The organism is Pseudomonas sp. LF020 (genome assembly GCF_053456425.1).
In genome coordinates, this window is the sequence record NZ_JBRFIX010000017.1 from 1 (window position 1) to 56640 (window position 56640).

Consider the following 56640-nt stretch of genomic DNA (forward strand, 5'->3'; position numbering starts at 1 on the left):
GCGCTTTGGGTAGAAGGGGCGGGACGAGAAGTCTCCCACGGTCTGTACTGGTCAGAGTCAGAATCGAGTCTGTAGTCCCGCCCACCCCTTCAAGTCTAAACATACAAGCGAGCCTGCTCGCGAAGGGGCCAGCTCTGTCCCCCGTGGTCCGCGCCACCGACCGAAATCTTTTTTTGCCGCCGGGTTTGCATTGCCCAGGACGTTCCGTTACTATCCGCGGCGTTAGTACCAAGCTGAAAGTCAATTCCGGTCGAACACATCCCCACGGTCAACCTTCTTTCCAGAAGCCCTTCACCGAAAAAAGCGGGAACGACCCCTCGATGGTTTCCAGGTAAATCTTGCGCCGACACTGCCTTTGAATGAATGCAAAGGGTGTTGCGAAGAGCACTTACTCTGACCGAACCAACCTGCAAATTGATCAGGATCTTCACCCCGGGCCCAGAACCTTTGCCCTCGATGTGTTGCCTGTCCTCCTAAGTACCTACCTGCCAGCCCAAGCGCGCCAACTTATCAGCGCTTCAAACTGGCTGCTTTGTTCCAGTCGGGTTCTTTGTTCGACCAATGGTGGTCGACATTACTGGAACGTTTTAACGTTGCACGGTTCTTATCCGTGTCATTTGTAGGAACACCTAATAACTATGTCTACTCAAATCCAGACTCAGGATGCCATTCGCACCCTAACCAACGCTTTTGCTCCAATGAACTGCCTGATCATGGCCGCTCGCAAAGGCTGCTTCAGCTTCACCGTGGTCAATGAACACGGCATCGCCCGCCACAGCGAGCGTCTGTACCCTGATCAGTACTCCAGCGCCGAACCGCTGCAGGCCATTATTGATCGTACGCGTCAGGCCTTGATTGCCTGAGAGCCGAAAAGGCTGCAAAAGCAAAAGCCCCGCACACAATGCGGGGTTTTTTATTGCCCGATATTTCGCTTTTAGCCCTTCACGCCTAAGCACCTTCGGATATAACGCCTGTGGCTCGCTGCCGGAAATATTTTAAAAACAGGCCTTTACGTCGCGAATATGACACTACACTTCAACTCAAGCGGCTTGATCCGCTTCCGGCGAGCCTGAGTCGAATCACCGCTGCCAAAGCCCCTTCAGGTTTCGCCGCCCCATTACAAGAATCGAGGGCATTATGGGTATCGCTGCCAGCGAACTGTGTCGCTACGTGATCCGTCCCACACTGATTTATCTGGGACGTCACTGCGCAACCGCCGAATCCCTGCTGCTGGGGATAGCGGCCAGCCAGTCCGCCCTCGGTTCCGCCTTGCATGACCGCCGTGGCCACGGCCTCTACCGGATTGCCGAGCACCGTCACCAGGCCCTTTGGGATCATTATCTGGCGCTCGATCCGGAGCGTGCCAGCCTGGTTCGCGGCCTGGCCAGCCAACATGCCTTTCTCAGTGGCCCGCACCTGGAATTGACCGTCAACCTGCGTTACGCCACCGCCATTGCCTGGCTGCTGGTAGAAGAACAGCACCCCACCCTCCCCGACCCCGACGATCTGCTGGGCATGGCGCGAATCTGGCGTCAGACCTTCCAGCCGCAAGGTCGTCTGCGCGACTTCACCTACGCCTGGCAAACCTGTGTTTCACCGGTGAATCAGGTCGCGTGTTAACTGGCGAGTTTTGGAAGATCGCTCAACAGGTCGCCAATCTGGTCGGATTGTCCTACAAAACCGCTCTAACTCAAGCCATAGGGACTATAGCGCTGGAACGAAAATGTTGGTAATTTTCGCCCCGGTGATCACCAGGAGTTCTAATAATGAAAAAAGTCATGCTCAAAACCACCCTTAGCCTCGCCGTTACCATGGCATCCACCCAGATCTTCGCAGCTGGCTTTGCCATCAACGAACACAGTATCAGCGGGATGGGCACTGGTTACGCTGGGCGATCCTCTTCTGCCGACGATGCAAGCACTGTTTATGGCAACCCTGCCGGCATGTCGCGCCTCACGCGCGAACAGGTCACCGGTGGTGTTGCATTCCTCGATGCCAAGACCGATATCAGCGACGCCAGCTCCAGCCCTAACGGCGGCAGCAACAAAGGCGACATGGTGCCCTTCACCTCCGTACCTATGGGCTTCTACGTCAAACCGATCGACGAGCATTGGGCATTCGGCCTCGGCGTATACGTGCCGTTCGGCCTGATTACCGACTACGAAAAAGGCTTCGCCGGCCGTTACTTCGGCAGCAAATCCGAAGTACAAGTCATCACCTTCCAGCCGACTGTCAGCTACAAGTTCAACGACGTGGTGTCGATCGGCTTCGGTCCGACCATCAACCGCATCGACGGCACGCTGGAATCCAACCTGTCGATCACTCAGGCTGCGCCGGACGGCAAGGTCAAGATCAAGGGTGACGACACCGCACTGGGCTACAACATCGGCGTGCTGGTACAAGCCACTGACACTACTCGTCTGGGTCTGACCTATCACTCGAAAGTCGATTACAAGCTCGAAGGCAACACCAAGGTCAACTACGGCGTATTGGGCGCCGTCGGCCTGGGCGCCCAGCAGAAGTACGACGCTTCGCTGAAGATCACCACCCCTGAATCCGTGGACTTCTCGGTCACTCAGGCGATCAACGACCGCTGGAACGTTTACGCCGGTAGCACCTGGACCCGCTGGAGCCAGCTGGAAAAGATCACCGTCAAGAACTCCGGCGTGCAGCCGCTGCTGGCCGGTCAGTTCGGCGAGATCACCGAAGACCAGAACTGGCACGACTCCTGGGCTTACGCCGTGGGTACTTCGTACCAGTTGAACAAGGAATGGGTACTGCGTACCGGTCTGACCTTCGACCAGTCGCCAACCAACAACGTCGACCGTTCGCCACGCATCCCGACTGGCGACCGCACGATCTTCAGCATCGGTGCCGGCTGGAGCCCGACCGACGACCTGACCATCGACGTCGCTTACTCGTACCTGAAGGAAGAGTCGGTCAAGGTCCACAACCAGAACGATCGTGGCCAGACCTACGACGCCAAGTATGAAAACTCGGCGAACGGCTTCGGTGTTGGCGCGACCTATCGCTTCTGATGCTGCATGGCGAGGCTGAACCCTCGCCCACAGAAAAGCCCCGCTCTCTTTGCAGAAAGCGGGGCTTTTCTGTTCTCGCATGACCGTCACTGTAGGAGCTGCGGCACGCTGCGATCTTTTGATCCTGATCTTTAAAATCAAAAGATCGCAGCGTTCCGCAGCTCCTGCAGGAAGGGGGCAAAGGCATGCCTCTTCATGGTTGCAGTGGTTTTGAGGCGATGGCCTTCTCGACTGCCGCAATAAACTCAGGATCATCCGGCTTGGTCAGGCTGGAGAAATTGGCAATCACCTTGCCCTGCCGGTCGATCACATACTTGTAGAAATTCCACTTCGGCGCGCTGCTCTGTTCGGCCAGCACCTTGAACAGATGAGTAGCGTCGTCGCCACGAACTTTCTGCGGCTCGGTCATGGTGAACGTCACGCCGTAATTGGCGTAGCAGACCTTGGCGGTTTCGGCGCTGTCCTTGGACTCCTGCTTGAAGTCATTGGACGGCACGCCGAGCATTTCCAGGCCTTGCGCCTTGTAATGCTGATTGAGCGCTTCGAGGCCCTCGAACTGGGGGGCGAAGCCACAGAAACTCGCGGTATTGACCACCACCAGCGGCTTGCCGGCGTAGCGCTGGCACAGATCGACAGACTCCTTGGCGCGCAACTTCGGCAGCGAGCCTTGCAGCGCCTCCGGACAGTCAGCCGCCTGGGCCAGTCCGGTCAACGCCATCAGCAATGCGGGTACAGCACACCAGCGCATGAGCATGTCGGGGCATCCTTGAGCAGTCATCAGACCCCGACGTTACTCGCCCTCCAAGCCTACAGGCAAGTGCCCAGGCCCAACTGCATCAACGCCAGGCCGCCCTGATGCCAGCCCCACCACACCAGCGCCAGCAACAGCGCTCCGAGTGCGGTGAAGGCGATTCGCGGCCAGGAGCGCTTCATACGGCGCCAACAGCCGGCTGCAGACGCGCCACCGGACGCTCGCGCACCGGCCAGTTCAGCGCGGCCGCCAGCAGACTCAGGAGAATCGCCACTTGCCAGATCAAGTCATAACTCCCGGTACGGTCATACACCACCCCACCCAGCCAGCCGCCAAGGAACGAACCGAGCTGATGAAAGAGGAACACGATCCCGCCGAGCATGGACAGGTTACGCACGCCAAACAAGGTCGCCACCGTGCCGTTGGTCAACGGCACCGTCGACAGCCAGAGGAAACCCATGGCCATGCCGAACAAGTACGCCGAGGTCGTCGTCACCGGAAGCCACAGGAACAGCACGATCACCACCGCACGCAGCAGGTACAACGCGGTCAGCAGACGCGGCTTGGACATGCGCCCGCCGAGCCAGCCGGCGGTGTAAGTGCCGAAGATATTGAACAGCCCGATCAGGGCCAGCACCGTGGTCCCGACCGTCGCCGGCAGATGCTGATCGACCAGATAAGCCGGCAGATGCACACCGATGAACACCACCTGAAAGCCGCAGACAAAGAAGCCGAACGCCAGCAGCCAGAACCCCGAGTGCGAACAGGCTTCGCGCAGGGCTTCGGACAGGGTCTGCTCGTGGCCCAGCACCGGCAGCGGTTTGTCCTTGAGCATGCTCACCAACGGCACAATCATCGCCACCAGCAGCCCCAGTACCAGCAGCGCCGCCGACCAGCCGAGCCAGCCGATCAACCCCAGCGTGCCCGGCAGCATGGCGAACTGGCCGAACGAGCCGGCAGCACTGGCGATCCCCATGCCCATGCTGCGTTTTTCCGGCGGCACCGCACGCCCGACCACACCGAGAATCACCGAGAACGAAGTGCCGGACAGGCCAATGCCGATCAGCAAACCGGCACTCAGCGAAAGGCTCAATGCCGAATCGGACAAGCCCATGCACACCAGACCCAAGGCATACAGCACGCCGCCGACCAGCACCACTTTCGCCGCACCGAAACGGTCAGCCAAGGCGCCAGTGAACGGCTGCGCCAGACCCCAGATCAGATTTTGCAAAGCGATGGCGAAGGCAAACACTTCGCGCCCCCAGCCGAACTGCGCACTCATCGGCGACAGGAACAGACCGAAGCCGTGTCGCACGCCCAATGACAACGCCAGAATCAGCGCACTTCCCAGCAACACCCAACCGCACGTACGCCACATCGATGTCATTGTTATTCTCCGTTCGCGGGTATATACCCGCTTAAATCCGGAAAAACCGGCCCTCAGGCCAGTTCGTCCAACAGTCGCAGCAAGGTTTCACGCTTCTCGGCGCCCAGACGATCGATCAATCGCTGTTGCGCCGCCTCCCAGGCCGGCAGGGCCGCCGCAAGACGCTGCGCACCGGTTTCGGTGAGCCGGACGATGCGGTTGCGCATGTCCTCGCCCTCGGCCAGCGCCACCAGACCTTCGCCTTCGAGCACCCGCAGGTTACGCCCCAGGGTACTGCGATCCAGGCCCATGGCTTCGGCCAGTTCCGAGATGCTCGGTTGATCCAGACGCTGCAGGTTGCACAGCAAAGAATACTGGGCAACGTTGATCCCGAAGCCGTCGAGAGCGCCGTCGTAATGCCTGCTGACGCCACGAGCGGCGCGACGCAGGTTGGTGCACAAACACTGAGAAGGAAGCATGATGCGTGTATATACCCGCGACTGTGTTAAATCAAGTTACACATGAGTTTATCAATAAGGTTTGTGGCGTCTGACACACCGCCTTCGCTGGCAAGCCAGCTCCCACAGTTTTTGCAAGTGATCAAAAAATCTGCAAACGCCCCCAATACCTGTGGGAGCTGGCTTGCCAGCGATGAGGCCAGACCAGGCAACATAAGTATTCAGACCAACACCACCCCAACCAGCACTGCCATCTCCAGCAATTCCAGCAGCGCCCCCGCCGTATCACCCGTGGTCCCACCCAACCGCCGCATCATCACCCGCCGCAACCAGACAAAAACCCCGAACGCGACCACCAAAGCAGCATTCGCTTTCATCCCGCCGACCAACAAACAACCCAGCGCACTCGCCCCGAGCACCCACCAACCGGCCCGACGCGGCAGATGATCAGCCAACGCCTGCCCTAACCCACCCGCCCGCACATACGGCGTGGTCAGAAACAGCCCCAGCAACGCCGCGCGCCCCAGCAGTGGCAAGATGATCAACATCACTGCATGCCCCTGCTCGATCAGCGCCAGCAACGCGCAGAACTTCAGCAGTAGCACCAACACCAGCGTCACTACCGCAATCGGCCCGCTGCGCGGATCCTTCATGATGGTCAGCGTGCGCTCGCGATCACCGAAACCGCCGAGCCAGGCGTCGGCGCTGTCGGCCAGTCCGTCGAGGTGCAGCGCGCCGCTGAGCAGCACCCACCCCGTCAGCAACAGCGCCGCATGCAGCAACAACGGCGTGCCAGCCAATGCCAGATTGATTGCCCAGAGGATCAGCCCGAACAGCAGCCCCACCAGCGGATAAAACAGCAGCGAACGGCCGAGCTGATCAGGTTCGGGCATTCCCGGCAGACGAATCGGCAAGCTGCTGAGAAATTGCAGGGCGATCAACAATGGCAGCATCTCAGTGACCTTCCTTGAGCACGCCATCGGCTTCGATGCTGAGCGCAAACAGCGAAGCATGCGCGACTTCGACAGTGAGCAACTGCTCACGGGGCAAACCCCGCGCCTGCGCCAGCAACAGGCGCATCACGCCGCCATGACTGATCAACAAAACACGTTCACCGGCATAGGCCTGATGCAACCGCGCAACCGCGCCCAGCACACGTTCAGCAAAATTGCTGACCGGCTCACCCTGTGGCGGCGTGAACGAATACGGATCGGCCCAGAACAAACCCAGCGCTTCGGCATCAGTCTCCATCAACGCCGCTGCGCTCTGGCCCTCCCAGGCACCAAAATGCAGTTCCTGCAGATCCTTTTCCAACTGCACCGGCAGATTCAGTTGCTCGCCCAGCTCTGCAGCGAACCGCGCACAACGCTGCAACGGCGAACTGATCAACCGATCCCACGGCCCGCCCGCCAGCACCGCGGCACGCATCTGTGCCCACCCCTTTTCGGTGAGCGCATCATCGAGACTACCGCGCAAACCGCCCCCCAACTCAGTCTCACCGTGGCGCAGCAGGTCCAGACGCAGCGTCATGCCGGACGATCCGCCACCGCAGCTTCGGCGAACGTCGCCATCTGCCCGTGCAGGTCGCAGGCCAGACGCAACAGCGGCACAGCCAACGCCGCCCCGCTGCCCTCGCCCAGGCGCAAGCCGAGCTCCAACAACGGTTCGGCGTTGAGGGTTTCCAACACATGACGATGGCCCGGCTCGGCGCCACGGTGACCGAACAGCAACCATTCACGGCAGGCGGGATTCAGCCGCACCGCGACCAACGCGGCGACCGTGCAGATAAAGCCGTCGACCAGCACCGCGACGCCTTCCTGGGCACAGGCCAGGTACGCGCCGACCAGTGCAGCGATTTCAAAACCGCCAAGGTTGAACAGGGTCTGCAACGCATCGCCGCGCTGTGCCGCGTGCAGCGCCAGTGCGCGCTCGATCACTTGTGCTTTATGGCTGACGCCTTCGGCGTTCAACCCGGTGCCGGGACCGGTCAGATGCGCCACCGGGCAGTCGAGCAAGGCACACGCCAGCGCACTGGCGGCAGTGGTGTTGCCGATGCCCATTTCGCCGCCGATGAACAACTGCGCGCCAGCCGCTTTGGCGCGCAGCACGCTGTCGCGACCGGCCTGCAACGCGAGTTCGCCCTGTGCCTGGGTCATCGCCGCGCCCTTGGCGAAATTCGCCGTGCCCGGGCCGATGTTCAGATGACGCACGCCCGGCAGGTTCAACGATGGCGTCACCGTGCCCAGATCGACCACTTCCAGCTGCGCATCGAGCTGCCGCGCCAGCACGCTGATCGCCGCACCGCCGCTGACGAAGTTGAGCAGCATCTGCCCGGTGACTTCCTGCGGGAACGCCGAAACGCCTTCCGCGACCACGCCATGATCACCGGCAAAAATCGCGATCCAGACCTGCTCCAGCGTCGGCTTGATCTGCCCCTGCAACCCGGCGAGTTGCACCGCCACGCTTTCGAGGCGACCGAGGGAGCCGGCTGGTTTGGTCAGTTGTTGCTGGCGCGCCGCCGCTTGCTCAACGATCTCGGCACTCACGGATTGGCACGGGTTCAACCACCACGCTTGGGTCATAACGCAGGTCCTTTCAGGGTCAGGGGCAGGCCGGCGACAGTCAGGACGACTCGCTGACAACGCTCGGCCAGAGCTTGATGCAGCCAACCGGCTTCATCGACGTAGCGGCGAGTCAATTCGCCCAGCGGCACGACACCCATTCCGGTCTCGTTGCTGACAAAAATGATTTCTCCCGGCAATGACGCCAGGCAGTCCAACAGGACTTCGCGCTCGGCGGCGAGACGCGCGGCGTCATCGAGCATCAGCAGATTGGTCAGCCACAGGGTCAGGCAATCCACCAGCAGGCAACGCTCGGCACTGGCGTTTTCACGCAGGACGCGGGCCAGTTCCAGCGGCTCTTCGATCAGCGCCCATTCAGCCGGACGCCGGGCGCGGTGATGGGCGACGCGCGCGTTCATCTCACCGTCCAGCGGCTGGCTGGTGGCGATGTAAGTGACCGCCAGTTGGCTGTCGCTGGCGAGTTTTTCTGCCAGGCGACTTTTGCCGGAGCGGGCGCCGCCGAGGATCAGTTGGAGCATTTTTTTATCCAGAAAAAGTTTAGTGAGATCACCGGCCCCTTCGCGGGCAAGCCCGCTCCCACAGGGTTCAGCTGTGTTCACAAAATATGTATCCGACATCGAACCCTGTGGGAGCTGGCTTGCCAGCGATGGGGCCTGGACAGGCCGCTCAAATCCCGCAGAGCTGACGCAGCCGCCCGGTATCCAGATGCTGCTCCACCAGATCCGCCAGCCGCTCGATATCGCGCTCGCGCAAGCTGTGGTAATCCACCTCCTGCACATCGCTCAACCCGGCCCAGCGCAGCAACGCGGCACTGGCCTGCGGTGATTCGAACAAGCCATGCAGATAAGTGCCAAACACCTGCCCGTCCAGACTCTGCGCGCCGTCGCAACGACCGTCATCCAGATGCACCGCCGCATTCTCCAGCGCCGGCCCCACCGTCACGCCCGCATGGATTTCATAACCACTGACCTCAGCGTTTTCCAGCGCCAGATGCCCGCGGACATTGCGCAATTGCTTCTCGGCTTCCAGCGTGGTTTCGAACGCCAGCAAACCGAGGCCGGCACTCGAACCCGGCGCGCCTTCCAGACCCAGCGGATCGTGCACCTGCTCGCCGAGCATTTGCAGCCCGCCGCAGATCCCCAGCAACTTGCCGCCATAGCGCAGGTGCCGATTGATCGCCGTGTCCCAGCCATTGGCACGCAGATACGCCAGATCGCTGCGCACGCTTTTCGAGCCCGGCAGGATGATCAGGTCGGCAGCAGGAATCGCCTGCCCCGGGCCGATGAATTGCAGATCGACCTGCGGGTGCAAACGCAGCGGATCGAAATCGGTGTGATTGCTGATGCGCGGCAGCACCGGCACCACCACTTTCAGCACTTGCTCGGCCTTGTCGGTCTGGCGCTGATCGATGCCGTCCTCGGCCTCCAGATGCAGGTCCATCACATACGGCAACACGCCGACCACCGGTTTGCCGGTGCGCTGTTGCAGCCAGTCGAGGCCCGGTTGGAGCAAGGCGATGTCGCCGCGAAAGCGGTTGATGATGAAACCTTTTACCCGCGCCTGTTCGCTCGGCGACAGCAACTCAAGGGTGCCGACCAGATGCGCAAACACCCCGCCGCGATTGATGTCGGCGATCAGCAGCACCGGGCAATCCACCGCCTCGGCAAAGCCCATGTTGGCGATGTCCCCGGCACGCAGATTGATCTCGGCCGGCGAGCCAGCGCCTTCGACCATCACCAGCGGATACGCCGCGCTGAGCCGCTCGTGCGACGCGAGCACCGCTTGCATGGCAATGGCTTTGTAGTCGTGATACGCCACGGCATTCATGCTGGTGACCGCGCGGCCATGGATGATCACCTGCGCGCCGGTGTCGCTGTTGGGCTTGAGCAACACCGGGTTCATGTCGGTGTGCGGTTCGAGATGCGCGGCTTGTGCCTGCACCGCTTGTGCCCGGCCGATCTCGCCGCCGTCGGCGGTCACCGCGCTGTTGAGCGCCATGTTCTGCGGTTTGAACGGCACCACCGCCACACCCTGACGGGTGGCCCAGCGGCACAGCGCCGTCACCAGGGTGCTTTTACCGGCGTCGGACGTGGTGCCCTGAACCATCAAGGTTGTCATTGGGTTTCCTTGGCGAAAGCTTGCAGCGCTTGTTCGAGGCGCGCTTCTTCAGCCGCGTTGGCGGGCAGGCCAAAACGCAGGCTGCTGTTGTGATTGAAGATGCGCAGGAGGATTCCGCGTCGGGCCATGAACTCGTGCAGCACCGACGCGTGTTCGGTGATCAGCCACTGAAACAACGCGCAACCGCCGTGGGGTTTGAAGCCGTAGCGCTCCAGCAACAACGCCAGGCGTTCACTGGCTTCATCGCTGCGAATACGTTGCCGGGTGTGCGCTTCGGTGTCTTGCAGACAGGCCTGACCGAGCACCCGCGTCGGCCCGCTGACCGCCCAGGGTCCGACCTGTTCCGCGAGCAATCTGAGCAACTTGCGCTCGGCCAGCACAAAGCCCAGCCGCACCCCGGCCAGACCGAAAAACTTGCCGAAGGAACGCAGCACAATCAAACCGATCTGGTGGGTATGCGGCGCCAGACTCAGCTGCGGCGTGTTATCCATGAACGCTTCATCGACCACCAGCCAGCCGCCACGCTGGGCCAGCCGCGCATGCCAGTCGAGCAGCCGCGCCGGGGTCAGGCTCAGCCCGGTGGGGTTGTTCGGATTGACCACCACCAGCACGTCGAGGCTGTCGAGAAAGAACTCGACTTCCTGCTCCAGCACTTCGCGCACGATGTAACCGCTGCGCCGCCAGGCTTCGGCGTGCTCGGCATAACACGGCGACAACACCCCGACCTTGCCGGCGCGACGCGAACGCGGCAGCAACTGGATCGCCATCTGCGAACCGGCCACCGGCAGCACCTGCGAGGCGCCGTAGTAATCGCACGCAGCCTGTTCCAGGCCGTCATCGGTTTCCGGCAAGCGTGCCCAGGCGCGCAGCGGAATTTCCGGCACCGCAAACGGCCACGGCGCAAGGCCGCTGGACAGGTCGAGCCAGTCGGCTTCGGCAATCCCGTAATCGAGTGCAGCCTTGCGCAGCCGGCCACCGTGCTCAAGCATAGAATTCAGCCCCCACGCAGAGAATCAGCAGCCATAACCATACCCCGCGCTGGACCAATTGCCAGCCGCGATCAATCGAATCGGCATCCGCCGGTGCGCCTTCACCCAGTTGCGGACGCTCATGCAGTTCACCGTGATAAATCGCCGGGCCGCCCAGTTCGACATTCAACGCACCGGCACCCGCCGCCATCACCGGACCGGCGTTGGGGCTGTCCCATTGCGGGCCCTGGCTGCGCCAGCATTTCCAGGCGAGCCGGGTGTTGCCCAACAGCGCGTAGGTCAGCGCCACCAACCGCGCCGGAATGTAGTTGAGCACGTCGTCGATTTTTGCCGCGCACCAGCCGAAGCGCTCGAAGCGTTCGTTGCGATAGCCCCACATCGCGTCGAGCGTGTTGCTCAGGCGATAGAGCACCACCCCCGGCGCACCGGCCACAACAAACCAGAACAGCGCGGCGAACACCGCGTCACTGCCGTTTTCCAACACCGATTCGGTGGCCGCGCGCGCCACGGCGGTGCTGTCCAGTTCGCTGGTCTGGCGGCTGACCAGATAGCCAACACGCTTGCGCGCTTCTTGCAGATCGTCAGCGCGCAAGGCGGCGGCTACCGGCGCGACATGCTCACCGAGGCTGCGCATGCCGAGGGCGCAATACAGTGCAAGGATCTCGACGATCCAGCCCACGTACGGCGCCCAGGAAAACGCCGTGGCGAGCAGCGTCAGCGGCAGCACCGCGATCACCCACGCGGTGACCCCGTGACTGCGCCAGCCGCGCCCGCCCGCATTGAAACGGCGCTCGATGCGCCCGGCAAAATTGCCAAACGCCACCAGCGGATGCCAGCGTTTCGGTTCACCCAGCAGCGCATCCAGCGCAACCGCGGCGACACTCAACAACGCCACACTCATTGATTCACTCCCCAATAATTTTCGTACAGCAACTCATTGAGCGGCCGCGCCTGCGCCCACCCTTCGAGTACCAGCATCGGCGCCGGATAGAATGCCTCGACCGGCCCCAGACACAACACCGCCAACGGTTTGGCCCCGGCCGGCAGCTGCAGCAGATCGGCCAGTGCCTGCGGTTCGAACAGCGACACCCAGCCCATGCCCAGTCCTTCGGCACGGGCCGCCAGCCACAGATTCTGGATCGCACAGGACAGCGAGGCCATGTCCATTTCCGGCAACGTGCGGCGGCCGAAAATGTGTTTTTCACGATCGTCCATCAGCGCCGCGACCAGCACTTCGGCGCAGTCGTTGATGCCTTCGACCTTGAGCTTCATGAACTCGTCACTGCGCTCGCCGAGGGCCTCGGCGGTGCGGATGCGCTCTTCTTCGACGAGGTTCTGGATCTGCCCGCGCAAGGCGCGATCGCTGATGCGGATGAAGCGCCACGGCTGCATCAGGCCGACACTGGGCGCCTGATGTGCCGCTTCAAGCAGACGGCGCAGCAGCTCCGGTTCGACCGTACCACCGGTGAAGTGGCGCATGTCGCGGCGTTCGGCGATGGCTCGGTAGACGGCTGCGCGTTCGGCCTCGGAATAGGCGTTGTCGGTCATGGCCTCTTCGCGAGCAAGCTCGCTCCCACAGGGGTTAGGTGATCCAATGTGGGAGCGAGCTTGCTCGCGAAGGCGGCCTTGAGATCTGGCGCTAACAATGCAGCAATCGCCGTAGGATTCGACGGAAAGTAAAAATGCACGTACGACGCCGTCATCCGCCCTTCCCGATAAACCGCCTCCGCCCCGCGCCCGCCATTCGGGCTGATGCCCCGGGCAATCGGCGTCAGTTCGGTGCTGGTCAGGGAATGATGATAGGTGTGACCGCGCAACGAACCTTCCGGCAGATCCACCGCTTGCAGTGCCAGTGCCGCCAGACGTTTTTGCATCACCGCCTCACCGCGCAGCAGGCCGACCAGCTCGGCGCGGGTGCCGTCGACATCGGTCAACGCGTCGAGCAGATAGAGCATGCCGCCGCACTCGGCGAGCAATGGTTTGCCGGCGGTGTGGTGCGCACGAATCGCATCGAGCATTGCGGTGTTTTGCGATAACGCGACGTGGTGCAATTCCGGATAACCACCGGGCAGATACAGGCTGTCGGCCTCGGGCAATCGGGTGTCGCGGATCGGCGAGAAGAAACTCAACTCGGCGCCCATCGCCCGCAGCAGGTCGAGGCTGGCGCCGTAGGTGAAGGCAAAGGCTTCGTCGCGAGCGACGGCGATGCGCACGCCGTCGAGCAACGGCTCGGCAGGGATCACTTCAGGCGCGGCGAATGCCACGGCCGGTGGCAGCGCTACCTCGCAACTGCTGGCCAAGGCTTCGGCGGCGGCGTCGAGACGCAGGTCGAGGTCATTCAGTTCGCTGGCCTGAACCAGGCCGAGGTGCCTGCTTGGCAACTCAATCCCGGTTTCCCGGGACAGCGCGCCGTACCAGCGCAAGCCTTCGGTGAGGCTGCCTTCGAGCAATTGCGCATGACGCAAGGTGCCGACGCGGTTGGCCAGCACGCCGGCAAACGGCAGGTTCGGCTGATAACGCGCCAGCCCCAAAGCCAGGGCGCCAAAGGTCTGGGCCATGGCGGTGCCGTCGATCACGCCGAGCACCGGCACACCGAAATGCCGCGCCAGATCAGCGCTGGACGGCGTGCCGTCGAACAGGCCCATCACGCCTTCGATCAGGATCAAATCGGCTTCGGCGGCGGCTTCCCATAACAGACGGCGGCTTTCCTGCTCGCCGACCATCCACATGTCCAGTTGATACACCGGCGCACCGCTGGCGCGCTCGAGAATCATCGGGTCGAGGAAGTCCGGGCCGCACTTGAACACGCACACCCTGCGCCCCTGATTGCGATGCAAGCGAGCGAGCGCGGCGGTGACGGTGGTCTTGCCCTGACCGGAAGCCGGCGCGGCGATCAGTACCGCCGGGCAGTGACGTGGTTGATTCAAAGTTCGACGCCTTTCTGCGCTTTGATGCCAGCCTGGAAGGCGTGTTTGAGCATGCCCATTTCGGTGACGGTATCGCCCATCTCGATCATTTCCGGCTTGGCCGCGCGACCGGTGACGATTACGTGTTGCATCGGCGGACGCGCCTGCAGGTCGCTGAGCACTCGATCCAGATCGAGGTAACCGTGCTTGAGGGCGATGTTCAATTCGTCCAGCACCACCAGGCCGATCGACGGATCACGCAGCAGCTCGCGGGACACTTCCCACGCGGCTTCGGCGGCGGCGATATCACGTTGGCGATCCTGGGTTTCCCAGGTGAAACCCTCGCCCATCACGTGAAAACGCACTTGCTCGGGGAAGCGGCGGAAGAACAGTTCTTCGCCAGTGCTGTTGCGGCCCTTGATGAACTGCACCACGCCGCACTGCATGCCGTGGCCCATGGCGCGGGCGAGCATGCCGAACGCCGAGCTGCTTTTGCCTTTGCCATTGCCGGTCAGCACCAGCACCAGGCCGCACTCGTCAGGCGAATTGGCGATGCGCTCGTCGATCAGGGCTTTTTTGCGCTGCATACGCGCCAGATGGCGTTCGTCGCGCTCGGGGGAATCGGTCATGGGGGAGCTCTCCGTTGAGGCTGGATAACGGCGGGCAGGCACAAGAATAGACGGCAAAAAGCCTGGCATCGCCCACCGTGATGCCGCTGAATGGATCAGGCCGGTCTCCGGGCTCATGAGCGGCGAATCGCCTGACTGCGCGCCTTCCCGCGTCGGTCGACACAGTGGCTCAAGGCGCAGTTTTCACTCATTTACCGTTGCGGGGGCAGCGCCGGGATCGTGATCGTTCTTCACCTGAAGACAACCCTCACCGGCTTCCCTGTTTCACTCTGTCGACACGCGTCACAGAGCACCTGAAACAAGCCGCGAAGGTTAGAGGGTTGGGGGTGGAGCGTCAATTAAAGAGGGGGCCGTCGGGCGAATAACTGCCGTCGATCAATTATCTGGCGCCATTCTTGTGCCACACTGATACAAATGATATCAAAGAGCCATGCTTTTCTCGAAAAAGCCCATCACAACAATAAGGATGATGACGATGCAAGGCATGATCATCAGCAACCCGCGCCTGGAATTCCTGCGCCGATGCTCGAACGCTGGTTTGACTGTATCGACCGCTACAACGCCATTCGCGGCGACAACGACACACCTTACTGGCATGACGAGAAAGCCAATCTCGGCTTGCTCTCTGCGGCGGCATGGATGGCCGAGCTGGTGACCCTTTGTAATACCTCGACCCGAAAGCAGAACGAGGATGGCGAGCGCAATGCCCGCGCCGATCTGTTCATTGCCGGGCCTGAGGACCGCGCTTACCTTCAGGCGACCCAGCGCTGGCCGCGGGTCAACAACCTCAATCTGACCCAGGCCCTGCTGGACATCACCAGCGAGGCCAAACGCATCAGTTTTGCCAGCGACCTCAAACTCGGCTGCCTGTTCGTCGCCCCGCAAAAGGTCCAGCACAGCGCCAGCCCCGAAGAACTGCAGGACATGGTCGACGACCTGCAAAAGGAACACTGCTGCGCAGTGGCCTGGTATTTCCCCTACGCCTACCGCAAATTGCGCAGCGAAGCGGGCAATTATCATCCGGGGATCGCCGTGCTGTTCAAAGAGGCCCGCGGTTGAGCGGTTGAACCATCGCATGCCTGTGCTTCTCTATGATTAGGTCAATGCATTCATAGGGAAGATCAGTAATGCGCAAGTCCCAGCTCGCTCTCGTCATCGCCCTCGCCGGAGGGCTCACCGCCTGTGGTGAATCCTCCAGCCTGCAAGTCTCCGACGGCACCGGCCCGTCACCGAAACTGCCCGAACCGAACAAGACCCTGATCCCGACGGTGAACATCGCCCCGGCGATCGGCTGGCCTGCGGGTGGTAAACCGACCGCCGCGGCCGGCACGCAAGTGGCCGCATTCGCCGAAGGCCTCGATCACCCGCGCTGGCTCTACGTGCTGCCCAACGGTGATGTGCTGGTGGCGGAAACCAACGCGCCACCCAAGCCTGACGACAGCAGCGGCATTCGTGGCTGGGTGATGAAGAAAGTCATGGGCAAGGCCGGCGCTGGCGTGCCGAGCCCGAATCGCATCACCCTGTTGCGCGATGCCGACCACGACGGCGTGGCCGAGACCCGCACCGTGTTCTTGCAAAACCTCAACTCGCCGTTCGGCATGACCCTGGTCGGCAACGATTTGTATGTCGCCGACACCGATCGCCTGCTGCGCTTCCACTACGAACCCGGTGCGACCGAGATCAAGACCCAGCCGATCAAAGTCACCGACCTGCCGGGCGGCACGCTGAACCATCACTGGACGAAAAACGTCATCGCCAGCAAGGACGGCAGCAAGCTGTACGTCACCGTCGGCTCGAACAGCAACGTTGGCGAGAATGGTCTGGATAAAGAAGAAGGTCGCGCGGCGATCTGGGAAGTCGATCGCGCCACCGGCAATCACCGGATCTTCGCCTCGGGCATCCGCAACCCCAACGGCCTGGCGTGGGAGCCCACCAGTGGCGCGTTGTGGACAGCGGTCAACGAGCGTGACGAGATCGGCAGCGACCTGGTGCCGGATTACATCACCTCGGTCAAGGACGGCGGCTTCTACGGCTGGCCATTCAGCTATTACGGACAGCACGTGGATGTGCGGGTGAAGCCGCAGAATCTGGATCTGGTGGCCAAGGCTATCGCCCCGGACTACGCCGTCGGCCCGCATACCGCTTCATTGGGCTTGACCTTCGCCGAAGGCAACAGCCTGCCGGCGCAGTTCAAGGAAGGCGCGTTCATCGGCCAGCACGGCTCATGGAACCGCAAACCGCACAGTGGCTATAAAGTGATTTTCGTCCCGTTCGCCGCCGGCAAGCCGAACGGAGCACCGGTGGATGTGCTGACCGGTTTCCTCGACAAGGACGAAAACGCCTTGGGTCGCCCGGTAGGCGTGGTGATCGACCAGCAAGGTGGTTTGCTGGTGGCCGATGATGTGGGGAACAAGGTGTGGCGGGTGTCGTCCGCCAAGTAACTTTTGCCTGACCTGAAACAACTGTAGGAGTGAGCCTGCTCGCGATGACGGTGTCACATTCAACATCAGTGTTGATTGATCAACCGCTATCGCGAGCAGGCTCACTCCTACATTGGACTGTGAGCTCTTTGAATTACGGGTTACGCGCCAGATGCTCCGGCTGCAGCACCCGCTTGGCACTCAGATACGCCTTCTGCCAGTAAGCCTTTGACAGGCTGTCCAGCTTCACCGTGCCGCCGGTGGCCGGCGCATGCACGAAGCGCCCTTCGCCGACGTAAATCCCCGCATGACTGACCTGTGAACCGCCGTTGGTGGCGAAGAAGATCAGATCGCCGGTCTGCAAACCCTCTTTGCCGACGTTCGGCGCCTGCATCACGATCATCTCGCGCGTCGAGCGCGGCAAGGAAATGCCAGCAGCATCGCGGTAGACGAAACCGATCAGGCCACTGCAATCGAACCCGGAGTCCGGTGTGTTGCCGCCCCAGCGATAAGGCGTGCCAACCAGGCCCAGCGCGCGAAACAGCACGTCTTCAGCAGCCGGCGAAAAAGCTTGGGAAGGTCCGAACACGACCGGGGCACGTACCACGGGCGCAGGCGGCGGCGTGCGGCTGGCGCAGGCGCTGAGCAGCGCTGCGAAGAAGATCAAAGCAAGGCGGGCCGACATCGTCATAAGCAGAACATCCTGATCTGGCTGCGGCTTTCTCTGCCGAATGGACAGAAACAAAACCGCCTGCGGAGCACGCAGGCGGTTTGCCATCAATATAGATACAGGATTCTAGCGGCTATACGACAAACTTCAAGTAAGACTTTAACTTCACCTTGTAAAGTTTAGGTCTACTCCGTGCCGGAGCCGTTTTTTGTCGCCACGGACGTGGCGACAACGGGGGAATTACTTGCGAGCGGTGACCACGGTCGGTGCCATCGCGAGGGCGCGCTTGGCTTCGATGAAAGTCTTGCTCCAGTAGCTGTCACCCAGGCTGTCGATGCGAACACCGCCGCTGCGACGACTGCTGGAGTGGATGAACTGGTTGTCACCCAGGTAGATCCCGGCGTGACTTACACGACCGCGACGACCGTTGGTGGCGAAGAACAGCAGATCGCCCGGCTCAAGGTTGCCGCGCGAGACCAGAGGCGCATCAACGTTGATCATTTCGCGAGTGGAGCGCGGCAGATTCATGCCGGCTTCTTCGCGGAACAGATAACCGATGAAACCGCTGCAGTCGAAACCGGCTTCAGAGGTACCGCCGAAACGGTAACGGGTACCGATCAGGGACATGCCGCGTTCGAGGATGCTGTCGGCCAGAACCGGGAGCTCGTACGGCTTCTTGTTGAAGTCCGAGAGTTCCTTTTCGGTGTCCAGCTCTTCCTGGTAAATAACGGAAGACTGGGCAGTGGCAGAATTTTTAACCTGTTGAGGCTGCTCTTGAACTGGAGAATGAGCAGCGCAACCGAACAACAGGGTGACGAGTGCGAGAGGCACGAGGGGTGCGAAGCGCTTTAGCATGGGCACGACCGTGGCTGAAGTTGTAAAGAAGCCGAGACTATGCCCGCTATCAGCCTCATTTGCAAATTCAATCGATCTTTTTGTGACTTCCCGGTTTCTCGTTTACATCTAAGCGCTTAAGCCCATTTGAGTCGATACGCGGTCTGCACAGGGTGCGGAAACGCGGATTTTCTGGCGCCTGAAATATGTCAAAACGTGGTCAAAGCCACGTATTTCAAGGGCTGGCTACCAGCCGAGGGTTTCTTTCAGGAACGGAATCGTCAACTTGCGCTGCGCCTGCAACGAGGCCTGATCCAGCTGTTCGAGCAGGTCGAACAATGCACTCATGCTGCGGGTGCCGCGGGTCAGGATAAAGTGTCCGACTTCATCGGTCAGGTGCAGGCCGCGACGCGACGCACGCAATTGCAGGGCACGCAATTTGTCTTCATCGGAGAGCGGACGCATCTGGAAGATCAGCGCCAGGGTCAGGCGCGATTTGAGGTCAGCCAGCTTCACCGGTAGCTCACGCGGCGAGGTTGAAGCGGCAATCAGCAAACGTCGACCGCTGTCACGCAGGCGGTTGAACAGATGAAACATCGCCTCTTCCCAGTCGGCCTTGCCGGCAATCACCTGCAAGTCATCCAGGCAGACCAGTTCGTACTGTTCAAGGTTGTCGAGGATTTCGATACCACGATCCATCAGCTCGGCCAGCGGCAGATACACCGCCGGTTCGCCCATCTGCTCGAAACGCAGGCAAGCCGCCTGCAACAGATGCGTACGCCCTACCCCATGCTTGCCCCACAGGTAGATCAGGCTTTCGGTCCAGCCGGCGTCGGCTTCGCATAGGCGCTCGACATAGCCGAGTGCAGCGGCATTGGCGCCTGGGTAGTAGTTGATGAAGGTGGCGTCGTCACGCAGACGCACACCTAGGGGCAGCTGAATCGGTTTCATGCTGACTGAACAGTTCTCAAGGAACCGTTAGTGGCCTCTGTGTAAAGTTTGCGAAGTTTATACCCGTGAAGCTGAGCGCACAATGCGACAGACTCCAAGCAAAATCAAAGGTTTGCGTTAACACGCTGGTTTTATGACAGTTTCTCTGACGCAACGCCGAGCAGACTCACCGCAAAACACGGGCCAACCCGGCGCAATGCCGGGCCACCCGTGATCGGATTACAACTCGGGTTCATCTGCCCCGCTGTAGATATCCGAGTCCTTGTACAAATCGTGTACGTGACGCACCAGCACCATGATCACCGCCGCCACCGGCAATGCCAGTAGCACACCGGTAAAGCCGAACAGCTCGCCACCCGCCAGGATCGCGAAGATCACCGCCACCGGATGCAGACCGATCCGGTCGCCCACCAGCAAAGGCGTCAGCACCATGCCTTCCAGCGCTTGCCCGACCATGAACACCGCGACGATGCCGATCATCGGGTACAGGTCGCCACCGAACTGGAACAGCCCGGCAATCAGCGCCGCGCCAATGCCGATGACAAACCCCATGTACGGCACGATAGCCGCCAAGCCTGCAATCAGGCCGATCAACAGCCCCAGTTCCAGACCGACGATCATCAGACCCGCCGCATAAATCACCCCCAGCGCCAGCATCACCAGCAACTGCCCGCGCACGAAGGCGCCGAGTACCTCGTGGCACTCACCGGCCAGAGAGACGATGGTTGCTTCGCGATCACGCGGCAGCAGGCTGCGGATCTTGGCCATCATCACGTCCCAGTCGCGCAGCAGATAAAAACTCACCACCGGGATCAGCACCAGATTCGCCAGCCAGCCAATCAGCGCAAGGCTGGAGGCGGTCGCCTGACTCAGCACCACACCAACGATGTCGGTGGTCTGCCCCATGTGCTCGCTGATCGCCGCCTTGACCTTGTCGAACTTCCAGAAACCGTCCGACAACCCCAGCTTCGATTGCGCCCACGGCAGCGCGGTGTGCTGCAGCCAGTCGAGCATCTGCGGTGCCAGCTCGTACAAGCGCACCAACTGCTTGGCGAGCATCGGCACCAGCACCAGCAGCAACGTGGTGACGATCAGGGTGAACAAGGCAAATACCGCAATCACGCCCCAAGTACGCGAAAGACCCAGTCGTTCAAGGCGATCCACCAGCGGATCGAACAGATAAGCCAGCAGCAACGCCACCAGAAACGGCGTGAGGATCGGATGCAGCAACCAGACAAACGCGCAAAGCAGGACTACCCCACCGAGCCAGAACCAACGCCGCGAATCGGCCATGTACCACTCCTACTGCTTCTATATAAGGAAAGACTTACCAGCGAAACCGCAACGAAGGCGCTACCGGTGCAGGCGCTGGAGCCGCAACAGGCGCCGCACCTGCGACCGCTGGCTGCGGCGCTGCCACTGGCGTCGGTGCTTCGGCCGGCAACTCCTGCAACTTCGCCAGCGACAATTGCGAACGCAACTGATCGGCACTGCCGTTGACCCGATACACAATGCGATCGCCATCGACACTCTGCAGACGCACACCGAACGGTTCGAGTAACCGCAGCAGCGCGGCGTAGTGCTCAAGATTCATGCCCTGCACTTCGAGGGTCTGTTGACCGGAAGCGCCGGGCTTGGCAACAAATCGCGGGGCCAGACGCTCAGCCACTGCCAGCATCACCGCATCGGCCACGGTAGCCTGATCGGCGCCCTGCACGCTGCCGGCTTCTTTCTGATCGCCCAGCCACAGATGCCACTTGGCCTGCCACTGCCCGCCCTCTTCGTGCGTATGCACCGCCAACAAGGCATCCGCGCCGTAACGCTCCGAAGCGCCGCGCAATGGCGCGGGATCGGTGCCGTCCAGCACCGGCGCGGTGGCCACCAGTTGCTCACTGAGATCCGCCAGCGGCAAACGCAGTGGCAAGCCGCGATGCTGAGCCGCAGAACGCAGCGGTGCAGCCGCTGCCTGACCGTCGCCGACTAGGCTCGAACCTTCAGTCGAATCGTTCAGCCACCAGCTCAGAATCGACGGCCGACTCGCCCCCCACAATGACAGCCCGGCCCGGCGCAGCGCCTGCTCGGTGGTGGCCGGATCGAAATCGACCTTGAGCACCTCCGGCGGCCCGGCATCGAAACCGAACTGACTGATGATCTGCTGCGGATCCTTGCGAATCGCCGCCAGCCCCGGACTCTGCGGAGCCTTGGGGTCACCGGTCAGGCGCAACACCAGCGTATCGAGCGCCGCCTGCGTGGCGCGATCACGCTCTTCCGGCGCCTGACTGCTGACCGGCTGACGCACCTGATAGAGACCTTTGAGGTTTTCGGCATGACTCGCCAGGCTGACCAACGACAAACAACCCACAACCAACAATTTACAAAAACGCATGGAAAATTCCCGTCGACAGGAGCGGCTGGAACAGGCCGCGTGAACCGGTTAAGCAAGGCTGTGACAATCTGCCATCGCAAAACATTCACACGCTAGCGGTAAGTTTTTGCACAGTGATAACGATAGACGGTTAATCGGCACACCTTATACAGGCAGCCACCCGGCACAATTGCAAAAAATTTCAGTCGATTATGCCCCTGCCCGTCGGCGCGAGGATGGCCGCTGCCCCTCAAGCCTGATAAAATCGCGCGCCTTCGCAGACCGGCAACAGCCGGGCGCCCCGAAATTCGCGTGAGGCCGTCGCCCCCTCGATTTCGATGTTCCCGCTGAACTCGGTCGTTACCCCTGAATCCCCTCCCCTAAAGGCCTGGATCATGAGCAAGCAACCCTCCCTGAGCTACAAGGACGCCGGTGTAGACATCGACGCCGGTGAAGCATTGGTCGAACGCATCAAGAGCGTCGCCAAGCGCACTGCGCGCCCGGAAGTCATGGGCGGTCTGGGCGGTTTCGGCGCCCTCTGCGAAATCCCGGCCGGCTACAAGCAGCCAGTGCTGGTTTCCGGCACCGACGGCGTCGGCACCAAGCTGCGCCTGGCGCTGAACCTGAACAAGCACGACAGCATCGGCCAGGACCTGGTCGCCATGTGCGTCAACGATCTGGTGGTGTGCGGCGCTGAACCGCTGTTCTTCCTTGACTACTACGCCACCGGCAAGCTGAACGTTGACGTGGCCGCCACCGTCGTCACCGGTATCGGTGCAGGCTGCGAACTGGCTGGCTGCTCCCTGGTTGGCGGCGAAACCGCTGAAATGCCTGGCATGTACGAAGGCGAAGACTACGATCTGGCCGGCTTCTGCGTCGGCGTCGTGGAAAAAGCCGAAATCATCGACGGTTCGAAAGTCGCCACCGGTGACGCGCTGATCGCTCTGCCATCGTCCGGCCCGCACTCCAACGGTTACTCGCTGATCCGCAAGATCATCGAAGTGTCCGGTGCCGACATCGAAACCGTTCAGCTCGACGGCAAGCCGCTGACCGACCTGCTGATGGCCCCGACCCGCATCTACGTGAAGCCGCTGCTCAAGCTGATCAAGGACACCGGCGCGGTCAAGGCCATGGCCCACATCACCGGTGGCGGTCTGCTGGACAACATCCCGCGCGTTCTGCCAAAAGGCGCTCAGGCCGTGGTTGACGTGGCCAGCTGGACTCGCCCGGCGGTCTTCGACTGGCTGCAAGAGAAAGGCAACGTCGACGAAACCGAGATGCACCGCGTGCTGAACTGCGGCGTCGGCATGGTCATCTGCGTGGCTCAGGAGCACGTTGAAGTGGCCTTGAACACCCTGCGTGACGCTGGCGAGCAGCCTTGGGTCATCGGCCAGATCGCTGCCGCTGCCGAAGGCGCTGCCCAGGTTGATCTGCAGAACCTTAAGGCTCATTAATGTCCGCAACCTGTGATGTCGTGGTGCTGTTGTCCGGCACCGGCAGTAACTTGCAGGCTCTGATCGACAGCACGCGGACCGGCGACAGCCCGGTCCGCATCGCTGCGGTGATTTCCAACCGCGCCGACGCCTACGGCCTGCAACGCGCCAGTGACGCGGGTATCGCCACCCGCTCGCTGGATCACAAGGCTTTCGAAGGTCGCGAGGCCTTCGATGCTGCCCTGATCGAACTGATCGACGAATTCAAACCGAAACTCGTGGTACTGGCCGGCTTCATGCGCATTCTCAGCGCTGACTTCGTGCGTCATTACCAGGGTCGCCTGCTCAATATCCACCCGTCGCTGCTGCCCAAATACAAAGGGTTACACACTCATCAGCGCGCGCTGGAGGCCGGCGACGCCGAGCACGGCTGCTCCGTACACTTCGTCACCGAGGAACTCGATGGTGGACCACTGGTCGTACAGGCAGTAATACCGGTAGAGTTGCACGACACGCCGCAGACACTTGCGCAGCGAGTGCATGTCCAGGAACACCTGATCTACCCGATGGCTATACGCTGGTTTGCCGAAGGCCGACTGGCACTCGGTGAACAAGGTGCTTTACTGGATGGCCAGTTACTCGCGGCCAGCGGCCACTTGATTCGACACTAGGAGATTTTATGCGTCGCGCCCTGCTCTTCGCTTGCGCTCTGCTCGCCCTGCCATTCGCGCAGGCGGCAGACCTTCAACCGTTCTCCGCCAGCTACACCGCCGACTGGAAACAGTTGCCCATGAGCGGCACCGCCGAACGCAGCCTGACCAAGGAAGCCAACGGCGTCTGGAAACTCAGCTTCAAGGCGTCGATGATGATCGCCAGCCTGACCGAAGAAAGCACCCTGACCCTGGACAAGGACACCCTGCTGCCACAGTCCTACCACTTCGAACGTGGCGGTCTGGGCAAAGCGAAAAAGGCTGATCTGGACTTCGACTGGAACAGCAAGATGGTCACCGGCACCGACCGTGGCGACGCGGTGAAGATCCCGCTGAACCGTGGCATGGTCGACAAGTCGACCTACCAACTGGCGTTGCAGCATGACGTCGCCGCCGGCAAGAAGACCATGAGCTATCAGGTGGTCGACGACGGTGAAGTCGATACTTACGATTTCCGCGTACTGGGTGCCGAGAAAGTCGACACCAAGGCCGGCAAGATCGATGCAATCAAGGTCGAGCGCGTGCGCGACCCGACACAAAGCAAGCGCATCACTGTGCTGTGGTTCGCCAAGGACTGGGATTACCTGCTGGTCCGCCTGCAACAGGTTGAAACCGACGGCAAGGAGTACAACATCATGCTCCAGGACGGTACGGTCAACGGCAAAACCGTTAAAGGCAGCTGATCCGCGCTACACCGAAAAGCCCCGCAGATGCGGGGCTTTTTTGTGCCTGCAATTCCTTCCCCCTGTAGGAGCTGCGGCACGCTGCGATCTGTTGATTCTGCTTCAAGATCAAAAGATCGCAGCGTGCCGCAGCTCCTACAGGGACAGGTTCAGACCGAGAATTTGGCCACCATATTGTTCAAATCCACCGCCAGCCGCGACAACTCCTGGCTGGCCGCACTGGTCTGATTCGCCCCCGCCGAGGTCTGCGTTGCCAGGTCACGGATATTCATCAGATTACGATCCACCTCCCGCGCCACCGCTGCCTGCTCCTCCGAGGCACTGGCGATCACCAGGTTGCGCTCGTTGATCAAGGTGAACGCCGAAGCGATTTCCTCCAGCGCCACGCCTGCCGCCTTGGCCAGTTCCAGCGTCGAATGCGCACGGATGTTGCTCTGCTGCATTGAACTCACCGCCGAATCGGTGCCCTGCTGAATGCCACCGATCATCTGCTCGATTTCCTGGGTCGACTGCTGTGTGCGATGAGCCAGCGCCCGTACTTCATCGGCCACCACCGCAAAGCCACGACCGGCATCCCCGGCCCGCGCCGCCTCGATCGCCGCGTTCAGTGCCAGCAGATTGGTCTGTTCGGCGATCGAGCGGATCACGTCCAGCACCTTGCTGATGCCGTGAACCTTTTGCGCCAGCTCCTCCACCTGCGCTGCATTGGAGGTGACATCCTGCGCCAGCGATTCGATTGAAACCACGGTCTGCTTGACCTGCTCACGCCCATGCTGGGCAATGCGGTCAGACTCGCGGGACGCCTCGGAGGTCGCCACGGCGTTGCTCGCCACCTCTTCCACGGCAGCGGTCATCTGGTTGACCGCTGTGGCGGCTTGTTCGATCTCCAGACTTTGCTGATGCAGCCCGCGCGTGGCGTCTTCGGTAACGCAACTGAGTTCTTCGGAAGCGGACGCCAACTGGCTGGATGAGTCGGATATCTGGCGGATGGTGTCGCGCAGGTTGTGCTGCATGCTCTTGAGCGCCTGCAGCAGCCGCGCCGGCTCATCCTTGCCGGAAATACGGATATCGCCGGTCAGATCACCACCGGCTACCACCTCCGCCACACCCAGCGATTGCGCCAGCGGCAGGACGATGCTGCGGGTCAACAGCAATGCAAGACCGATGGTGATCAGCGCCGTAATCCCGATCATCACCCCCACCCACACCCGCGAATTAATGAACACCAGGCGCGCCGCTTCGGTAGCAAGGTTGGCGTTGTGCTTGTTCAGTTCGACCAGTTCCTTGAGGGTGACGGCCATGTCATCGGCTAACGGGCTCATCTCACCATTGAGGATGGCGGCAGCCTCCTCCACCCGGTTCTGCGCCGACAACTGCATGACCTGCGCCTGAAACTCCAGATACTTGTGCTCGGCGACCTTGAAGCGGTCGAACAACCTGCGCTCTTCGGGCAGCACAATCAGCACGTCATAGCGTTGCTGCGCTTCACTGAGCACACCCCGCAATTCGTTGAGCTTGGCGACATTCTGCGCCAGCGCCTGTGGGTCACGATTGAGCAGCAGGCGCATGGTCAGCGCACGCAGGCGCAGCATGTCCTGACTCATCTCGCCCACCGCCATGACGCTCGGCAGCCAGTTGTTGTCGACCTCATCAGACTGGGCGCGCATGTTCGACATTTGCAGCAGGGCGAACGCCCCCAGGGCAAACACCATCAGCGCCAACACACCAAAACCCAGGCCGGCCCGCGGCGCGATATTGAGACTGCGGATACTCATTACTCTGGCTCCTTCCAAAAGCGCTGCATCAACCCTGCAGCTGGTTGCTTTAGAAGGTATCGGCCCGCAGACAATTTGCGTAAGACGAAAAGGTGATATCAAAAGGCCTTGATACTTCGAACCCTTGGCATTATCGATTCAGCGCGGTTTTCCCGGACTTTGCTGCTGTTCGCGGCAATATCGCCAAGAAGTTATCCCGGGCGACTTTAATCGCGACGTCTTCGGGCAAGGCATCAAGGAACGGCGTGAAACTGCGCATTTCCTTACCGAGCTTGTTGAATCGGCCTACAACATCCGAACCCACCATAAAGCGCTCAGGGTATTTCTCCACCAATGCCAGCCATTCCGCGCGCGGCTTGCCCTGTTCGTCCAGCAAATATGGCGTGAGCATGCTCCACGACAGATCGATGAACAGATTCGGATAAGCCTCAAGCATCCGGCTCACCGTCGGCAGAAGGAATTTCAGCTGCGTCTGGTGGCGATGAATCTCCGCGCTGGTGCCGGCGTGCGCCCAGATGAACCGCGTGTGCGGATGATTACGCAGCGGTTCCTCTATTTCCTTCAGATACAGCGGATTCTTCTCACGCTTGGAGGTGATGTTGGAATGCAGCATCACCGGCAGATCGTTTTCCGCCGCCAGGTGATATATCCGCTTCATCGCCTCGTTATTGGCCCGTGGCGTATCGCCCGCCGTCAGCGCAGTGAGATCGTCATGCCGGGTAAACACTTCGCCAATGCCCTGCCACAGCCCCGGATACAGATCGAGCATGCGCTGGATGTGTGCGGCGGAGTTCTTGTCGTTGGGGTTGAAGCCCGAGAGGAATGGATGAAAGTGCAGACGCTGCTCCGGTGTCAGTTTCTGCACGGCATCAGCGACGATCACGTCAGTGGCGCTGTACCAGTAGGCATCGGCATCATCGCCGGCGTAATAGCGTGGACGCTTGGGTTCGTCCTCGTGCCATTTCTTCGCCACGGGAATCCCGGAAATCATCACATGGTCGATGGAATTGTCCTGCATGGCCGTGAGCAATTTCGCCATGCCGGCGGTTTCCTGGAAAAAATCCACGTAATGCAGGTGCGCATCGCTGTAGGTGTAATTACGGGCGCTGGCGCTAGCGGCAAATGCCAGCAGGCAGGCAAGACTCAAACGAAACAAGGACACAAGTAATCTCCGGCAGGTAGGCATAGCCTAGACCCTGAGCCGATCATAAGGGTTCATCCTGCAGGAAAGTGGAACGCGCCTCCGTAGGAATGCTCTATAACTGCAAGGTCTTTTTTGATCGCACGACTTTTCCTACTGCCAGTGAGGTTGCCATGACTGTTACCGTCAATACCGTCTCCGCCGAAGGTTTTCGTCACACCGTAAAGATCGATGACCACGAATTGTTTGCCGACGTGCCGAAGTCTGCTGGCGGCGAGGGCTCGGCCCCAGAGCCGCACGATTACTTCGACGCGGCCCTTGGCGCCTGCAAGGCCCTGACCTTGAAGATGTACGCAAAAAAGAAAGACATCCCGCTGACCGGCGTGGGGGTCGAGGTCAAACGCGACAACAGTGAAGAGCAGAAAGGTAAATACGTGCTGCACGTCACCCTGACGCTCAAGGGCGTGCTGACCGACGCGCAACGCGAAGAACTGCTGCGCGTGGCCGATCGTTGCCCGATCCACAAACTGATGACCACCACCGACGTCAGCATCGAAACCCACGCCCCACAAGGCTTCGATAGCCAGTAACACTCCCGTGCCAGCGGCGGGTTATGCTTCTGGCATCACCCGCTCAGCCTGGAATGCACCATGGATACGCAACCACTGATCATCCGCCCGCGCGCCGAAGACGTCGAAGGCCAGCCGATCCTGCGTCCGCTGCCGTCAGCCAAATGCCGCAGCGTCGGGCCTTTCGTGTTTTTCGACCACATGCTCGAAACGGTTTATCCGACGGGCAAAGGCATGAACATCCGACAGCATCCGCACATTGGTCTGTCGACCCTGACCTACCTGTTCGAAGGACAGATCCAGCACAAAGACAGCCTCGGCTCCGATCAGGTGGTCAGCGCCGGCGATGTCAGCTGGATGACCGCCGGCAGTGCGATTGCTCACGTCGAGCGCACGCCCGAGTCGCTATGGGAACAAAGCTTCACCATGCACGGGCTGCAGATCTGGCTGGCTTCGCCAAAGGATCACGAGCAAGGTCCGGGGCATTACAGTCATCACCCGGCGGCAACCTTGCCGGTCAGCGATAACCTTGGCGTGCAGATCCGGATGATCGCCGGGTCGGGCTTTTGTCTGGAATCGCCGGTGCCGGTGCTTTCTCCTACGCTGTACGCCGAAGTAAAGATGCAGACCGCGACCACGTTGCTGATCCCGACCGAGCACGCAGAACGCGCGATTTATGTGCTGAGTGGCGATGCGCAGTTGAATGGCGAGCCCCTCGAACCCCATGCGCTGGCGGTGTTGCCGGCCGGGGAAGAGCTGAGCCTGTTTGCCGAAAGCGATGTGCACGCCGTGGTGTTTGGCGGCGCGCCGCTGGACGGGCCACGGCGGATCAACTGGAATTTTGTCGCGAGCGATCCGGCGGCGATCGATGAGGCACGGCGCAAATGGGCGACCGGGGATTGGCCGACGGTGCCGGGGGAAGTGGAGCGTATCGAATTGCCTTAGCTCTGTGTCGCCTGTTAGTCAGCCATCGCTGGCAAGCCAGCTCCCACAGGTTTAGCGCCGGACAAATATCCAGCAAACGAATCGAACACTGTGGGAGCTGGCTTGCCAGCGATGAGGCCGGATCAGGCACCGATCGAGTCAATACCTGACTGCACAATCAGCCTTTGAAAACTTCTTCCAGCAAATCATGCATCGACTTGAACGCACGCTTGGCGGTCTTCGCGTCGTACATCATCTTGCCCGGCACGTTGGCATGCGGATCGGTGAACGAATGCACCGCACCGCCGTAGCTGAGCAACTGCCAATCGACATTCGCCGCGTTCATCTCGTCTTCAAACGCCGGCAATTGCTCTTTCGGCACCAACGGATCGGAAGCGCCGTGCAATACCAGCACTGAACCCTTGATGTTCTTGGCATCCGCCGAGTTCGGCGAGTCCAGTGTGCCGTGGAACGACACCGCTGCCTTCACCGGTGCACCGGTACGCGCCAGATCCAGTGCACAGCAACCACCGAAGCAGAACCCGAACACCGCCAGCTTCGAGGTATCGACCGCTGCCTCGCCCTGCTTCTGCAACTGCTCGAACGCTGCCTGCATGCGCCTGCGCAGCAGTGCGCGGTCGTTCTTCAGCGGCATCATCGCCGCGCCGGCCTCGTCAGCGTTCTGCGGACGTACTGCCTGGCCATACACGTCAGCAATCAACACCACGTAGCCCTTGGCCGCGACCGATTTGGCGATTTCTTCCGCCCCGGCGCTGACGCCCATCCAGTTCGGCGCCATCAGCAGGCCCGGGCGCGCGCCCTTGTGCTCGGTGTCGAACGCCAGACGACCTTCATAGGGCTGGCCATCCAGCTGATAGACCACGGAACGTACAGTAACTTGGCTCATTTCTGACTCCTGAAGGTTAAACACCAGAATGAAAAAACCCGCCGAAGCGGGTTTTTCTACAACGTGATCAAGCTGACAGTTCAACCAGCAGCTTGTTCAGACGGGTCACGTAAGCGGCCGGGTCTTTCAAGCTTTCGCCAGCCGCCAGGGCGGCCTGATCGAAGAGGATGTGCGACAGGTCGCCAAAACGCCCTTCGTTCTGCTCGCCGTCGAGTTTCTCGATCAGCGGGTGGCTCGGGTTGAATTCGAAGATCGGCTTCGACTCCGGCACTTTCTGCCCGCTGGCTTCGAGGATCTGGCGCATTTGCAGGCCCAGGTCCTGTTCACCGATGGCCAGAATGGCTGGCGAGTCGGTCAGACGGTGAGAGACGCGAACCTCGGCAACGGAATCACCCAGCGCGGTTTTCAGGCGCTCGACCAGACCTTCCTTGGATTTGGCGACTTCTTCTGCAGCTTTCTTGTCCTCTTCCGAGTCCAGATTGCCCAGATCAAGATCGCCGCGTGCCACGTCGACAAAGGTCTTGCCGTCGAATTCGCTGAGGTAGCTCATCAGCCACTCGTCGATACGGTCGGTCAGCAGCAGCACTTCGATGCCTTTCTTGCGGAAGACTTCCAGGTGCGGGCTGTTCTTGACCTGCGCGTAGGTTTCGCCGGTGAGGTAGTAGATCTTGTCCTGACCTTCCTTGGCGCGCGCCAGGTAGTCAGCCAGACCAACGACCTGCTCGCCGTCGTCACCCTGGGTCGATGCGAAACGCAGCAGACCGGCAATTTTTTCCTTGTTGGCGAAATCTTCTGCCGGGCCTTCTTTCATGACCTGACCGAAGTTTTTCCAGAAGCCCTTGTATTGCTCAGGCTCGTTCTTCGCCAGTTTTTCCAGCATGTCCAGCACGCGCTTGGTCAGCGCCGACTTCATCGAGTCGATGATCGGGTCTTTCTGCAGGATTTCCCGCGACACGTTCAGCGACAGATCGTTGGAATCGACCACACCCTTGATGAAGCGCAGGTACAGCGGCAGGAACGACTCGGCCTGATCCATCACGAACACGCGCTGCACGTACAGCTTCAGGCCTTTCGGCGCTTCACGCTGGTACAGATCGAACGGCGCGCGGGCCGGCACGTACAGCAGCGAGCTGTACTCGAGCTTGCCTTCGACCTTGTTATGACTCCAGGCCAGCGGGTTTTCGAAGTCGTGAGCGATGTGCTTGTAGAACTCCTGGTATTCCTCATCCTTCACTTCAGTACGCGGACGGGTCCACAGGGCGCTGGCGCGGTTGACGGTTTCCCATTCGACAGCAGGCTTTTCTTCACCTTCGGCGACAGTGACTTCTTTCGGCAGCTCGATCGGCAGCGCGATGTGGTCGGAGTACTTCTTGATGATGTTGCGCAGACGCCAGCCATCGGCGAACTCGTCTTCAGCGGATTTCAGGTGCAGGACGATGCGGGTACCGCGCTCCGGCTTGTCGATGGTGGCGACTTCGAACTCGCCCTCGCCTTTCGACGACCAGTGCACGCCTTCGCTGGCAGGAGTGCCGGCACGACGGCTGTACACGTCGACTTTGTCAGCCACGATGAAGGCCGAGTAGAAGCCGACACCGAACTGGCCGATCAGGTGCGAATCTTTCTTCTGATCGCCCGAGAGATTCTTCATGAAATCGGCGGTGCCGGATTTGGCGATGGTCCCCAGGTGGGTGATCACATCGTCACGGTTCATGCCGATACCGTTGTCTTCGAGGGTGACGGTCTTGGCGTCCTTGTCGAAGCTCACACGGATTTTCAGTTCAGCGCCACCTTCGAGCAACTCAGGCTTGGCCAGGGCTTCGAAGCGCAGCTTGTCGACAGCGTCAGAGGCGTTCGAGATCAATTCGCGAAGGAAGATTTCCTTGTTGGAATACAGCGAATGGATCATGAGGTGCAGCAGCTGCTTTACCTCGGTCTGGAAGCCCAGGGTTTCCTTTTGAGTTTCCACACTCATGGTCATCAAACTCCAATCAGATGGCAGTGGCCACGACCCAAAGGGTCGGCGGCGGGTTGTTCACTGAGTTGGGGGCAGCGTTCAGGATTTCAAGGGCTCATCAATTTTGAAATGTGCACGGGCGGTGGCAATCGGTTCGCTCTCGGTACTTTGCCAGGCCGTGATGGCGACGTTGGCCACGCGCCGGCCCTGACGACAGACCTGACATTTGGCCCAAGTGTCGCGAAACTGCCCGGCGCGCAGGTAATCCAGAGAAAAGTCGATGATCTTCGGTACCCCGGGCGAACCGGTGAAGATCAGCAAATGTAACGCGGCCGCCAGCTCCATGAACCCGGCAATCACCCCGCCATGGATCGCCGGCAATAAAGGGTTACCAATGTTGTCCTTGTTCGCCGGCAGCTTGAACAGCAATTCATCGCCGACTCGCGAGCATTCGACGCCGATCAATCCTGCATAAGGAATCAGTTGCAGCAGCGGCGCGTAATCACCCTGAGCGTGAGCCTGCAGCAGTTGTTGCTTCCAGTCATCGCTCATCGATTCTCTCCTTTGACCTTGCCGGCAAATCCCTGAGTGCCTTTCAGACCCTTGCCCATGCGCATGAATGTGCCGACGACATGGGCGATCGGCTGCTGCGGGTCGTCCTGATAGGCAAAGCCGCGGGCGAAGATCACATCGGTGGTGACTCGATAACACTGGGCAAAGCCATAGACATCCTTGTTTGGTTCGGCGGCGTGCATGTAGTCGATGCGCAGGTCCAGGGTCGGGCAGACTTCGAATTCCGGTAGCACGCACAGCGTGGACATGCCGCACGCGGTGTCCATCAGCGAGGTAATGGCTCCGCCGTGGATGACCCCGGTCTGCGGGTTGCCGACGATTTGCGCGCTGTACGGCAGCCTCACCGTCAGCCCTTCGCTGCTGGCGCTGTGAACCGTCAGACCGAGCACCTGACAATGGCGCAGGGCCGAGAGAAAGCGTGTTGCGCGCTCAAAAACGGGGTTTTCAGCCATTTGATAATTACTCGCGTTAGAGCCTTTTGCCAGTAGTAGGAAATGCCGCAAAAGTTCCACTGAAAAACAAACTTATATATCTGAACGAAATGAGGAACTTAACCTTTGGGCCAGTGCTCTTAAGGCCAGTAGTTATTTTCCATAAGGAGAAACACCCCATGCGTAAGACTTTAGCTATTGCCTTGATGTTGACCGCTTCCCTCGGTCTCGCTGCCTGCGATAAAAAATCCGAGGACAAAGCTCAAGATGCCAACCAACATGCTGAGCAAGCTCAGCAAGACATGAACAAAGCTCAGGATAAAGTGAACGACGCAGCAAAAGAAAACGCCGAAGCTGCCAAAGCTCAGGCTGAATCGAATCAAGCTGCTCAGGAAGAAGCTGCCAAGAAGCAATAATTGCGACTTGATGCAGAAAAAGAAAACCCGCCAAGTGCGGGTTTTCTTTTGCCTGTTATTTTTTGTCAGCCTTGGTGTAGAGGTTGTGTTAGAACAATACGGTTCTAAAAGTCGGACTAATCATCAGTAATAAACTGCAGATCAGGCCGACCAGCCACACCAGGCTGCGCAGGGATGGTTTATCCGCCAGGTACAACCACACGTAAAGAATCCGCGCGATCACAAAGATGATTGCCAGGGCATCAATCAACCAGCCTTGTGTTTGTGTGGTGTGCGCCATCAGCACGCCGACGGCAAACAGAATGAACGCTTCGATGCAGTTCTGGTGCGCCGCCAGCGCCCGCGCGCCGTAGCCAGTGAGTTGCGCCTGCTGTTGGCGCGGTAGATGGTTGTTGTAACCACCCTGCTCTTTCATGGCCTTGCCCACCGGCATACGCGCGATGTAAATCAACAATGCACTGATAAACACACACCAGAACGGAATACTCATCAAACGGCCTCTTTATTGGATTCGGGCAATGGCGCCTCTGTAGGGGTATAGACCATCACATCAAGCACGTCGGAATGAAACTCGCGGCGGTACAACACGATGACCACCCCGGCACTCATCAACATGAACAGCCATGGGCTGACAAACCATGCCAGCATGCTCATGCCGAAGTAATAAGAGCGCAGGCCGAAGTTGAACTGGTTGGCCGCCATCGAAATCACTCGCGCCGCCCGCAGGGCGAAGGCCTTGCGTTCCTGCTCGGAAACCTGGCGCTCACCAATCATCGGCGCCGAGCCGACCAGTACTGCGGCAAAGTTGTACTGACGCATGCACCAGCTGAACGTAAAGAACGCATAGACGAACACCAGCGCCAGACACAGCAACTTGATCTCCGACATGCCCTGCGATGCCTGCTGCACCATCGGGATATCCGCCAGCAAAGACACGGCGCGCTCGGACGCTCCGAGCACGGTGAGAATGCCGGCGAGGATGATCAGGGTGCTGGAGGCGAAGAACGAGGCATTGCGCTCCAGGTTACCGATCACGCTGGCGTCGGCGATGCGGTTGTCGCGCAACAGCATGCGGCGCATCCAGTCTTCGCGGTACAGGTGCAGCACACTGGCCAGGCATGCGGTGTCGCGGGCCTTCCATGACGCATAACGGGTGTAGCCGCCCCAGCAGATGACAAACCAGAGCGCGGCCAGCAGGTGGATCATGTTGGCTTGGATGAACGACATTCGTTTTCCTGTGAAATGTGAATGCATTACCTGTAGGAGTGTGCCTGCTCGCGATCCGGTGGCACATCCGGCATTGATCTGACAGACACGACGCCATCGCGAGCAGGCTCACTCCTACATAAAATCGATGCAGTGCTTCGACGCTGGTTCAAGGAAAAAGACACTGCCTGACATCCATAAAAAATGCCCCGTATCGATTGATACGGGGCATTTCTGTTTAAGCGCTGAAGACCCGCTTGTGGCGGGTCAGGCAACGTCAGGCAACGGCTTCGCTGCGCTTGCCCAGCAGGCGATCACAGACCACGGCGACCACCAGGGTCATCACGCATGGCACCAGCCACGCCAGACCCTGCTCGCTCAGCGGCAGGTGCGACAGCTGCGACGGCATCCAGTCAGCCAGACCGGCGCCCTTGAGCGCGTCGATGGTGCCGAACAGGAACGATACCAGCATCACCGGGCCGAGAATCCGAGCGTGTTCATGCCAGAAGTCCTTGCAGAAGCTCAGCGCTACCAGAACGATGCACGGCGGGTAGATCGCGGTCAGCACCGGGATCGAGAACGCGATCAGCTTGGTCAGGCCCAGGTTGGACACCAGCAGCGAAAACGCGGCGAGGATGATCACCAGGGTCTTGTACGACAATGGCAGTACGCGGCTGAAGTATTCGGCGCAGGCGCAGGTCAGACCGACCGCCGTCACCAGGCACGCCAGCGAGATCAGCACCGCGAGGAAACCACTGCCCAGCGAACCGAAGGTGTGTTGCACGTAAGCATGCAATACCGCCGCGCCGTTGGTGGCACCGACCGCGACCTCATGGCTGCCGGAACCGAGGCGGAACAGGCTGATGTACACCAGCGCCAGACCGACACCGGCGATGAGGCCGGCAATGATCGCGTAACGGGTGATCAGCGCAGGCGACTCGACGCCACGGGAGCGGATCGCGTTGACGATGACGATGCCGAATACCAGAGCGCCCAAGGTGTCCATGGTCAGGTAACCATTGATGAAACCTTGAGAAAACGGTGCGGCAACGTATTCCGGGGTGGCGACACCAATGTCACCGGCCGGCAGCGCGAATGCGGCAATGCCGAGGACGGCCAGGGCGATGATCTTCAGCGGCGCGAGGAAACGCCCCACGGTATCGAGCAGACGGCCCGGGTACAGCGAGATGAAGAACACCAGCAGGAAGTACACCGAGCTGTAGAGGAACAGTGCCAGCGGGCTTTCGCCGGTCAGCGGCGCCAGACCCACTTCGAACGACACGGTCGCTGTTCGCGGGGTGGCGAACAGCGGGCCGACTGCCAGGTAGCACGCCGCGGCGAGCACACCACCGGCAATCTTGCCGATCGGGCTGCTCAGCGCATCCATCGCACCACCGACCTTGGCCAGGGCGACGACGGTGATCACCGGCAGACCGACCGCCGTGATCAGGAAGCCCAGCGCCGCCATCCAGACGTTAGGTCCGGACTGCAGGCCGACGATAGGCGGGAAAATGATGTTGCCGGCCCCGACGAACAGGGCAAATGTCATGAAGCCCAGTGCCAGGATGTCCTGACCTTTCAAAACTTTCATTAAGGAAATACCACACTACTGAATCGGAATTTAGAGGGGGATTTCCCTGTGGGGTTAGGGAAATGCTGTCAGTCCGTATGGGGCTGACCCGTTTAGCGCGTTGCATGCCTTGTGGGCGGCAGACGCAAAAATGGCTGCTAGCCTAACGAATTTGTCTGACAAACGCACTGTTTGAGGGCGAACTATCCGATACACGACGTGTCTGTGTCGCGTTTACGCATCTATTTTTCCTAACCACAACCCTGTGGCGAGGGAGCTTGCTCCCGCTCGACTGCGCAGCAGGCGCAAACCCAGTAAACCCTCATGAACCTGGAGATTGTATTCGGGCTGCTTCGCAGCCCAGCGGGAGCAAGCTCCCTCGCCACAAAAATCCACTCGAATACCCATATGCCAGAAACAACAAAGGCCACCCGAAGGTGGCCTTTGTCTGGTGAAGCGTCAGTCAAGCACGAGGCTTACTTGACAGCCCAACCGGTCAGCTCGGCCAAGGCCTTGCCGATATCTGCCAGCGAACGCACGGTTTTCACGCCTGCGTCTTGCAGAGCAGCGAATTTCTCGTCTGCAGTGCCTTTGCCGCCAGAGATGATTGCGCCAGCATGGCCCATGCGCTTGCCCGGAGGAGCAGTCACACCAGCGATGTAGGAAACAACCGGCTTGGTCACGTGTGCCTTGATGTAGGCAGCCGCTTCTTCTTCAGCCGAACCGCCGATCTCGCCGATCATCACGATCGCTTCGGTCTTCGGGTCTTCCTGGAACAGCTTCAGGATGTCGATGAAGTTCGAACCCGGGATCGGGTCACCACCGATGCCGACGCAAGTCGACTGACCGAAACCGGCGTCAGTGGTCTGCTTCACAGCTTCGTAGGTCAGGGTGCCGGAACGCGAAACGATACCGACCTTGCCTGGCAAGTGAATGTGACCTGGCATGATGCCGATCTTGCATTCGCCTGGGGTGATCACGCCTGGGCAGTTAGGGCCGATCAGGGTAACACCCAGCTCGTCGCACTTAACTTTAGCGTCCAGCATGTCCAAGGTAGGAATGCCTTCGGTGATGCAGACGATCAGCTTGATGCCGCCGAAAGCAGCTTCCAGGATCGAATCCTTGCAGAAAGGAGCCGGAACGTAGATCACGCTGGCGGTAGCGCCAGTGGCAGCTACTGCGTCTTTGACGGTGTTGAACACTGGCAGACCCAGGTGCTCGGTGCCGCCTTTGCCCGGAGTTACGCCACCAACCATCTTGGTGCCGTATTCGATGGCTTGCTGGGTGTGGAAACTACCTTGCGAACCGGTAATACCCTGGCAGATAACTTTGGTGTCTTTATTGATCAGGACGCTCATTATTTGCCCTCCGCAGCTTTGACAACTTGTTGAGCAGCGTCGGTCAGGCTGGTAGCAGCGATGATGTTCAAACCGCTTTCTGCCAGTACTTTAGCGCCCAGCTCAGCGTTGTTGCCTTCAAGGCGAACAACAACCGGGATTTTCACGCCGACTTCTTTCACAGCGCCAATGATGCCTTCGGCAATCATGTCGCAGCGAACGATGCCGCCGAAGATGTTGACCAGTACTGCAGCGACGTTGGTGTCGGACAGGATGATCTTGAAGGCTTCGGTCACGCGCTCTTTGGTAGCACCACCACCTACGTCGAGGAAGTTGGCTGGCTTGCCGCCGTGCAGGTTGACGATGTCCATGGTACCCATGGCCAGGCCGGCACCGTTGACCATGCAGCCGATGTTGCCTTCCAGGGCTACGTAGTTCAGTTCGAACTTGGCAGCGTGCGCTTCGCGCGGATCGTCTTGCGACGGATCGTGGAAAGTCTTCAGCTTAGGCTGACGGTACATGGCGTTGGCGTCGATGTTGATCTTGGCGTCCAGGCAGTGCAGATCGCCGTCAGCCTTGATCACCAGCGGGTTCACTTCCAGCAGGGCCAGATCGTGATCCTGGAACAGTTTGGCCAGACCAACGAAGATCTTGGCGAACTGGGCAACTTGCTTGCCTTCCAGACCCAGTTGGAACGCCAGCTCGCGACCCTGGAATGGCTGAGCGCCAACCAGTGGATCGATAGTGGCTTTCAGAATTTTTTCTGGAGTGTCGTGAGCGATTTTCTCGATGTCCACGCCACCTTCGGTGGAAGCCATGAACACGATGCGACGGCTCGAACGGTCAACGACAGCGCCCAGGTACAGCTCTTTAGCGATATCAGTGCACGATTCAACCAGGATCTTGGTGACTGGCTGACCATTGGCGTCAGTCTGGTAAGTCACCAGACGCTTGCCCAGCCACTGCTGTGCGAAGGCCTTGGCGTCTTCTTTGTTGCGAACCAGCTTGACGCCGCCCGCTTTACCGCGACCACCGGCGTGGACCTGGGCTTTGACAACCCACTCGCTGCCGCCGATTTTGTCGCAAGCTTCTGCTGCTGCTTCCGGGGTGTCTACTGCGTAACCAGTGGAAACTGGCAGGCCGTATTCAGCGAACAGCTGCTTACCCTGATACTCGTGAAGATTCATGCTTTTTACCGTCTTCGTTAGGTACTGCGCATTCGGCGCTGCGCTCTTGATGAGTGCCGCGCCACCTGTGACTGCTGCTTGCGTAGCCTTTCCGGATACCCGGTGCAGCTACGCAAGACTGCGTCCAGCGGACATTCCGCGGTGAGACTTGCTCGCAAGGCTCACGACGGGCCGCAACCGCCGTGGTTTCTTATTGTGTGTCTTAACGCTTCTTGCGGTTGGCAATGTGAATGGCGCCGCCATTCACCGCCAGAGCAGCTTCGTGCAAGGCTTCAGACAGGGTCGGATGGGAGAAAACCATCATGCCCAGGTCTTCAGCGCTGGTGCCGAATTCCATACCGATCGCGCCCTGCTGAACCAGTTCTGCAGCGCTCGGGCCAATCACGTGCACGCCCAATACGCGGTCGGTCTTGGCATCAGCGATGACCTTGACGAAACCACCGGTATCGTTGGCGGCCATGGCACGGCCGGAAGCGGCGAACGGGAAGGTGCCGACGTTAACTTCAACGCCTTCGGCTTTCAAGGCCTGCTCGGTTTTGCCTACCCACGCGATTTCCGGGTGAGTATAAATAACCGAAGGGATCAGGTCATAGTTCATCTGAGCCTTGTGGCCCTTGATGCGCTCGACAACCATGATGCCCTCTTCCGAGGCCTTGTGCGCCAGCATCATGCCGCGAACCACGTCACCGATGGCGTAAACGCCCGGTACGGTGGTGGCGCAGTGATCGTCAACGTGCACGAAACCGCGCTCGTCCAGGGTCACGCCGCTGTCGGCAGCCAGCAGATCAGTGGTCACCGGACGGCGACCAACGGCTACGATCAGCTTGTCGAAAGTGATGGTCTGTTCGCCGTTGGCATCGGTGTAGTTCACAACGACTTCGTCGCCGTTCACTTTCGAACCGGTTACGCGAGCGCCCAGCTTGATGTCCAGACCTTGCTTGGTCAGGGTTTTCAGCGCTTCCTTGGAAACAGCGGTGTCCGCTGCCATCAGGAAGGTGTCCAGTGCTTCCAGGACAACCACTTCGGAACCCAGACGCGACCACACCGAACCCAGCTCCAGACCGATCACGCCAGCGCCGATCACGCCCAGGCGTTTAGGTACGGACTGGAATTCCAGAGCGCCAGTCGAATCGACGATGACTTTCTGATCGACCGGAGCCGGTGGAATGTCGATCGGACGCGAACCTGGGGCCAGGATGACGTTTTCGGCTTCGATGACTTCAACCGAGCCGTCCGGCTTGGTGACTTCGACTTTTTTGCCGGCCAGCAGCTTGCCGTGGCCCTGGATCGAGGTAACGCCGTTGGCCTTGAACAGGGTGGCAACGCCGCCAGTCAGGTTCTTGACGATGCCAGCCTTGCGGCCAACCATCGCTGCGACGTCCATTTTGACTTCGCCGGTCGAGATACCGTGAACGTTGAAGCTCTCTTTGGCTTCCTTGTACTTCCAGGAGCTGTCCAGCAGCGCCTTGGACGGAATGCAGCCGACGTTCAGGCAAGTACCGCCGAGGGCCTGTTTGCCTTCAGCGTCGGTGTACTTCTCGATGCAGGCAGTGGTGAGACCCAGCTGCGCGGCCTTGATGGCAGCTACATAGCCGCCAGGGCCGGCACCGATCACTACTACGTCAAATTTCTGCGACATTCAAAAAATCCTCTTTAGCGAAAAGCTTCAAGCCGCGCGCTCCAAGCCAAGCTGCCTTTTCTTGCAGCTTGAAACTTGAAGCCCGCAGCTGCTTCTATCAGATATCCAGCAACAGACGAGCCGGATCTTCCAGCAGGTTCTTGATGGTCACCAGGAAGGTCACAGCTTCTTTGCCATCGATCAGACGGTGATCGTAGGACAGTGCCAGGTACATCATCGGACGGATCACGACCTGACCGTTGATGGCCATAGGACGCTGGATGATGTTGTGCATGCCCAGAATCGCTGCCTGCGGCGGGTTGACGATCGGGGTCGACATCATCGAACCGAAGGTACCACCGTTGGTGATGGTGAAGGTACCGCCGGTCATCTCTTCCATCGACAGTTTGCCGTCACGGGCCTTCTTGCCGAACGTGGCGATGCCGCCTTCGATTTCAGCCAGGCTCATCAGCTCGGCGTTACGCAGAACCGGTACAACCAGGCCACGGTCGCTGGAAACGGCAACACCGATGTCGGCGTAACCGTGGTAGACGATGTCCGCGCCGTCGATCGAAGCGTTGACTGCCGGGAAGCGTTTCAGCGCTTCGGTGGCCGCCTTGACGAAGAACGACATGAAGCCCAGGCGTACGCCGTTGTGGGACTTCTCGAACAGGTCCTTGTACTTCGAACGCAGGGCCATGACTTCGGTCATGTCGACTTCGTTGAAGGTAGTCAGCATCGCCATGTTCGACTGGGCTTCAACCAGACGCTCGGCAACCTTGGCACGCAGACGGGTCATCGGCACGCGTTTTTCAACGCGGTCGCCAGCGGCGAACACAGGAGCAGCAGCGGCTGGAGCAGCAGCCTTGGCAGGTGCAGCAGCTGGAGCGGCTTTCTTCGCGGCAACCGCAGCGACCACGTCTTCCTTGGTCACACGACCGCCTTTGCCGGTGCCGGCAACGGAAGCGATGTTGATGCCGTTCTCTTCAGCCAGCTTGCGCGCAGCCGGAGCAGCAACAGGATCGTCTTCGCCTTCGGCAGCAGCCGGGGCAGCGGCAGCTGCGGCTGGAGCAGCGGCAGCAGCACCACCCGCTTCGATGGAGCCCAGGACTTCGTCGGACAGAACGGTGTCGCCTTCGTTCTTGACGATTGCGCCCAGCACGCCGTCGGCGGTCGCCAGCACTTCCAGTACGACTTTGTCGGTTTCGATGTCGACGATCAGGTCGTCACGCTTGACGGCGTCGCCCGGTTTTTTGTGCCAGGTGGCAACGGTGCCATCGGCAACCGATTCCGGGAAAGTGGGGGCTTTGATCTCGATAGCCATTATCTGTGGTTCCTTAAATTCGGTTTCAGGTGCGCGAAGGCGTTAAACGGTAAACGCGTCTTGCAGCAGTTTTTCCTGCTGCTCGGCGTGCATCGATGCGTAACCACATGCTGGGGCAGCAGAAGCCTCACGGCCCGCGTACTCGAGTACGAGAGACTTGTTGAGGTTACCGATGCTGCGACGCAGGTGATGCTGGCTGCAGTACCAGGCGCCCTGGTTCATCGGCTCTTCCTGACACCAGACGGCATGCTTGACGTTGGTATAAGGCGCCAGGACTTCTTTCAAGTCGTCCTCAGGGAATGGATACAGCTGCTCGATACGCACGATGGCGATATCGTCACGGCCTTCGGCACGACGTTTTTCCAGCAGGTCGTAGTAGACCTTGCCGCTGCACAGAACAACGCGCTCGACCTTTTTCGGGTCCAGTGCATCGATTTCCGGGATCACGGTCTGGAACGAACCTTCGGCCAGATCTTCCAGGGTCGAGACGGCCAGCTTGTGGCGCAGCAGCGACTTCGGCGTCAGCACTACCAGAGGTTTGCGCAGCGGGCGAATCACCTGACGGCGCAGCAAGTGGTAGATCTGGGCCGGGGTGGTCGGCATGCACACCTGAATGTTGTGCTCGGCGCACAGCTGCAGGTAACGCTCAAGACGTGCCGAGCTGTGCTCAGGACCCTGACCTTCGTAACCGTGCGGCAACAGCATGGTCAGACCGCAGAGACGGCCCCACTTGTGCTCGCCGCTGGTGATGAACTGGTCGATAACGACCTGTGCACCGTTGGCGAAGTCGCCGAACTGGGCTTCCCAGATCACCAGCGCGTTTGGCGTGGTGGTCGAGTAACCGTATTCGAAGGCCAGTACCGCTTCTTCCGAGAGGAACGAGTCGTACAGGTCAAAACGTGGCTGACCGTCGTACAGGTTCTGCAGCGGAATGTAGGTGCCCGCGTCTTTCTGGTTGTGCAGCACAGCGTGACGGTGCGAGAACGTACCGCGGCCGATGTCCTGACCGGTCATGCGGATCGGGTGACCTTCGAACGCCAGGGTTGCGTACGCCATGGTTTCGGCATAACCCCAGTTGATCGGCAGGCCGCCGGCTTGCATCTTCTGACGGTCTTCGTAGATCTTCGCGACCTGACGCTGAACCACGAAGCCTTCCGGAATTTCCAGCAGCTTGGCAGACAGTTCCTGCAGGGTCTTCAGGTCGAAACGGGTGTCGTGACGCGCAGTCCAGGCGTGGCCCAGATACGGACGCCAGTCCACGAACAACTCTTTGTTCGGCTCTTTGACCAGCGATTTCACTACGTGCAGACCGTTGTCCAGCGCGTTGCGGTATTCGTCGACTTTCGCCTGAACACGCTCTGCGTCGACTACACCGGCCTGGGTCAGACGATCAGCGTACAGCTCACGGGTGGTGCGCTGCTTGGTGATCTGCTGATACATCAACGGCTGGGTGCCGCTTGGCTCGTCGGCCTCGTTGTGGCCGCGGCGACGGTAGCAGACCAGGTCGATCACCACGTCACGCTTGAACTGCATGCGGTAGTCGATGGCCAGCTGGGTGACGAACAGCACGGCTTCCGGATCATCACCATTCACATGGAGGATCGGCGCCTGGATCATCTTCGCAACGTCGGTGGCGTACTCGGTGGAGCGCGAGTCCAGCGGGTTGCTGATGGTGAAACCGACCTGGTTGTTGATCACGATGTGCACGGTACCGCCGGTCTTGAAACCGCGGGTCTGCGACATCTGGAAGGTTTCCATGACCACGCCCTGACCTGCGAATGCAGCGTCACCGTGGATGGAGATCGGCAGAACCTTCTCACCGGTCGGGTCGTTACGACGATCCTGACGGGCGCGCACCGAACCTTCGACCACCGGGGAAACGATCTCCAGGTGGGACGGGTTGAACGCCATGGCCAGGTGAACTTCACCGCCGGCGGTCATCACGTTGGACGAGAAGCCCTGGTGGTATTTGACGTCACCGGAACCCAGCTCGACCTTCTTCTTGCCTTCGAACTCGTCGAACAGCTCGCGCGGGTTCTTGCCGAAGGTGTTGACCAGCACGTTCAGACGGCCACGGTGGGCCATGCCGATGACGACTTCCTTGGTACCGTAGGAACCGGAACGCTGGATCAGTTCGTCGAGCATCGGAATCAGGCTTTCGCCGCCTTCCAGACCGAAACGCTTGGTGCCCGGGTATTTGGTGCCCAGGTATTTTTCCAGGCCTTCACCGGCAGTGACGCGCTCGAGCAGGTGGCTCTTGATGTCGGCCGAGTACGTCGGACGACCACGCACGCTTTCCAGACGCTGCTGGAACCACTGGCGCTGCTCGGAATCGGTGATGTGCGTGAATTCAGCGCCGATGGTGCGGCAATATGTCTGCTGCAACGCTTCGTGAATTTCGCGTAGGCTCGCTTCCTCTTTGCCGATGAACAGGTCGCCGGCACGGAAGGTCGTATCAAGATCGGCATTGGTCAAGCCGTAATGATTGATCGACAGGTCTGCAGGTGCAGGACGCTGCCACAGCCCCAGCGGGTCCAGCTGGGCTGCCTGGTGGCCACGCATACGGTAGGCCTGGATCAATCGCAGCACTTCAACTTGCTTCTTCTCGTGCTCACTGCTCACGCTGCCGGCGGAAACCGGTTGAGCGCGGCGCTGGTTCTTTGCCAGCAGCACGAAATGATCGCGAATTGTGGAGTGCGAAACATCAGTGGCAGAGCTGCCGTCGGCAGGCAGCTTCTGAAAGTAGGTGCGCCACTCTTCTGGCACAGCGTTAGGGTCGTGCAGGTAGAGCTCATAAAGCTCTTCCACATAGGCAGCGTTTCCACCTGAAAGGTAGGCGCTGTTCCACATGCGCTGCATCACGCTTTCTTGCATGCTTGGTCACCCTCGGTTAGGGGAACACCATCGGCGTCAATACCGAGCAAACTTGCAGAAGTCCGAATGCAGCGACCAAAACAAGCCACTTAGGATCACGCTGATAGTCCGGGTACCAGCCCGGATGCCCCTGCTTGTCTCATTTCTTCAAAATAAGAGCTGCAGCTTGTGGCTACTGCTCTGGTTATAGCCATGACGCGGGTTGAAGCCCGCGCCACAGCCTCTTCGTTACAGCGGTTCTACGGTTACAGCAGCTGAATCACACGCCGCTCGAAAGCAGCATGTTACGGATGTGACCGATGGCCTTAGTCGGGTTCAGGCCTTTCGGACATACGTTGACGCAGTTCATGATGCCCCGGCAGCGGAAGACGCTGAACGGGTCATCCAGCGAAGCCAGACGCTCGGATGTCTTGGTGTCACGGCTGTCTGCCAGGAAGCGGTACGCTTGCAGCAGGGCAGCCGGACCCAGGAACTTGTCCGGGTTCCACCAGAAGGACGGGCACGAGGTCGAGCAGCAGGCGCACAGGATGCACTCGTACAGACCGTCGAGCTTTTCACGCTCTTCAGGGGACTGCAGACGCTCGATGGCCGGAGCCGGCGTGTCGTTCTGCAGGTAAGGCTTAACCTTCTCGTATTGCTTGTAGAAGATGCTCATATCGACAACCAGGTCACGGATAACCGGCAAACCTGGCAGCGGACGAACGATCAACTTGTTGCCTTTTACGACAGCGGACAGCGGCGTGATGCACGCCAGGCCGTTCTTGCCGTTGATGTTCATGCCGTCGGAGCCGCAGACGCCTTCACGGCAAGAGCGACGATAGGAGAAACCCTCGTCCTGCTCTTTGATCAGGGCCAGCACGTCCAGCACCATCAGGTCTTTACCACCGGTATCGACCTGGAATTCCTGCATGAACGGCGCAGCGTCCTGATCAGGGTTGTAGCGATAAACACTGACTTGCAACATGGCGGTCACCCTTAATAAGTCCGGACTTTAGGTTCGAAAGTCGGAACAGTCTTCGGCGAGAAGTTCACGGCACGCTTGGTGACGCGCTTGTCACCCGGGAAGTACAGGGTGTGGCACAGCCAGTTTTCGTCGTCACGGTCTTCGAAGTCTTCACGGGCGTGGGCGCCGCGGGACTCTTTACGTACTTCGGCCGCAATGGCGGTAGCTTCAGCCACTTCCAGCAGGTTTTGCAGTTCCAGAGCTTCGATACGCGCGGTGTTGAACGCTTGCGACTTATCGTTGATCTTCACGTTGGCGATGCGCTTGCGCAGATCGGCCAGCTGAGCGATACCCTTCTGCATGTATTCGCCAGTACGGAATACACCGAAGTAGTTCTGCATGCAGCTCTGCAGCTCGCGACGCAGGGTCGCCACGTCTTCGCCATCGGTACGGCCGTTCAGCGCGTTCAGACGCGACAGGGCAGCTTCGATGTCGGCTTCGGTCGCATCGTCGTATTCGATGCCGTCGGTCAGCGCCTTTTCCAGGTGCAGGCCGGCAGCGCGGCCGAATACCACCAGGTCGAGCAGCGAGTTGCCGCCCAGACGGTTGGCACCGTGTACCGATACGCAAGCCACTTCGCCTACGGCGAACAGACCAGGAATGATCTGATCCACGCCTTCGGCATTCTGGGTGATCGCCTGACCATGAATGTTGGTGGCAACGCCGCCCATCATGTAGTGGCAGGTCGGAACAACCGGAACCGGCGCAACCACCGGGTCAACGTGGGCGAAAGTCTTCGACAGTTCGCAGATGCCTGGCAGACGGCTGTGCAGCACTTCCTCGCCCAGGTGGTCGAGTTTGAGCATTACGTGGTCGCCATTCGGACCGCAACCGTTGCCGGCGATGATTTCTTTAACCATCGAGCGGGCAACCACGTCACGACCAGCGAGGTCTTTCGCGTTCGGAGCATAACGCTCCATGAAACGCTCACCGTGCTTGTTGATCAGGTAACCACCTTCACCACGGCAACCTTCGGTCACCAGTACACCGGCGCCGGCGATGCCGGTCGGGTGGAACTGCCACATTTCGATGTCTTGCACCGGCACGCCAGCACGCAGCGCCATGCCAACGCCGTCACCGGTGTTGATCAGGGCGTTGGTGGTGGAGGCGTAGATACGGCCAGCACCGCCAGTGGCCAGTACAGTGGCCTTGGCGCGGATGTACGAAGTTTCGCCGGTTTCGATGCAGATCGCGATCACACCGACAAATTCGCCTTCCTGGTTTTTCACCAGGTCGACAGCGTAGTACTCGTTCAGGAACGTGGTACCGGCTTTCAGGTTGCCCTGATAAAGGGTGTGCAGCAGCGCGTGACCGGTACGGTCGGAGGCTGCGCAGGTACGGGCAGCCTGGCCGCCTTTACCGTAGTCCTTGGACTGACCACCGAACGGACGCTGGTAGATACGGCCTTGCTCGGTACGCGAGAACGGCAGACCCATGTGGTCCAGCTCGAAAACGGCAGCCGGGCCTTCCTGACACATGTATTCGATAGCGTCCTGGTCACCGATGTAGTCGGAACCCTTGACGGTATCGTACATGTGCCAGCGCCAGTCATCGTTCGGGTCGGCGGACGCGATCGCGCAGGTGATGCCGCCCTGGGCGGATACAGTGTGCGAACGGGTCGGGAAAACCTTGGTGATCACGGCAGTCTTGTGACCGCCCTGTGCCAGCTGCAGCGCAGCGCGCATGCCGGCACCGCCACCACCAATAATGATGGCGTCGAAAGAAATCGTTGGAATGTTAGCCATGACTCAGATACCCCAGAGAATCTGCACACCCCAGACGAAGTAAGCGAACATCGCAACGCCGCATACTGCCTGGAAAAGGAAACGTATAGCCGTCGCGGACTTGCCGAACGCCATTGGCGTCAGGTAGTCAGTCGCGATGGTCCACATGCCGACCCAGGCGTGAGCGCCGAGAGCAACAAGGGCCAGGAGGCTGAAAATACGCATCCCGTTGTGGGCGAACAGTTCATGCCACTGGGCGTACTCGAGGCCTGGGTGGGCCACGACGTATCCGATCAGAAAAATGAAGTAAGCCGCGAGAACGACCGCCGACACACGTTGCGCCATCCAGTCATAGAGGCCCGAACGCGAGAGGTTCGTGACGTTAGTTACCATATCCAGACTCCTGCCAGAACGATTACCACCACGGAAACGGCGATAACGATTTTCGAGCCCAGCTTGCCGCCTTCCAGCGTCTCACCGATGCCCATGTCCATGATCAAATGGCGCACACCGGCAACCAGGTGATACAGCAGAGCGGACAGGATGCCCCAAATCACTAGCTTGGCTAGCGGACTGGTCAGACACGCTTTCACCTGACCGAAGCCTTCCTCGGAGCTCAGCGACTTGTCCAATGCGTAAAGCATGATGGCAAGGCACACGAAGAGGATGACACCGGAGATACGGTGAAGAATGGACGTGTAAGCAGTGACTGGGAGTTTGATGGTCCTTAGGTCTAGGTTTACAGGTCGTTGGCTTTTCACGGCTTTTTTTTCACACTGAAGAGCCCCTAACAATCAGGGCAAAGTTGTTGGGGAGTGCACTGGTCAGGTAACCACCACCCAGGGATGCGACCCCCAATGAAAGCAAGCCCAAAAGCCCTTGGCGGTCGGTGGCCGAGTATAGACAGTTAGGCTACTAATGACAACGCAATCACCTACCCCCAATAGCTGATTGCACAAGTCGCATAAAAGGCGTAAATGGCAGTCAATTTCGAGGAAAAAGTGCGCTTAAAGCCTTCTGGAGCAAGACTTTAGGCAAATTGACATTCGAATTTATCTCACTATAGTGGTGCGGGCCCTGCGTGGGGGGTCTGTCTGATGGTTCAAGCATAAATAGGAGGCCACATGGCTGACAAAAAAGCGCAGTTGATCATCGAGGGCGCAGCCCCCGTCGAGCTGCCCATTTTAACCGGCACCGTTGGTCCCGATGTAATCGATGTTCGGGGCCTGACGGCCACGGGCCGCTTCACTTTCGACCCGGGTTTCATGTCGACCGCCTCGTGCGAATCGAAGATCACCTATATCGACGGCGACAACGGCATTCTGTTGCACCGCGGCTACCCGATCGAACAGCTGGCTGAAAAGTCGGACTACCTGGAAACCTGCTACCTGCTGCTCAACGGCGAATTGCCGACCGCAGAACAGAAGGCCCAGTTCGTCAGCACCGTGAAAAACCACACCATGGTTCACGAGCAGCTGAAAACCTTCTTCAACGGCTTCCGTCGCGACGCCCACCCGATGGCCGTCATGTGTGGCGTAGTCGGCGCCCTTTCGGCCTTCTACCACGACTCCCTGGACATCAATAACCCGCAGCATCGCGAAATCTCCGCGATCCGCCTGGTTGCCAAGATGCCGACCCTGGCAGCGATGGTTTACAAGTACTCCATGGGCCAACCCATGATGTACCCGCGCAACGACCTGACGTACGCGGAAAACTTCCTGCACATGATGTTCAACACCCCGTGCGAGATCAAACCGATCAGCCCGGTACTCGCCAAGGCCATGGACCGGATCTTCATCCTCCATGCCGACCACGAGCAGAACGCATCGACCTCCACCGTGCGCCTGGCAGGCTCCTCGGGTGCCAACCCGTTCGCCTGTATCGCCGCCGGTATCGCCGCACTGTGGGGCCCTGCCCACGGCGGTGCGAACGAAGCCGTTCTGACCATGCTGGACGAGATTGGCGATGTTTCGAACATCGACAAGTTCATCGCCAAGGCCAAGGACAAGAACGATCCGTTCAAGCTGATGGGCTTCGGTCACCGCGTTTACAAGAACCGCGATCCGCGCGCGACTGTAATGAAGCAGACCTGCGACGAAGTACTGAAGGAACTGGGCATCAACAACGATCCGCAACTCGAACTGGCCATGCGCCTGGAAGAGATCGCGCTGACCGACCCGTACTTCATCGAGCGCTCGCTGTACCCGAACGTCGACTTCTACTCGGGGATTATCCTCAAGGCGATCGGCATTCCGACCAGCATGTTCACCGTGATCTTCGCTCTGGCCCGTACTGTGGGCTGGATTTCGCATTGGAAAGAAATGCTCTCCAGCCCGTACAAGATTGGCCGTCCGCGCCAGCTGTACACTGGTTACGAGTCGCGTGATATCACCAAGCTGGAAGACCGCAAATAAGGCTTGTCTTGCGATAACGTCTTGAAGTTGTATCGGGAACGGCCTCTTATATAGAGGCCGTTTTTGTTTTTGGTCTCAGCAGCCTGTGGGCCGACTGGGTTTTTGGGGTTTTAGGTGTATATCCGTTGCTTCGGGTGCTGCCGCTGGCGGTTTCGCTCTTACAGCGAGTCACCTTTTCCAAACGCCGAAAAGGTAACCCAAAAGGCTTTGCCCCGGCGTACGGCACTTCGCTGAGGCTCAGTGTTCCCTCGCTACGGTGCCCATCAGGGGGCATCGCCTACGGTTTGCTTCGCTGCACCTCCTCTCGATGTATGCGGCTCCGCCGCATGGCGCTACGCGCCTAACCCCTGATGGACACCTACGCTCGGCCTGCCGAAGGGGCAAAAGATCAAAAGCCAAAGCCAGATCAAAAACCAGATCAAGAGCCCCTCACCCTAGCCCTCTCCCGGAGGGAGAGGGGACTGATCGCGGTGTTTGGGAGAGTTACGCCGACGTGAAACACCCTGTCGAACTCAGGTTCTGAAAGGCTCAAGAATCGGCTCCCTCTCCCTCGGGAGAGGGCTGGGGTGAGGGGTAGATCCAACACAGAACACAAGCCGACCGCATGCTTTTCCACCACTCAACAGGATGAGCGCAAGCTCGGCTGCAGCTTTTGATCTTGATCCACGGGCGACGTCGGAAGGCTGAGTGGAGGGATTGATCCGGGGGTGGGAGCGTAGCGACCGTTTGGCGCAGCCAAACACAGCGAGAGGAGGTGCAGCGAAGCAAACCGGAGGCGCTGCGCCCGGATCAATCCCGGAGCGAAGGGACCCCGAGCCCCAGCGAGCGGGCCGAACGTAGGAGCAAGCGTTTTTTTGCTTACTTTTTTTAGGCGTTTGTAAAAAAAGTGAGTCGCCGTAAGGGCGAAACCCTAAGCCGCCGTTACCGCAGCAACGGATATGTACTCATAAACACCAAACACGAAGACCCAAGTCCGATAACCGCCCACAAAAAAAATGCCCCGATCTCTAAACCGGGGCATTTCCCTAAAAACATCTAATCAACGCTTAGTGCGAAACCGCCCCACTCGCCCCCAACCCAGTCTGCGAACGCACAAACTGCGGGAAGAACAGCGCCCGCTCGTTCTCGGCTGCTGCGGACTTGTCGGTAATCGAGAAGAACCAGATCCCGATGAACGCGATCACCATCGAGAACAGCGCCGGATACTCGTAAGGGAAGATCGCCTTCTCATGATGCAGAATCTGCACCCAGATGGTCGGGCCAAGAATCATCAACCCCACCGCACTCACCAGCCCCAACCAGCCACCGACCATCGCACCGCGGGTGGTCAGCTTCTTCCAGTACATCGAAAGCAACAGCACCGGGAAGTTGCAGCTTGCTGCGATGGAGAACGCCAGGCCCACCATGAACGCAATGTTCTGGCTTTCGAACAGAATGCCCAGACCGATCGCCAGGACGCCCAGGGCGATGGTGGTGATCTTCGACACGCGAATTTCATCCTTGTCGTTGGCTTTGCCCTTCTTGATCACGCTGGCATACAGGTCGTGCGACACCGCCGACGCACCGGCCAGGGTCAGACCGGCCACCACCGCCAGGATGGTCGCGAACGCCACCGCCGAGATGAAGCCAAGGAACACACTGCCACCTACCGCGTCGGCCAGGTGCACCGCCGCCATGTTGTTGCCGCCGAGCAGCGCGCCCGCCGCATCCTTGAAGTCAGGATTGGTGCTGACCAGCAGGATCGCGCCGAAGCCGATAATGAAGGTCAGGATGTAGAAGTAACCAATGAAGCCGGTGGCGTACAGCACACTCTTGCGCGCTTCTTTCGCATCACTCACGGTGAAGAAGCGCATCAGGATGTGTGGCAGGCCGGCAGTACCGAACATCAGGGCCAGACCGAGGGAGAACGCCGAAATCGGATCTTTCACCAGACCGCCCGGGCTCATGATCGCTTCACCTTTGGGGTGAACCTTGATCGCTTCGGAGAACAGTGTGTTGAAATCGAAGTTGACGTGTTTCATCACCATCAGCGCCATGAACGAGGCGCCCGACAGCAACAGCACCGCCTTGATGATCTGCACCCAGGTGGTCGCCAGCATGCCGCCGAACAGCACGTAGAGGCACATCAGGATGCCCACCAGAATCACCGCAACGTAATAGTCGAGACCGAACAGCAGCTGGATCAGCTTGCCGGCGCCAACCATTTGCGCGATCAGGTAGAACGCCACCACCACCAGCGAACCGCAGGCGGACAGGGTGCGGATCTGGGTTTGCCCGAGGCGGTAGGACGCCACGTCGGCAAAGGTGTATTTGCCCAGGTTACGCAGGCGCTCGGCGATCAGGAACAGAATGATCGGCCAGCCCACCAGAAAGCCGATCGAATAGATCAGGCCATCGTAGCCGGAGGTGAACACCAGCGCGGAAATCCCCAGGAAGGACGCCGCCGACATGTAGTCGCCGGCAATCGCCAGACCGTTCTGGAACCCGGTGATCTTGCCGCCCGCCGCATAGTAGTCGGCGGCCGATTTGTTGCGTTTGGAGGCCCAGTAGGTGATGCACAGGGTGGCACCGACGAACACCACGAACATGGCGATCGCGGAAACGTTGAGCGGTTGTTTGTGGACTTCGCCGGTCAGGGCGTCAGCGGCCCAGACGGCTGGGGCGAACGCTGCGATGCTCAAAAGAGCCAGTAGACGCCGGATCATTGCTGAGCCTCCTTGAGAATCGCATTGTTCAGGTCGTCAAACTCGCCGTTGGCGCGTCGTACGTAGATTGCGGTCAGGATGAAGGCCGAAACAATCAGGCCGACGCCGATCGGAATGCCCCAGGTAATCGACGACCCGGGACTGAGTTTGGCTCCGAGCACTTGCGGCCCGTAAGCGATCAACAGGATGAAAGCGGAGTAAAGCCCTAGCATGATCGCCGAGAGTATCCAGGCGAATCGTTCCCTTTTTCTCACCAGCTCCTTGAAGCGCGGGCTGTTTTGAATCGAGAGGTAAATGCTGTCGTTCATTGTTTTTATCCTCGCAGCACAGATTATTGTTGGAACATATCCACTGTATGCGGCTGCGGAACGGGTTCCAGACGACCTTAGTATTAGAACGACATGACGTTTTCGCCAATTTTCGGGCGCTAATTAGCCGAAAGAATTGGAAAGAGGCTTTGAAACAGCCGTAAACCCTGCAGGTGAGGGTTGCCCAGAAACAAATGTAGGAGTGAGCCTGCTCGCGATGGCGTTGTATCAGTCGACATTTGTATCAACTGAAAGGACGCTATCGCGAGCAGGCTCACTCCTACAGGGGAGCTGCGTTGGGCGGGGTTATTTGGTCCAGTCAGCCACGCGATCCGGGTGCTTGGCGACCCAATCCTTGGCCGCCGCTTCAGGCTTGGCGCCGTCCTGGATGGCCAGCATGACTTCGCCGATTTCGTCTTTCGACGCCCACTGGAAGTTCTTCAGGAACTTGGCGACTTCCGGAGCCTTGGCGTCCAGCTCTTTGCTGCCGATGCTGTTCACGGTTTCAGCCGCGCCGTATACGCCTTTCGGGTCGTCGAGGAAGCGCAGTTTCCACTTGGCGAACATCCAGTGCGGCACCCAACCGGTGACAGCGATCGATTCGTTCTTCTTCTCGGCACGGGTCAGCTCGGCAATCATGCCGGCGCCGGAACTGGCCTTGAGCGTATATTTGTCGAGGCCGTAATCCTTGATCGCCTGATCGGTTTTGAGCATTACGCCTGAACCGGCGTCGATGCCGACGATGCGGTTTTTGAAGCTGTCATCGGTTTTAAGATCTTCGATCGATTTCGCTTTGACGTACTCCGGCACGATCAGGCCGATTTTCGCATCCTTGAAGTTCGGGCCGTAATCGACGACCAGATCCTTGTTCTTCGCCCAGTATTCGCCGTGGGTAACCGGCAGCCAGGCCGAGAGCATCGCGTCGAGTTTGCCGGTGGCCACGCCCTGCCACATGATCCCGGTGGCGACGGCCTGCAGTTTCACGTCGTAGCCAAGTTTCTGTTTGATCACTTCGGCGGCCACGTGAGTGGTCGCGACGCTGTCGGACCAGCCGTCAACGTAACCGATGTTCAGGGTCTGTTTTTCAGCGCTGGCGAAAGTGGAACTCATCGCAAGCACCAGAGCGGCACCTGCGCCTAAAAGTCGTCGCATCTTCATCGTTTACTTCCCCGAAATGCTGCGCCCGACGGATGCCGGGCATCGTCAACGTATTGTTATGGTGCACAGCGCCCCCATCACGCCTGACCGCAAACTCATCCGAACATCAGTCGTCTTTTCTATAAGGGTACTGACGCTTTCGATCATCGGCCTGACGCCCAACGCGACCTGCTCTGGCAGCGACCTCAAGACAACGAGAAACGACATCAGAAGGCCATTAATCACCTCTGAATAATTGGCGCCAGACAATCCGCCCGAACTTTGCATGTGCAAATCATGCAGGCCACCAACCCGCAGATAAATGCAGGTAACATGCGTCGCTTTGCAGCCACTCGGCCTGACCATGTCCGCGACTTCCCGCTTCCCGTTTGTTCCTTATCTCTTCGCCTGCCTGCTCGGCCTGTTTGCCCTTGGCGGCTTCTGGTACGGCCTCGGCAAACCGGTTATCCTGCCGGACGCCGCGACCCCGACGCACAAGTTGCAATGCGCCTCCTACACGCCGTTCGACAAGGATCAGTCGCCGTTCGACGTGCCGTTCAAACTGCGCCCGGAACGCATGGACGCCGACCTCGCGCTGCTGGCGACGCGTTTCGAATGCATCCGCACCTATTCGATGACCGGCCTCGAAGCGCTGCCGGATCTGGCGCGCAAGCACGGTTTGAAATTGATGATCGGCGCCTGGGTCAACAGCAACCCGGTGGACACCGCAAAAGAAGTCGACCTGTTGATCGCCTCGGCCAACGCCAACCCGGATGTGGTCAGCGCGGTGATCGTCGGTAACGAGGCCTTGCTGCGCAAGGAAGTCACCGGCGCACAACTGGCGAAGCTGATCAACAAGGTCAAAAGCCAGGTGAAGCAACCGGTCACCTATGCCGATGTCTGGGAATTCTGGCTCAAGCACCCGGAAGTCGCGCCGGCGGTGGATTTTCTGACTATTCACTTGCTGCCGTACTGGGAAGATGATCCGTCGAATATCGATGTCGCCCTGCAACATGTGGCGGATGTGCGTCAGGTGTTCGGCAACAAATTCGCGCCCAAAGACGTGATGATCGGCGAAACCGGCTGGCCCAGCGAAGGCCGCCAGCGTGAGACCGCCCTGCCGAGTCGGGTCAATGAGGCCAAGTTCATTCGTGGTTTTGTCGCGATGGCCGAGAAGGAAGGCTGGCATTACAACCTGATCGAAGCGTTCGACCAGCCATGGAAACGTGGCAGCGAAGGTGCGGTCGGCGGTTACTGGGGCCTATTCGATGCCGATCGTCAGGACAAGGGCGTGCTTGCCGGGCCGGTGAGCAACGTACCGTACTGGAAGGAATGGCTCGCAGTTGGCGGGCTGATTTTCCTCGGCACGCTGCTGCTCGGCGGCCGGGTGCGTACCACCCGATCGGCGTTGGTTCTGCCCCTGCTTGCGGCAGTTGCCGCCTGCTCGATCGGCGCTTGGGGTGACCTGGCGCGGGTGACTACACGGTTTGCCAGCGAATGGTTGTGGGTCGGCTTGCTGACGGCGTTGAATCTGTTGGTGCTGGCGCATGCCGCGCTGACCATGAGCAACCGTCAGGGATGGCGTGAAAGGGCGTTCAATCTGCTGGAGCGCCGTGCCGGCTGGCTGGTTGCGCTGGCCGGTTTTGCGGCGGCGGTGATGATGCTGGAGATGGTCTTCGATGCGCGTTATCGCAGTTTTGCCAGCATGGCGTTCATTCTGCCGGGGCTGGTGTACGTGTGCCGTCCGGTCAACGTGCCGCGCCGGGAAATCGCCCTGCTGACCTTCATCATCGGTGCCGGCATTGCGCCGCAGCTGTATGTAGAAGGCTTGTTCAATCAGCAGGCATGGGGTTGGGCGTTGGTCAGCGGGTTGATGGTCGCTGCGTTGTGGCGCTGCTTGCGGATTCGCAAGGGATGATCTTCAGCACCTGAGCCGGCCTCATCGCTGGCAAGCCAGCTCCCACAGGTTTTCGGGTCGTACATACATGTTGTGTTCACCCAAAACCCTGTGGGAGCGGGTTTGCCCGCGATGACTGACTGTCAGGCGCTACGAGACGCTCTGACCAACCGCAACCCGCCAATCACCACGGCAAATACCGCCAAAGTGGTGTTGTACAACGCCAGCGCCGGCAACCCGAACACCAGCGCCAGCACCGCCAGCCACCACCCTGCCCGCCCCGGCAGCACAAAACCGAGCAGCGCTGCGCCCAGCGCAGTCCAGCCCAGCACCTTGAAGTGAATCATCAGCCCCAGGTTCGAGCGCACCGCGCATTCCCAGCGGCTCGCCTCATCGACGCAGATGCCGACCCACTGTCCGTCCTCCATGAAGCCATAACGCGCGCCATAACTGGCGGCCAGCCACAGCGGCAACAGCACGAGCAACAGAATCACGGGCAAGCGGCGGGACATGAAACTCTCCAATCAACGAAATCGGCGGCCAGCTTAATCTGCCCGCACGCATTGGCAAGCACTAACAACTGTTAACTGGTCATCCGCGCCTTGCAAAGTGTATCGTCCAGCTACTATTACTCCGAATTCTGCCTGTTTGGTGCCGAGGCATGGCACTTTGGCGCAAGCCCGGTGGTCATAGCCTGCGAACTTCATTCGGCACCTTCCTTTAAGGGATCCAGTCATGCTCCG

At 59.8% G+C, this 56640-nt stretch carries 55 protein-coding genes, 1 pseudogene and 1 riboswitch (1 of these 57 only partly in view); of the genes and pseudogenes, 15 read left to right on the forward strand and 41 right to left on the reverse strand.

Annotation, left to right across the window (positions count from 1 at the left end; translation table 11 throughout):
* The first annotated feature begins 638 nt into the window (after positions 1–638).
* The 3 genes from ACU680_RS26190 (at position 639) to ACU680_RS26200 (ending at position 3038) form a co-directional block, all read left to right on the forward strand.
* Positions 639–863 carry a hypothetical protein gene (locus ACU680_RS26190; protein ID WP_007962908.1) on the forward strand — a complete coding sequence of 75 codons (225 nt, stop codon included), beginning with the start codon at positions 639–641 and terminating at the stop codon, positions 861–863.
* A gap of 274 nt (positions 864–1137) precedes the next feature.
* Positions 1138–1620, forward strand: coding sequence for a hypothetical protein (locus tag ACU680_RS26195; protein WP_367083905.1), 483 nt, complete (start codon positions 1138–1140; stop codon positions 1618–1620).
* Positions 1621–1766: 146 nt separating this feature from the next.
* Positions 1767–3038, forward strand: coding sequence for an OmpP1/FadL family transporter (locus tag ACU680_RS26200; RefSeq protein WP_367083904.1), 1272 nt, complete (start codon positions 1767–1769; stop codon positions 3036–3038).
* A gap of 193 nt (positions 3039–3231) precedes the next feature.
* Here ACU680_RS26200 and ACU680_RS26205 read toward each other — a convergent pair whose 3' ends face one another.
* The 14 genes from ACU680_RS26205 to cobO all read right to left on the reverse strand — a co-directional run bounded on the left by ACU680_RS26205 (position 3232) and on the right by cobO (position 14837).
* Positions 3232–3792 (reverse strand): glutathione peroxidase, encoded by a 561-nt coding sequence (locus tag ACU680_RS26205; RefSeq protein ID WP_041074325.1) that lies wholly within the window; start codon positions 3790–3792, stop codon positions 3232–3234.
* Positions 3793–3845: 53 nt separating this feature from the next.
* Complete coding sequence (locus ACU680_RS26210; protein ID WP_448180941.1) at positions 3846–3971, reverse strand: hypothetical protein; 126 nt, start codon at positions 3969–3971, stop codon at positions 3846–3848.
* Positions 3968–5176 (reverse strand): MFS transporter, encoded by a 1209-nt coding sequence (locus ACU680_RS26215; RefSeq protein WP_448180942.1) that lies wholly within the window; start codon positions 5174–5176, stop codon positions 3968–3970. Before ACU680_RS26215 ends, ACU680_RS26210 begins: the two co-directional genes overlap by 4 nt.
* Before the next feature lie 53 nt (positions 5177–5229).
* The gene (locus ACU680_RS26220) at positions 5230–5634 is read right to left on the reverse strand and encodes a MarR family winged helix-turn-helix transcriptional regulator (RefSeq protein ID WP_007950413.1); all 405 of its coding nucleotides are present in this window, start codon (positions 5632–5634) and stop codon (positions 5230–5232) included.
* Positions 5635–5834: 200 nt separating this feature from the next.
* Positions 5835–6566, reverse strand: coding sequence for an adenosylcobinamide-GDP ribazoletransferase (locus ACU680_RS26225; protein WP_448180943.1), 732 nt, complete (start codon positions 6564–6566; stop codon positions 5835–5837).
* 1 nt (position 6567) lies between these two features.
* The gene (cobC, locus tag ACU680_RS26230; RefSeq protein ID WP_448180944.1) at positions 6568–7143 is read right to left on the reverse strand and encodes an alpha-ribazole phosphatase family protein; all 576 of its coding nucleotides are present in this window, start codon (positions 7141–7143) and stop codon (positions 6568–6570) included.
* Positions 7140–8195 carry a nicotinate-nucleotide--dimethylbenzimidazole phosphoribosyltransferase gene (gene cobT / locus ACU680_RS26235; protein WP_448180945.1) on the reverse strand — a complete coding sequence of 352 codons (1056 nt, stop codon included), beginning with the start codon at positions 8193–8195 and terminating at the stop codon, positions 7140–7142. The genes cobC and cobT overlap by 4 nt, the downstream gene beginning before the upstream one ends.
* Positions 8192–8713 (reverse strand): bifunctional adenosylcobinamide kinase/adenosylcobinamide-phosphate guanylyltransferase, encoded by a 522-nt coding sequence (cobU, locus tag ACU680_RS26240; RefSeq protein WP_448180946.1) that lies wholly within the window; start codon positions 8711–8713, stop codon positions 8192–8194. Before cobU ends, cobT begins: the two co-directional genes overlap by 4 nt.
* A gap of 148 nt (positions 8714–8861) precedes the next feature.
* Positions 8862–10313 carry a cobyric acid synthase gene (locus ACU680_RS26245; RefSeq protein ID WP_448180947.1) on the reverse strand — a complete coding sequence of 484 codons (1452 nt, stop codon included), beginning with the start codon at positions 10311–10313 and terminating at the stop codon, positions 8862–8864.
* Positions 10310–11302, reverse strand: a complete 993-nt coding sequence (cobD, locus tag ACU680_RS26250; protein ID WP_448180948.1) for a threonine-phosphate decarboxylase CobD — start codon at positions 11300–11302, stop codon at positions 10310–10312. The genes ACU680_RS26245 and cobD overlap by 4 nt, the downstream gene beginning before the upstream one ends.
* Positions 11295–12203, reverse strand: a complete 909-nt coding sequence (gene cbiB / locus ACU680_RS26255; RefSeq protein ID WP_448180949.1) for an adenosylcobinamide-phosphate synthase CbiB — start codon at positions 12201–12203, stop codon at positions 11295–11297. Before cbiB ends, cobD begins: the two co-directional genes overlap by 8 nt.
* A complete protein-coding gene (gene bluB, locus ACU680_RS26260; protein WP_448180950.1) occupies positions 12200–12850 on the reverse strand; it encodes a 5,6-dimethylbenzimidazole synthase in 651 nt (216 codons plus the stop codon). The genes cbiB and bluB overlap by 4 nt, the downstream gene beginning before the upstream one ends.
* Positions 12847–14229, reverse strand: coding sequence for a cobyrinic acid a,c-diamide synthase CobB (locus tag ACU680_RS26265; RefSeq protein ID WP_448180951.1), 1383 nt, complete (start codon positions 14227–14229; stop codon positions 12847–12849). Before ACU680_RS26265 ends, bluB begins: the two co-directional genes overlap by 4 nt.
* Positions 14226–14837, reverse strand: a complete 612-nt coding sequence (gene cobO, locus ACU680_RS26270) for a cob(I)yrinic acid a,c-diamide adenosyltransferase (protein WP_448180952.1) — start codon at positions 14835–14837, stop codon at positions 14226–14228. Before cobO ends, ACU680_RS26265 begins: the two co-directional genes overlap by 4 nt.
* Before the next feature lie 81 nt (positions 14838–14918).
* Positions 14919–15149: riboswitch (cobalamin riboswitch) on the reverse strand.
* Positions 15150–15312: 163 nt separating this feature from the next.
* Here cobO and ACU680_RS26275 point away from each other — a divergent pair.
* Both ACU680_RS26275 and ACU680_RS26280 read left to right on the forward strand, forming a co-directional pair.
* Positions 15313–15896: pseudogene (locus ACU680_RS26275) on the forward strand (hypothetical protein).
* Positions 15897–15964: 68 nt separating this feature from the next.
* Positions 15965–17278, forward strand: coding sequence for a PQQ-dependent sugar dehydrogenase (locus ACU680_RS26280; RefSeq protein ID WP_448180953.1), 1314 nt, complete (start codon positions 15965–15967; stop codon positions 17276–17278).
* Between the two features lie 133 nt (positions 17279–17411).
* Here the strand turns inward: ACU680_RS26280 and ACU680_RS26285 are convergent, their stop codons facing one another.
* The 5 genes from ACU680_RS26285 to ACU680_RS26305 all read right to left on the reverse strand — a co-directional run bounded on the left by ACU680_RS26285 (position 17412) and on the right by ACU680_RS26305 (position 22098).
* On the reverse strand, positions 17412–17948 hold the full coding sequence (locus ACU680_RS26285; RefSeq protein WP_007962886.1) for a C40 family peptidase: 537 nt from the start codon (positions 17946–17948) through the stop codon (positions 17412–17414).
* A 219-nt stretch (positions 17949–18167) separates the two neighbouring features.
* Positions 18168–18782, reverse strand: a complete 615-nt coding sequence (locus ACU680_RS26290; RefSeq protein WP_095139431.1) for a C40 family peptidase — start codon at positions 18780–18782, stop codon at positions 18168–18170.
* 225 nt (positions 18783–19007) lie between these two features.
* On the reverse strand, positions 19008–19712 hold the full coding sequence (gene hda / locus ACU680_RS26295; RefSeq protein ID WP_003223042.1) for a DnaA regulatory inactivator Hda: 705 nt from the start codon (positions 19710–19712) through the stop codon (positions 19008–19010).
* A gap of 219 nt (positions 19713–19931) precedes the next feature.
* Positions 19932–21005, reverse strand: coding sequence for an AI-2E family transporter (locus tag ACU680_RS26300; RefSeq protein WP_007962884.1), 1074 nt, complete (start codon positions 21003–21005; stop codon positions 19932–19934).
* Positions 21006–21039: 34 nt separating this feature from the next.
* A complete protein-coding gene (locus ACU680_RS26305) occupies positions 21040–22098 on the reverse strand; it encodes a DUF2066 domain-containing protein (RefSeq protein WP_448180954.1) in 1059 nt (352 codons plus the stop codon).
* A gap of 374 nt (positions 22099–22472) precedes the next feature.
* Here ACU680_RS26305 and purM point away from each other — a divergent pair, with 374 nt between their 5' ends.
* Genes purM through ACU680_RS26320 form a run of 3 tightly spaced genes read left to right on the forward strand, consistent with a single transcriptional unit; the run spans position 22473 to position 24903 of the window.
* The gene (gene purM / locus ACU680_RS26310) at positions 22473–23531 is read left to right on the forward strand and encodes a phosphoribosylformylglycinamidine cyclo-ligase (protein ID WP_123586109.1); all 1059 of its coding nucleotides are present in this window, start codon (positions 22473–22475) and stop codon (positions 23529–23531) included.
* Positions 23531–24181 (forward strand): phosphoribosylglycinamide formyltransferase, encoded by a 651-nt coding sequence (gene purN, locus ACU680_RS26315; RefSeq protein WP_367083887.1) that lies wholly within the window; start codon positions 23531–23533, stop codon positions 24179–24181. The genes purM and purN overlap by 1 nt, the downstream gene beginning before the upstream one ends.
* A gap of 8 nt (positions 24182–24189) precedes the next feature.
* Positions 24190–24903 carry a DUF3108 domain-containing protein gene (locus ACU680_RS26320; protein ID WP_007962880.1) on the forward strand — a complete coding sequence of 238 codons (714 nt, stop codon included), beginning with the start codon at positions 24190–24192 and terminating at the stop codon, positions 24901–24903.
* 149 nt (positions 24904–25052) lie between these two features.
* Here ACU680_RS26320 and ACU680_RS26325 read toward each other — a convergent pair whose 3' ends face one another.
* The gene (locus ACU680_RS26325; protein WP_007962878.1) at positions 25053–26678 is read right to left on the reverse strand and encodes a methyl-accepting chemotaxis protein; all 1626 of its coding nucleotides are present in this window, start codon (positions 26676–26678) and stop codon (positions 25053–25055) included.
* Between the two features lie 130 nt (positions 26679–26808).
* Complete coding sequence (locus ACU680_RS26330) at positions 26809–27864, reverse strand: amidohydrolase family protein (RefSeq protein ID WP_448180955.1); 1056 nt, start codon at positions 27862–27864, stop codon at positions 26809–26811.
* A 128-nt stretch (positions 27865–27992) separates the two neighbouring features.
* Here ACU680_RS26330 and ACU680_RS26335 point away from each other — a divergent pair, with 128 nt between their 5' ends.
* Both ACU680_RS26335 and ACU680_RS26340 read left to right on the forward strand, forming a co-directional pair.
* Positions 27993–28409 (forward strand): OsmC family protein, encoded by a 417-nt coding sequence (locus tag ACU680_RS26335; protein ID WP_003223035.1) that lies wholly within the window; start codon positions 27993–27995, stop codon positions 28407–28409.
* A 60-nt stretch (positions 28410–28469) separates the two neighbouring features.
* Positions 28470–29333, forward strand: a complete 864-nt coding sequence (locus tag ACU680_RS26340) for a pirin family protein (protein ID WP_448180956.1) — start codon at positions 28470–28472, stop codon at positions 29331–29333.
* 157 nt (positions 29334–29490) lie between these two features.
* Here ACU680_RS26340 and ACU680_RS26345 read toward each other — a convergent pair whose 3' ends face one another.
* From ACU680_RS26345 to ACU680_RS26360, 4 genes are all read right to left on the reverse strand, one after another.
* Positions 29491–30219, reverse strand: a complete 729-nt coding sequence (locus ACU680_RS26345; protein WP_448180957.1) for a dienelactone hydrolase family protein — start codon at positions 30217–30219, stop codon at positions 29491–29493.
* 67 nt (positions 30220–30286) lie between these two features.
* Positions 30287–32191, reverse strand: coding sequence for a molecular chaperone HtpG (gene htpG, locus ACU680_RS26350; protein WP_448180958.1), 1905 nt, complete (start codon positions 32189–32191; stop codon positions 30287–30289).
* Between the two features lie 81 nt (positions 32192–32272).
* Positions 32273–32725: a PaaI family thioesterase gene (locus ACU680_RS26355; RefSeq protein WP_103369300.1), complete on the reverse strand. Its 453-nt coding sequence runs from the start codon at positions 32723–32725 to the stop codon at positions 32273–32275.
* A complete protein-coding gene (locus tag ACU680_RS26360; RefSeq protein ID WP_007962868.1) occupies positions 32722–33198 on the reverse strand; it encodes a PaaI family thioesterase in 477 nt (158 codons plus the stop codon). Before ACU680_RS26360 ends, ACU680_RS26355 begins: the two co-directional genes overlap by 4 nt.
* Positions 33199–33356: 158 nt before the next feature.
* Between ACU680_RS26360 and ACU680_RS26365 the strand changes: the two genes are divergently transcribed.
* Entirely contained in the window at positions 33357–33593 is a 237-nt protein-coding gene (locus ACU680_RS26365) for a hypothetical protein (RefSeq protein WP_007962865.1), read from the forward strand.
* An 88-nt stretch (positions 33594–33681) separates the two neighbouring features.
* On the opposite strand, the gene ACU680_RS26370 is transcribed toward ACU680_RS26365, so the two are convergent.
* The 12 genes from ACU680_RS26370 to sdhC all read right to left on the reverse strand — a co-directional run bounded on the left by ACU680_RS26370 (position 33682) and on the right by sdhC (position 48197).
* Positions 33682–34083 carry an MAPEG family protein gene (locus tag ACU680_RS26370; protein WP_448180959.1) on the reverse strand — a complete coding sequence of 134 codons (402 nt, stop codon included), beginning with the start codon at positions 34081–34083 and terminating at the stop codon, positions 33682–33684.
* Entirely contained in the window at positions 34083–34820 is a 738-nt protein-coding gene (locus ACU680_RS26375; RefSeq protein WP_448180960.1) for a DUF599 domain-containing protein, read from the reverse strand. Before ACU680_RS26375 ends, ACU680_RS26370 begins: the two co-directional genes overlap by 1 nt.
* Before the next feature lie 256 nt (positions 34821–35076).
* Positions 35077–36390, reverse strand: a complete 1314-nt coding sequence (brnQ, locus tag ACU680_RS26380) for a branched-chain amino acid transport system II carrier protein (protein WP_400762951.1) — start codon at positions 36388–36390, stop codon at positions 35077–35079.
* Between the two features lie 455 nt (positions 36391–36845).
* A complete protein-coding gene (sucD, locus tag ACU680_RS26385) occupies positions 36846–37727 on the reverse strand; it encodes a succinate--CoA ligase subunit alpha (protein WP_003223019.1) in 882 nt (293 codons plus the stop codon).
* Positions 37727–38893: an ADP-forming succinate--CoA ligase subunit beta gene (gene sucC / locus ACU680_RS26390; RefSeq protein ID WP_003223015.1), complete on the reverse strand. Its 1167-nt coding sequence runs from the start codon at positions 38891–38893 to the stop codon at positions 37727–37729. The genes sucD and sucC overlap by 1 nt, the downstream gene beginning before the upstream one ends.
* Before the next feature lie 202 nt (positions 38894–39095).
* Entirely contained in the window at positions 39096–40532 is a 1437-nt protein-coding gene (lpdA, locus tag ACU680_RS26395; protein ID WP_108592011.1) for a dihydrolipoyl dehydrogenase, read from the reverse strand.
* 97 nt (positions 40533–40629) lie between these two features.
* Entirely contained in the window at positions 40630–41835 is a 1206-nt protein-coding gene (gene odhB, locus ACU680_RS26400; protein ID WP_448180961.1) for a 2-oxoglutarate dehydrogenase complex dihydrolipoyllysine-residue succinyltransferase, read from the reverse strand.
* 42 nt (positions 41836–41877) lie between these two features.
* Positions 41878–44709, reverse strand: a complete 2832-nt coding sequence (locus ACU680_RS26405) for a 2-oxoglutarate dehydrogenase E1 component (RefSeq protein WP_007962858.1) — start codon at positions 44707–44709, stop codon at positions 41878–41880.
* A gap of 259 nt (positions 44710–44968) precedes the next feature.
* The gene (locus ACU680_RS26410; protein ID WP_003223007.1) at positions 44969–45673 is read right to left on the reverse strand and encodes a succinate dehydrogenase iron-sulfur subunit; all 705 of its coding nucleotides are present in this window, start codon (positions 45671–45673) and stop codon (positions 44969–44971) included.
* Positions 45674–45684: 11 nt separating this feature from the next.
* Positions 45685–47457 (reverse strand): succinate dehydrogenase flavoprotein subunit, encoded by a 1773-nt coding sequence (sdhA, locus tag ACU680_RS26415; RefSeq protein WP_025111871.1) that lies wholly within the window; start codon positions 47455–47457, stop codon positions 45685–45687.
* Between the two features lie 3 nt (positions 47458–47460).
* Positions 47461–47829 carry a succinate dehydrogenase, hydrophobic membrane anchor protein gene (gene sdhD, locus ACU680_RS26420; RefSeq protein ID WP_003222999.1) on the reverse strand — a complete coding sequence of 123 codons (369 nt, stop codon included), beginning with the start codon at positions 47827–47829 and terminating at the stop codon, positions 47461–47463.
* Positions 47823–48197 carry a succinate dehydrogenase, cytochrome b556 subunit gene (sdhC, locus tag ACU680_RS26425; protein WP_016773673.1) on the reverse strand — a complete coding sequence of 125 codons (375 nt, stop codon included), beginning with the start codon at positions 48195–48197 and terminating at the stop codon, positions 47823–47825. The genes sdhD and sdhC overlap by 7 nt, the downstream gene beginning before the upstream one ends.
* A gap of 363 nt (positions 48198–48560) precedes the next feature.
* Between sdhC and gltA the strand changes: the two genes are divergently transcribed.
* Positions 48561–49850, forward strand: coding sequence for a citrate synthase (gltA, locus tag ACU680_RS26430; protein ID WP_003222994.1), 1290 nt, complete (start codon positions 48561–48563; stop codon positions 49848–49850).
* Between the two features lie 1046 nt (positions 49851–50896).
* On the opposite strand, the gene ACU680_RS26435 is transcribed toward gltA, so the two are convergent.
* The 3 genes from ACU680_RS26435 to ACU680_RS26445 all read right to left on the reverse strand — a co-directional run bounded on the left by ACU680_RS26435 (position 50897) and on the right by ACU680_RS26445 (position 54021).
* Positions 50897–52555 carry a cation acetate symporter gene (locus ACU680_RS26435; protein WP_448180962.1) on the reverse strand — a complete coding sequence of 553 codons (1659 nt, stop codon included), beginning with the start codon at positions 52553–52555 and terminating at the stop codon, positions 50897–50899.
* Positions 52552–52863 (reverse strand): DUF485 domain-containing protein, encoded by a 312-nt coding sequence (locus ACU680_RS26440; protein ID WP_003222991.1) that lies wholly within the window; start codon positions 52861–52863, stop codon positions 52552–52554. Before ACU680_RS26440 ends, ACU680_RS26435 begins: the two co-directional genes overlap by 4 nt.
* A 306-nt stretch (positions 52864–53169) precedes the next feature.
* Entirely contained in the window at positions 53170–54021 is an 852-nt protein-coding gene (locus ACU680_RS26445) for a glycine betaine ABC transporter substrate-binding protein (RefSeq protein WP_003222989.1), read from the reverse strand.
* Here ACU680_RS26445 and ACU680_RS26450 point away from each other — a divergent pair.
* Complete coding sequence (locus ACU680_RS26450) at positions 53963–54256, forward strand: hypothetical protein (RefSeq protein ID WP_448180972.1); 294 nt, start codon at positions 53963–53965, stop codon at positions 54254–54256. The genes ACU680_RS26445 and ACU680_RS26450 overlap by 59 nt on opposite strands.
* A 66-nt stretch (positions 54257–54322) precedes the next feature.
* Positions 54323–55918: a glycoside hydrolase family 17 protein gene (locus tag ACU680_RS26455; protein ID WP_448180963.1), complete on the forward strand. Its 1596-nt coding sequence runs from the start codon at positions 54323–54325 to the stop codon at positions 55916–55918.
* 122 nt (positions 55919–56040) lie between these two features.
* Here ACU680_RS26455 and ACU680_RS26460 read toward each other — a convergent pair whose 3' ends face one another.
* Positions 56041–56409: a hypothetical protein gene (locus ACU680_RS26460; protein ID WP_007969642.1), complete on the reverse strand. Its 369-nt coding sequence runs from the start codon at positions 56407–56409 to the stop codon at positions 56041–56043.
* Positions 56410–56632: 223 nt separating this feature from the next.
* On the opposite strand from ACU680_RS26460, the gene ACU680_RS26465 reads away from it, so the two are divergent.
* Positions 56633–56640: the 5' portion of a serine protein kinase PrkA gene (locus ACU680_RS26465; protein WP_007969641.1), read on the forward strand. Its footprint extends 1291 nt past the window's final position; only the first 8 of its 1299 coding nucleotides appear in the window; its start codon is at positions 56633–56635; its stop codon lies off the right edge, out of view.

Coding starts and splice junctions, on each gene's coding strand:
- ACU680_RS26320 (WP_007962880.1), top strand. CDS start 24,190: ATGCGTCGCGCCCTGCTCTTCGCTTGCGCTCTGCTCGCCCTGCCATTC.
- ACU680_RS26365 (WP_007962865.1), top strand. CDS start 33,357: ATGCGTAAGACTTTAGCTATTGCCTTGATGTTGACCGCTTCCCTCGGT.
- ACU680_RS26300 (WP_007962884.1), bottom strand. CDS start 21,005: ATGGCCGATTCGCGGCGTTGGTTCTGGCTCGGTGGGGTAGTCCTGCTT.
- cobT (WP_448180945.1), bottom strand. CDS start 8,195: ATGACCCAAGCGTGGTGGTTGAACCCGTGCCAATCCGTGAGTGCCGAG.
- cbiB (WP_448180949.1), bottom strand. CDS start 12,203: ATGAGTGTGGCGTTGTTGAGTGTCGCCGCGGTTGCGCTGGATGCGCTG.
- lpdA (WP_108592011.1), bottom strand. CDS start 40,532: ATGTCGCAGAAATTTGACGTAGTAGTGATCGGTGCCGGCCCTGGCGGC.
- ACU680_RS26405 (WP_007962858.1), bottom strand. CDS start 44,709: ATGCAAGAAAGCGTGATGCAGCGCATGTGGAACAGCGCCTACCTTTCA.
- ACU680_RS26340 (WP_448180956.1), top strand. CDS start 28,470: ATGGATACGCAACCACTGATCATCCGCCCGCGCGCCGAAGACGTCGAA.
- purM (WP_123586109.1), top strand. CDS start 22,473: ATGAGCAAGCAACCCTCCCTGAGCTACAAGGACGCCGGTGTAGACATC.
- ACU680_RS26370 (WP_448180959.1), bottom strand. CDS start 34,083: ATGAGTATTCCGTTCTGGTGTGTGTTTATCAGTGCATTGTTGATTTAC.
- cobO (WP_448180952.1), bottom strand. CDS start 14,837: ATGACCGATTCCCCCGAGCGCGACGAACGCCATCTGGCGCGTATGCAG.
- ACU680_RS26280 (WP_448180953.1), top strand. CDS start 15,965: ATGCGCAAGTCCCAGCTCGCTCTCGTCATCGCCCTCGCCGGAGGGCTC.
- bluB (WP_448180950.1), bottom strand. CDS start 12,850: ATGACCGACAACGCCTATTCCGAGGCCGAACGCGCAGCCGTCTACCGA.
- ACU680_RS26190 (WP_007962908.1), top strand. CDS start 639: ATGTCTACTCAAATCCAGACTCAGGATGCCATTCGCACCCTAACCAAC.
- sdhD (WP_003222999.1), bottom strand. CDS start 47,829: ATGGTAACTAACGTCACGAACCTCTCGCGTTCGGGCCTCTATGACTGG.
- ACU680_RS26220 (WP_007950413.1), bottom strand. CDS start 5,634: ATGCTTCCTTCTCAGTGTTTGTGCACCAACCTGCGTCGCGCCGCTCGT.
- purN (WP_367083887.1), top strand. CDS start 23,531: ATGTCCGCAACCTGTGATGTCGTGGTGCTGTTGTCCGGCACCGGCAGT.
- ACU680_RS26335 (WP_003223035.1), top strand. CDS start 27,993: ATGACTGTTACCGTCAATACCGTCTCCGCCGAAGGTTTTCGTCACACC.
- sucD (WP_003223019.1), bottom strand. CDS start 37,727: ATGAGCGTCCTGATCAATAAAGACACCAAAGTTATCTGCCAGGGTATT.
- cobU (WP_448180946.1), bottom strand. CDS start 8,713: ATGCTCCAACTGATCCTCGGCGGCGCCCGCTCCGGCAAAAGTCGCCTG.
- sdhA (WP_025111871.1), bottom strand. CDS start 47,457: ATGGCTAACATTCCAACGATTTCTTTCGACGCCATCATTATTGGTGGT.
- ACU680_RS26200 (WP_367083904.1), top strand. CDS start 1,767: ATGAAAAAAGTCATGCTCAAAACCACCCTTAGCCTCGCCGTTACCATG.
- ACU680_RS26375 (WP_448180960.1), bottom strand. CDS start 34,820: ATGTCGTTCATCCAAGCCAACATGATCCACCTGCTGGCCGCGCTCTGG.
- ACU680_RS26290 (WP_095139431.1), bottom strand. CDS start 18,782: ATGCTAAAGCGCTTCGCACCCCTCGTGCCTCTCGCACTCGTCACCCTG.
- ACU680_RS26355 (WP_103369300.1), bottom strand. CDS start 32,725: ATGAGCGATGACTGGAAGCAACAACTGCTGCAGGCTCACGCTCAGGGT.
- cobD (WP_448180948.1), bottom strand. CDS start 11,302: ATGCTTGAGCACGGTGGCCGGCTGCGCAAGGCTGCACTCGATTACGGG.
- cobC (WP_448180944.1), bottom strand. CDS start 7,143: ATGACGCTGCGTCTGGACCTGCTGCGCCACGGTGAGACTGAGTTGGGG.
- ACU680_RS26205 (WP_041074325.1), bottom strand. CDS start 3,792: ATGCTCATGCGCTGGTGTGCTGTACCCGCATTGCTGATGGCGTTGACC.
- ACU680_RS26460 (WP_007969642.1), bottom strand. CDS start 56,409: ATGTCCCGCCGCTTGCCCGTGATTCTGTTGCTCGTGCTGTTGCCGCTG.
- ACU680_RS26360 (WP_007962868.1), bottom strand. CDS start 33,198: ATGGCTGAAAACCCCGTTTTTGAGCGCGCAACACGCTTTCTCTCGGCC.
- ACU680_RS26330 (WP_448180955.1), bottom strand. CDS start 27,864: ATGCCTACCTGCCGGAGATTACTTGTGTCCTTGTTTCGTTTGAGTCTT.
- ACU680_RS26305 (WP_448180954.1), bottom strand. CDS start 22,098: ATGCGTTTTTGTAAATTGTTGGTTGTGGGTTGTTTGTCGTTGGTCAGC.
- ACU680_RS26325 (WP_007962878.1), bottom strand. CDS start 26,678: ATGAGTATCCGCAGTCTCAATATCGCGCCGCGGGCCGGCCTGGGTTTT.
- ACU680_RS26225 (WP_448180943.1), bottom strand. CDS start 6,566: ATGCTGCCATTGTTGATCGCCCTGCAATTTCTCAGCAGCTTGCCGATT.
- ACU680_RS26210 (WP_448180941.1), bottom strand. CDS start 3,971: ATGAAGCGCTCCTGGCCGCGAATCGCCTTCACCGCACTCGGAGCGCTG.
- ACU680_RS26345 (WP_448180957.1), bottom strand. CDS start 30,219: ATGAGCCAAGTTACTGTACGTTCCGTGGTCTATCAGCTGGATGGCCAG.
- odhB (WP_448180961.1), bottom strand. CDS start 41,835: ATGGCTATCGAGATCAAAGCCCCCACTTTCCCGGAATCGGTTGCCGAT.
- hda (WP_003223042.1), bottom strand. CDS start 19,712: ATGAAACCGATTCAGCTGCCCCTAGGTGTGCGTCTGCGTGACGACGCC.
- ACU680_RS26195 (WP_367083905.1), top strand. CDS start 1,138: ATGGGTATCGCTGCCAGCGAACTGTGTCGCTACGTGATCCGTCCCACA.
- ACU680_RS26215 (WP_448180942.1), bottom strand. CDS start 5,176: ATGACATCGATGTGGCGTACGTGCGGTTGGGTGTTGCTGGGAAGTGCG.
- ACU680_RS26440 (WP_003222991.1), bottom strand. CDS start 52,863: ATGAACGACAGCATTTACCTCTCGATTCAAAACAGCCCGCGCTTCAAG.
- brnQ (WP_400762951.1), bottom strand. CDS start 36,390: ATGAAAGTTTTGAAAGGTCAGGACATCCTGGCACTGGGCTTCATGACA.
- htpG (WP_448180958.1), bottom strand. CDS start 32,191: ATGAGTGTGGAAACTCAAAAGGAAACCCTGGGCTTCCAGACCGAGGTA.
- ACU680_RS26410 (WP_003223007.1), bottom strand. CDS start 45,673: ATGTTGCAAGTCAGTGTTTATCGCTACAACCCTGATCAGGACGCTGCG.
- ACU680_RS26285 (WP_007962886.1), bottom strand. CDS start 17,948: ATGACGATGTCGGCCCGCCTTGCTTTGATCTTCTTCGCAGCGCTGCTC.
- ACU680_RS26435 (WP_448180962.1), bottom strand. CDS start 52,555: ATGATCCGGCGTCTACTGGCTCTTTTGAGCATCGCAGCGTTCGCCCCA.
- sucC (WP_003223015.1), bottom strand. CDS start 38,893: ATGAATCTTCACGAGTATCAGGGTAAGCAGCTGTTCGCTGAATACGGC.
- gltA (WP_003222994.1), top strand. CDS start 48,561: ATGGCTGACAAAAAAGCGCAGTTGATCATCGAGGGCGCAGCCCCCGTC.
- ACU680_RS26455 (WP_448180963.1), top strand. CDS start 54,323: ATGCAGGTAACATGCGTCGCTTTGCAGCCACTCGGCCTGACCATGTCC.
- ACU680_RS26245 (WP_448180947.1), bottom strand. CDS start 10,313: ATGACAACCTTGATGGTTCAGGGCACCACGTCCGACGCCGGTAAAAGC.
- ACU680_RS26445 (WP_003222989.1), bottom strand. CDS start 54,021: ATGAAGATGCGACGACTTTTAGGCGCAGGTGCCGCTCTGGTGCTTGCG.